Raw genomic sequence first — 57,188 nt, 5'->3', positions numbered from 1 at the left:
ATGTCCCCGGTCTGGCAGACACCGATGGTGATCCAGCGCTTGTCGGGCAGCCCCTCGCCGAGGTACTTCCACAGGTTCAGGGTGGCGTAGTAGATCGGCAGGTACGCGTCGTCGATCGGGGTGATCCAGGTGCCGTGCCGGTCGGCGAAGGAAGCGATGTTGCGGGCGAGTTCGGGGTCGCCGGGGAAGTCGTAGGGCATGCGGGACATGCCGCGCGGCAGTTCCTCCGAGGTGAACAGCCCGGCCCGGCGCGACTGGGCCGTCACGACGAACTCGACGGTGGTGGCCCAGTGCGAGTCGAGCACGACGACCGTGTCGTAGTCGTCGCGCGCGAAGACATCCCGGCGCAGCTCGCGGAGCCCGGTGACGAGGGTGATCTCCTTGCCCTCGTTCAGCTCCCGCCTGGTCTCCTCGGGGAGCACGATGGTGGGGACGTGGGCGAGCAGTCCCGCCCCGGTGATCTCACCCATGGTCCTGCCATCCCTTCGGGGCGGTGACGGTGTTCTTGAGGTCGCAGAAGAAGTCGAAGCTCCAGACGTCGCCCTCGCGCCCGACGCCCGACCGGCGGGAGCCGCCGAAGGGGGCCCGGAGGTCGCGGACGAAGAAGCAGTTGACCCAGACGGTGCCCGCCACCAGGCGCGCGGTGACGCGGTCGGCCCGTTCCCGGTCGCCGGTGGCCAGCGTGGCGGCCAGCCCGAAGCGGGTGTCGTTGGCGAGGGCGACGGCCTCGTCCTCGGTGCGGAACGTCTGCAGGGTCAGGACGGGGCCGAACACCTCCTCCTGGACGACCTCGGAGTCCTGCCGCACCCCGGTCAGGAGGGTGGGGGCGTAGTACTGCCCCGGTCCCCGGTGACCGCCGATGACGGCGCGCGCCCCGGCCGCGCGGGCGCGCTGCACGAAGCCGTCGATCTTCTCCAACTGGCGGGGATGGATGGTGGGGCCGATGTCGGTGCCCTCCTCGCGCGGGTCGCCCTGCCGCAGTCCGGACGCCTTGGCGACGAAGCGGTGGAGGAACTCCTCGGCGACGGCCTCCTCCACGAGGAGGCGGGTGGCCGCCAGGCAGACCTGGCCCGCGTTGTCGTACTGCTCGACGGCGAGGTCGACGGCCAGGTCCAGGTCGGCGTCGGCGAAGACCAGCAGCGGGGACTTGCCGCCGAGTTCGAGGCTGAGCGGGGTCAGGTTCGCGGCGGCCCGCGCCGCGATGTGCCGCGCGGTCGGCACCGAGCCGGTGAAGCTGATGCGGCGCACGTCGGGGTGACCGGTGAGGGCGTCGCCGATCTCGGCGCCGTACCCCTGCACCACGTTCAGGACGCCCGGCGGGAGTCCGGCCTCGGCGGCGATGTCGGCCAGCAGGGAGGCGGTCAGCGGGGTCCACTCGGCGGGCTTGAGGACGACCGTGTTCCCGGCGGCGAGCGCCGGGGCGACCTTCCAGGTGGCGAGCATCAGCGGCGCGTTCCACGGGGTGATCAGCACGCACGGGCCCGCCGGGTCCCAGGTGACGTGGTTGGTGTGGTCGCGGGTGGTGAAGTCCTCGTGCTCCAGGCCGAGCAGCCGGTCGGCGAAGAACCGGAAGTTGTGGGCGACGCGCGGCATGACGCCACGACGGTGCGAACGCAGCAGTGCGCCGTTGTCGGTCGTCTCGACGAGGGCGAGTTCCTCGGCGCGCCGCTCGACGCCGGCGGCCACGGCGTGCAGCAGCCGGGCCCGTTCCGCGCGGGGCGTGGCGGCCCAGCCGGGGAAGGCGGCCTTGGCGGCGGCCACGGCGGCGGCGGCCTCCGACGCCGTGGCCCGGGAGATCTCCCCCAGGGGCGCGCCGTCGATGGGTGAGACGTCGGTGAAGGTGTCGGTGGAGGCGACGCGTTCGCCGCCGATCCAGTGCCGGGTGTCGACGGCGACACCGGCGACGGTGGTGAGGTGTGCGCTCATGGCCTTGGGCTCCTGAGGGTCGTGCGGTGGGATGCGGTCACCGGGTGTCGGACGTGCGTGACTCCAGGAGCCGTCCGCCGTCCCACACCACGCCGACCTGCCGGTAGTAGGCGGCGATCGGCTCGCGGATCTCCAGCCGGGCCAGTTCCTCGGTGGGTGCCTCGAACAGCTCCAGTTCGGCCTGCCCCACCCAGGGTTGCCCGGCCTCGAACGAGGCGGCGCCGGACTCGACCAGTTCGTCCAGGGCCGGGCCCCCGCCCTTCTCGATCGAGGGCAGCCACCGGTGGTGCGCCATGGGGTGGCTGTTGACGAAGCCGTTGTGCTCGGACGGCTCGCGCAGGGTGACCACGGCCTGGGCGAGCCGCCGGTCGGCCGCCGCGAGGGTGGCGCCGAACCGGGCCCCGGCGGCGAGGCGCGGGGCGGGGCCGTAGGGGTGGGGGCGCGTCTGGTGGATGGAGCCGAGCTTCTTCGGGTAGCCCTGGTGCAGTCCGCGCGCGACGGCGAAGTCCTTGTCGACCCAGATGTACACGCAGCGGGTGTAGGTCCGCCCCCGGTAGGCGCAGCGGACGACGGCGAATGCCTCCTTGTACTGGGCGAGCACCGGATCGAGCAGCTCCCTGCCCGAGGTGGAGCAGGACTGCCAGTCCGCCCAGATCAGGGCGACGGCGCCGGGGTCCTCCTCGGCGAGTTCCAGTGGCGCGGGCAGGAGTTCGCGGACGCGGGCGGGGTCGGTGCGGTACTCGACGGTGAGCAGGTCGCCGGAGTAGTGCCACGGGGGCTCGGGGATGAGCGAGGAGTCACCCGTCGGGGTCTTGGGGTGGAGGAATCCACGGAGGCGGGTCACGGAGGCTCCTTGCGGGACGGGACGGGGAGGCGCGGCCGGGGCGGCCGACGGGGGCCGCGGCCCGGGGTGACCGAGGGCCGGGGGCGCTCGTCGGCGCGTGCGGGACGGCCGGGAACGGCGCGAAGGCGACAGTCGATCGTTTGGCTCCAAACAAGATAGGAAGGAGCACCTCCCGGGGTCAATAGCTATCCGGATGGATAAATTTCTGGCCCGTACCCCTTGTGGGACCACCGCGGCCGTCTCTACGTTGGGCACACCGAAGCCGCGCGCCGCCTCCTGCCCCCGAGCAGTCCGAGGCCGCCCCCTTCGTCCTTCACCCCGATCCCCCGGAGCCCACGGCCCCGGGGCACCCGTTTCCCCCGAGGAGCCACCGGTGAGCGCATCCGACCCCGCAGCCGTCCGTCGTCGCGTGGAACAACTGGCCGCCGAGGGCGTCGACGTCGTCCGGGTGACCTATCCCGACCTCATCGGCACCGAACGGGCCCGGGACCTCCTTCTGGAGCACCTCCCGGACGCCTGCGAGCACGGCCTGGCCTTCTGCCGCGCCGTCTACCACACGAGCCCCCAGGGCGACACCGTGCCGGTGCCCGGCGGGCTGGACGCCGGACTGCCCGACATCTGCGTCACGCCCGACCTCGACACGCTGCGCCCGCTCCCCTGGGAGCCCGGAGTCGCCACCTGCCTCGGCGACGTCACGGACCCGGCCACCGGCCGACCCGCCCCGGAGTCCCCGCGCGAGCTGCTGCGCGCCGTTCTCGACCGGTGCGCCGCGGTGGGCCTGCACCCCGTCGTGGGACCGGAGCTGGAGTACTTCCTGTGCGACTCCGGCCCCGACGGCACCGGCTGGCGCCGCTACAGCGACGCGGCGGGCGTCATCTACACCGCCGGCCTGCGCGCGGACCCGGACAACCACCTGCTGCGCACCCTGCGGTCGCTGCGCGACACCGGCATCGGCGTCAGCGGCGGGAACCACGAGTACGACGGGGCGCAGTTCGAGATCAACCTCACCCACTCCGACGCCGCCTCGGCGGCCGACCGCGCCTTCGCCTTCAAGGCCGCCGTCAAGGAGCTCGCCCGCGCGGAGGGGCGGCTGGCCACGTTCATGGCCAAGCCCTTCAACGACACCGGCGGCTCGGGCTTCCACCTCCACCTGTCGTGCACCGACGACCGGGGCGGGAACACCTTCGCCGACCGCGCCGGACCGTACGGGCTGTCGGCCACCGCGCGCCACGCGGTAGCGGGCGTCCTCGCCCACGCGCCCGCCCTCGCCGCGCTGGCCAACCCGACGGTCAACTCCTACAAGCGGTTCGGGCCCGACACGCTCGCGCCCTGGCTGATCGACTGGGGGCTGGACAACCGCAGCGCCATGGTGCGCATCCCGCCCGAGCGCGACGCGGCCACGCGGTTCGAGGTGCGCCTGGGCGACGCGAGCGCCAATCCCTACCTGCTGATCGCGGGCACCATCGCCGCGGCCCTGCTCGGCGTCGCGGCCGGGGAGGAACCGCCCGCCCCGCTGGAGGGCTACGGCTACGACGCCGCTCGGGCCCCGCTCCTGCCGGCGACCCTGTCGGACGCCCTCGACGCACTGGAGGCGGACACGGCACTCGGCGAGCTGCTCGGCAAGGACTTCACCACTTCCTACCTGACCTACAAGCGCGACGAGATCGCCCGCTTCCGCCGCCACGTCACCGACTGGGAGTTCACGGAGTACGCCTACCACCTGTGACACGCCTCGGCCCGTCCCCCGCGCTCAGCGCGACGGGGGACGGGCCGTTGTGGTGCCGCCGCGGGTCAGGCGCCGTCGTGGCGGAAGAAGGTCTTCCCGGCGATCCGCCAGGTGCCGTCCGCCCGGACCAGGGAGAAGTGGTTGGTGAAGTCGTGGCCCTGGTAGCCGAACTCGTCGAGCACGGCGACGGCCACGTCGCCGCTCACCTCGACCGAGCGGATGGTGTACCGGTAGGACGGAACCCAGCGGGCCGTGTCCGTGTCGGCCGCCACCACCTCGCAGAACGCCTCGATCGGGGCGGAGACGAACTCCGCGCCCAGGTAGCCCCACATGTGGGCGTCCGGGCGGAAGGCGGCCCGGACGGCCGCCGGATCCGCGGCGCTCACCGCGCTCACGTAGGCCTCGACGGCCGACCGGACGCCGTCGTGCGCCACCGGCTGCTGCTCACTCATCGGTTCTTCCTCTCAGGTGCGGGCGGGCCGGCCGTGGTGGATCCAGACGCCCTTGGTCTCGGTGAACACGTTCAGCGCGGAGGAGCCCATCTCCCGGCCCCAGCCGCTGGACCCGAACCCGCCCCAGGGAGCCGCGGGGTCGGGTATCGGCGGCATGTTGACGAAGACCGCCCCCGCCCGGACGTCCGCCGCCAGCCGGTGGGCGGTGGACAGGTCACGCGTCCAGACGGCGGCGGCCAGGCCGTAGTGGGTGTCGTTGGCCCGGGCGGCGAGTTCGTCCTCGTCCTCGTAGGTGAGCACCGGCAGCACGGGTCCGAAGACCTCCTGCCGGGCCACGGACATGGCGTCCCGGACGCCCGACAGGACGGTGGGCCGGTAGAAGTGTCCCGCCGTCAGGTCCCCGTCGGCGCGGTCTCCCCCGGTGACCAGTTCCGCCCCCTCGGCCACACCGGCCCGCACCATGGCGTCCACCCGCCGCAGATGCTCGTCGGTCACCAGCGGCCCGAGCTGGGTGTCGGGTGCCAGACCGGGACCCAGCCGCAGGGCGCCCACGGCGGCCGCGAGCTTCTCGGTGAACTCCTCCGCCCGGTGGCGGTCGACGTAGAACCGGGCGTAGGCGGCGCAGACCTGCCCGCTGTTGAGCAGGGCCCCCTGCACGTTCCCGGCGACGGCGGCGTCGATGTCGGCGTCGCGGGCGACGATGCTGGGCGCCTTGCCGCCCAACTCCAGCGTGACGCGCTTCAGATCGCCCGCCGAGGCCCGCACGATCGCCTGCCCGACCTCGGTGGACCCGGTGAAGGAGACCTTGTCGACGCGGCGGTGCTCCACGAGGGCGCGGCCGGTCGAGGGCCCGCCGGTCAGGAGGTTGACCACCCCCGGCGGGAAGCCGGCCTCCTCGCACAGGCGCACCAGCCGCACACTCGTCAGCGGGGTCTGCTCGGCGGGCTTGAGGATCACGGTGTTGCCGCAGGCCAGGGCCGGCGCCAGCTTCCACGCCGCGATCATCAGGGGGAAGTTCCACGGGGTGATGAGCGCGCAGACGCCCACCGGTTCGCGGCGCGTGTAGTGCAACGTGTCCGGGAAGGAGACCGGCGCGACCGTCCCCTCGAGCTTGGTGACCCAGCCGGCGTAGTAGCGGAAGTGCTCCGCGGCCCCGGCCACGCTGACGCCCCGGGACACCGACAGCGGTTGCCCCTGGTCCCGGGTCTCCCACTCCGCCAGCGCCTCGGCGTCCCGTTCGATCAGTTCGGCGACGCGCCACAGCAGCCGGGCGCGTTCCGCCGCCGGCAGACCGGCCCACGCCGGGTCGCCGAGGGCCCGCCGTGCCGCGTCGACGGCGGCGTCGACGTCCGCGGTGCCGGCCTGGGCGCAGGTGCCCAGGGCGGCGCCGGTCGCCGGATCGCGGGTGGTGAACTCCGCCCCGTCGGCGGCGGCCGTCCACTCACCTCCGATGTGAAGCTGACCTCGCACATCCATACCTGATCCTTCTGGTGAACCTCGTCATGGACCGAACGACCGCGCGGTGCGGATCAGTCGGTGATCTTCTGCATCAACCGGTCGACGTAGGCGCGGTACTCCGGGATGAGCGCCCCGTCCGGGAACATCAGGGAGGTGACGCTGGCCCCGATGGCCACCGCGATGACCTCCTGCGCGAGGTGGGTCACCGCGGGGGCGTCGGCGGACTCGTCCGCGCCGCGTGCGGCGGCGATGCGCTCGGCGAGCCGGCCGCGCCAGTCCTGGAGGTGGGCGCGGTAGAGCGCGGCAAGCTCCTCGTTGGCCATCGAGTGCTCCCACAGGGCCAGCAGCACGCGCGCGGAGTCGATCCGGTACGTGTCCAGCGGCAGGGTCGCCTCGACGTCGTGACGGAGCGCCTCCCGTGGGTCGGCCGGCGTCTCGTCGGCGGCGATCCGCTCGTTCATCTCCGCGAGCACGCTCTGGAACGTGGCGGCCACGATGCTGTCCTTGCTGGGGAAGTACCGTTTCAGGGCCCCGTTGGCGTAGCCCGCCTCGGCGACGATGCTCCGCATCGTCGCCGCCTCGAAGCCACCCTGGATGATCAGCTTCTTCGCGACGGCGACGATCTCACGGCGTCGCTGGTCGTGGTCGATAATCTTCGGCATGGTCGTCCTACGGTACTGGCGGACCGGATGGTGAACGCAGCCCGAGCCGGCTGCGTCTGCGCTCGGCCTGGCGGGCCGGATCGGCGACCGGGGACGCGAGCAGCAGCCTGCGGGTGTAGGGGTGTTCGGGGTCGCGCGTGACCCTCTCGTTCGGTCCCGTCTCGACGCATTCGCCCTGGTACATGACCGAGACCCGGTGACAGATGCGGCGCACGACGCCCAGGTCGTGCGAGACGAAGAGGTAGGAGACACCGGTCTCGCGCTGGATGTCGATGAACAGGTCGATCACGGCCGCCTGCGTGGTCAGGTCCAGCGCGCTGACGGGTTCGTCGCAGACGATGAGGCGGGGACGGCGCACGAGCGCGCGGGCGATCGCGATGCGCTGGCGCTGGCCCCCGGAGAACTCGCTGGGGTAGCGCGTCACCGTGTCGGCGGGGAGCCGCACGTGGTCGAGCATCTCGACCACCGTCGCCCGGGCGGCGGCCTTGCCGACGCCCGAGGCCGTCAGGGGCTCGGCGAGGATCTGTCCGACGGTCATCGTCGGGTCCAGCGAACCGTAGGGGTCCTGGAAGACCACCTGGAGGTCGGCGGCCAGGCTGCGACGGGCGGCACCCTTGAGGTGGGTGATGTCCTGGCCGTCGAAGCGGATCGTGCCCGAGGTGACGTCGGCGAGTCCGAGGATGGCCTTGCCGAGCGTCGACTTGCCCGAGCCGCTCTCTCCGACCAGGCCGACGCACTCCCCCGTCCCGATGGTCATCGAGACGCCCTTGAGCGCGCGGAAGGTGTGGCGTCCGCGGCGGTAGTCCACGACGAGGTCGGCCACGTCCAGCAGCGGGGCGTCGTTCGTTTTCGCGGTCATGTGCGCACCGTCCGTCCGGCCTTGTTCCACGCCGCGTCGAGGTCGTCGCGGCTCTCGGTGTCGTCCAGCGAGGCCCGGATGAGCTCCGCCGTGTACGGGTCGGCCGGCTTGGCGAAGATCTCCTCGACCGCCCCGGTCTCGACGACCCGGCCGTGCCTCATCACCGCGACGCGGTCGCAGATGTCGGCGACCACACCGAAGTTGTGCGTGACGATGACGAGGGCCATGCCGTACTCCTCCTGCAACTCGCGCAGGAGTTCCAGGACCTCCGCCTGGACCGTGACGTCCAGCGCCGTCGTCGGCTCGTCGGCGACCAGGAGCTGCGGCTTGCCCGCGACGGCGCCGGCGATGAGGACGCGCTGTGCCATGCCCCCGGAGACCTGGTGCGGGTAGGAGGCCAGCACGCGGTCGGGGTCGTCGATGCCGACCCGCCGGAGGATCGACCGGGCCCGCTCCCCCGCCTGCGTCCTCGTCAGCCGGTGCACGGACCGCAGCGGCTCCGTGAGCTGGTGGCCGATCGTGTAGCAGGGGTCGAGGTTGCTCATCGGCTCCTGGGGGACGTAGCCCACGCGGGTGCCGAGCAGCGCGTGGCGTTTTGCCCGGGGCAGGTCTCCCACCGGCTCGCCGCCGATCCAGATGCCGTCCGCGCTCGTGTGCCCCTCGGCCGGGAGCAGGTCCAGGGCGGAGAAGACCGTCTGCGACTTGCCCGATCCGGACTCGCCGACGATGCCGAGCACCTCTCCGGGGGAGACGTCCAGGCAGACGCCGCGGACGACCTGCTTGTCCCCGTGCGGCGTGCGGTAGGTGACGCGGAGGTTCTCGATCCGCAGCGCGCTGTCCTCGACGGGGTGCTCCAGGCGTCCGGTGGCCGGGACCACCTCGACGTCGGGTGCCACGGCCCGCTTGCGGCGCCGGGAGACGGGCTCGGTGCGCACGCTGATCAGGTCGGCGAGGGTCGACCCCATGAACGCGAGGGCCGCGATCGTCAGGCCCAGCGCGGCCGAGGGCCACAGCAGGATCAGCGGGTGCGTGCCCATGGTCCGGAAGCCGTCGTTCATCATCTGGCCCCAGTCGGGGGTCGACGCGGTGCCGATGCCCAGGAACTGCAGACCGGTCTGCATGCCCATGGCGACGCCCGCGGTGAGCGCGGACTGGATGACCACCGGCGCCTGCACGGCCCGGACCATGTGGGCGTGCAGGACGCGGGTGTGGGTGAGGCCGGCCACCCGCGCGGCGTCGACGTAGGGCTCCTTGCGCACGGCCAGCGCCCGGGAACGGGAGATGCGGTAGTACCCGGGCGCCATGAACGCGCCCACCGTCATCATCAGCACCGTGAAGTCGGCCCCGGTGCCGGCGGCGACGATCAGCAGCACGATCATGCCGGGCACGGACTGGACGCCGTCGCTGATCGACGAGCAGATCCGGTCGGTGAGACCGCCGAAGTACCCGGCGGCCACTCCGGCGGGGACGCCGAGCAGGACGCCGACGAGGCAGGCGACGGCCGCTCCGTAGACGGTCGTGCGGGCGCCGTAGAGGAGCCGGCTGAAGATGTCCCGGCCGGCCGAGTCTCCGCCCATCAGGTGCTCGGCGCTCGGCGGTGCCTGGGTGAGGGAGAAGTCGACGAGGTTGGGGTCGTAGGGGGCCAGCAGCGGGGCGAAGAGCCCCGCCAGGACGATGAGCAGGAACACGGCCAGGGCCGTGACGCCGAGCGGGCGGCGCAGGAAGCGCGACCAGAGCCGCTGCTGCGCCGGAGCGCCGCCGCCCGGGGCCGGGTAGGAGGGGTCGGTCATATGTCGCGCACCTTCGGGTTGATCCACCCGAGCACGAGGTCGAGCAGGAAGTTGACGAGGACCACGAAGACGACCGTGACGGCGGTCAGTCCGAGCAGGATGGGGATGTCGCCGATCTGGGACGCCGACTGGGTGAGCTGGCCGATGCCCGGCAGGTTGAAGATGATCTCGACGACGATGGCTCCGCCCAGCAGCCCCACGAACATGACGGCGAGCACGGTGAGCGCGGCCGGCGAGGCGTTGCGCAGCACGTGCAGCGTCACGCGGCGCGTGGACAGGCCACGGGCGCGCAGCGTGCGGACGTAGTCCTGTTTGGTCACCTCGACGAAGCCGTTGCGGAGCTGCTCGGCGATCATGACGATCGCGCTGAGCGCCAGGGCGACGGCGGGCAGGGTGATGGAGCTGAGCCATCCGGACGCGGACTGCGTCAGCGGCACGTAGCCCACTGCGGGGAACCACTGCAGCCTGACCGCGAACAGCATCACGAGCACGAGGCTGACCCAGAAGCCCGGGAGGGCGAACAGGACGACCGAGGCGAGCTTGAGGACGCGGGCGAGGGCGCCGCCCGGGCGCAGTCCGGTGGCGACACCGACGGCGAGGCCGAGGGCGGCCGCCAGGACCGTCGCGGCGATCACGACCGACAGGGTGACCGGGACGCGCAGGGCGATCTGGTCCGAGACGGGCTGGAAGTTGCGCCACGAGGTCCCGAAGTCGCCGCGCAGGGCGTGCGAGAACCAGTCCCAGAACTGCACGAAGAGCGGGCGGTCCAGGCCGAGCTTCTCGTGCAGGGCGGCCCGCTGGGCGGGGGTGGCGCTGTTGCCGAGCAGGCCGGCGGTGGGGTCGCCGATGGCCAGGTGCGCCAGGAAGAAGGTGGCGGACGTGACGATCAACAGGAGGGCGACTCCTGACATCAGCCGCCGGATCGTGAATCTGAACATGGTGGGAGACCCCTCTGGGGGCCGGGGCCGTCCGCTTGAGGGACGGCCCCGGCCGGGACGGGAACTAGCCGCGCTGGATGAATCGGAGGGTCGGGAACATCATCCCGGTGATGGGCGTCACCGTGATGTCCTCGACGCTGAAGTAGGTGTTGTCGGCCTGGTACCAGACGCTCTGCCAGGCCTGTTCGGTGATCTCTTCGTTGAGCTCGCGGATCAGGGGCAGCTGGTCCGCACCGGTCGTGTCGAGCGCCTCGTCGACGAGCTTCTGGACCTCGGGGAAGTCCTGGGTCGAGGGGTTCGGGTTGAACCACTGCTCCGAGACGATGCGGCCGTCCATCGACGCCGCGGGGTTGGAGTCCAGGGCCAGGACGGCCACGAACATCGGGTAGGTGGCGGCGTTCTTCTGGTAGTCGGCCGGGGACAGGTCCTTCCAGGCGACCTTGATGCCGAGCTCGCCCAGGGTCTGCTCGACGGAGGGCTGCCACGGCTGGAAGATCGACGACATCGGCATCGTCACGTCGAATCCGTCCGCGTAGCCGGCGTCGGCCATGAGCTTCTTGGCCTGGTCCATGTCGTGCGCGTAACGGTCGTCGAGTGAGGGGTCGTGCACGGGGCCGCCGGCGGGGAAGACCTGGTTGGTCGCCGCTCCGGCGCCCTGGCCGACGGACTCGAGCATGGCCGCGCCGTCGAAGGCGTGGTTGATGGCCCGGCGCACCCGGACGTCTCCGAGCGGCTTGAGCCGCTCGCCGGTGCGGTCGGTGAACTGGATGCCCACCCAGGTGGCGACGTCGGCCGCGACGTTCCACCCGCGCTCCTTGGCGCGGGGGATGTCGGTGGCGTTGGCGTAGGCGACGTCGAGCTGGCCGGAGAGCATGGCGTTGAAGCTCGCCGTCGGGTCCGCGATGGGGAGCACGTGCAGGGTGGCGAACGGGTAGGTCTGGTCGTCCCAGTGCTCGGGCCGCTTGGTGAAGACGTACTCCGAACCCGGCGTGGAGGTGTTCGACTCGAAGGTGTAGGGACCGGAGCCGACGGGCTGGGTGGCCAGTGTCTCGGCCTTGATCGCGGCGGGCGAGGCGATCCAGCTGCGGCCCAGACCCATGTAGTACAGCAGGGCCTCGTCCTTCTGCTTCAGGTGCAGCGCGATGGTGTCCTCGTCCACCTCCTCGAACCGCTCGACGTTGGCGTAGGTGGCGCCGGAGCGGACACCGGCCTTGAGGTGTTCGAGGTTCCGCACGGCCGCCGCCGCGTCGAAGACCTCACCGTCGCTGAACGTGACGTCTTCGCGCAGCTCCATGGTGAGCTTCAGCCGGTCCGCCGAGTACTTCCACGACATGGCGAGCCCGGGGACGGGGTCGGAGTCCTCGTTCAGGGAGACCAGCGGGTCGTAGACGGCCGAGAGGTAGGGACCGTCGAATCCGATGTCGGCCTGGGCGGGGTCCCAGGACGTGACGTCGAGCAGGGTACCGATCTTGATATCGTCGTCGGTACCGGTGCCGCCGTCGGAGGGGGCAGTCGTGTTGGTACACGCGGCCATCGCGAATGCGGCGACCGCGGCGAGTGTGACTCTCCAGATTCTCTTCATGGAATCTTCTCTCGAGTATGAGGGGCGCTGGTGCCGGATCGACGGGGAGAGGAAACCGCCTTTCCTCTCCCCGTCACAGCCTTCGGCCCGCGGGGTGAGAGTGGCGCGTACGCGGGGGTTCATCTGCACGCCACCTCCCGCGTCGTGGCCGTTAGTCTACGGTCGTCGGCGAAAAAGGCAATGGGCCCGCCGCGCCGAAATCAACCGGTGACCGAATGGCCTTCCGACCGCGACCGGGGCGCTGGTCAGACGGCCTCCGCCACGACGACACGGGGGCTTCCCGGCAGGGCGATCACCTCGCGCCGCCGCCAGCCCGCCGCCTCCAGCCACGCCGTGACCTCGGACTCCGGGTAGACGACCGTGCCGTCGATGACGAAGTACTCACCAGCGTGCAGGGCGTCGATGGGGCGCTGACGGTCGCCGTCGTCCAGCAGGAAGTCCAGCAGCAGCAGCGTCGCGCCGGGGCGGGCGGCGTCCCGGGCCCCGGTGAGGATGGCGCGGTTCTGCTCGGCGGTGAACCGGTGGATCACGTGGTTGACCATGACGAGGTCGTGCTCCCCACCGGGCCGGGCCGACTCGGTCGGCGCGGGCTCGACCGTCGCGCGGTCGGCGAGCCCGGCCGCGTCGAGCGCCTGGTTCAGGGAGTCCGTGGAAGCCGGATCGAAGACGAAGCGGGCCGTGAGGGCGGGGTTGGCGCGCAACGCGTGGAGGGCGAACTCGGGCGAGAGCCCTCCGAGGTCGAGCAGGTCCCGGTAGGGGCCGAAGTCGAAGGCGCGGGCCAGCATGGCGGCGTGCAGCGCGTTGTAGCGCATGACGCCGGCCATGAACGTCTTCCAGCGCTCCTCGTTCATCTCCAGCTCACCGGGCTTCGTCGCGTCGACGGTGGCGTCGAACTGCAGCCAGTGGCCGTAGCTGATCTCGTTGAGGAAGCCGAGGAAGGGGTGCAGGTCGAGCTCGCCGTCGCCACCGAGGTAGGCGGCGGCGTCCGGGGCGAGCCGGTACCGCCCGTCGCGGCGCTCCAGCAGCCCCAGTCCGTTCATGGCGTCGGCGAGGACGCGCACCATCTGCTCGCTGACCCCGGTCGCCCCGGCCAGGGCGGTGACGTCGCGCTCGCCGTCGGCGAGGGCGCGGAAGATCCCCGTGCGGGCGGCGGCGAAGAGCTGCTTGGCCCCCATGTAGCCGATCGCGATGTCGACGATGCGGTCGGGCGTGCGGGGCGTGGCCGGCGTGGCGGATGTGGTCATGTCGTCCTCCTGAAGGGTTGTCGTACCTACGGTGTGCGGCGCTGCGGCCGCTCGCGGGGTGCCGGTGGGGCTCACCAGGTGCCGTCCGCGGCGACGTCGCGGTCGAGCCACAGGTGGGCCGTGGCCTCCCGCAGCGTCTCCGCCCCCACCCGTTCGAGCAGCGCGATCGCGCCGACGTTGTCCTCGAGCTGGGCCTGCCGGGAGACCCCGACCAGGACGTTCGCGGTGGCGGGGTTGGCGAGGCAGAAGGCGATGCCCAGCTGGGCGGGCGTCGCCTCGAAGCTCTCGGCCAGCGCTCGCACCTCGCCGTAGGACGCGGCGACGCGCTCCCGGATGCCGCCGACGTCCGCGCCGATCTTGCGGCCCGGACGGAGGTTCCCCACCAGGACCCCGCCCTCGAAGACGTCGGAGGCCTGGAGGGCGAGCTCGCCGGAGTCGAACAGCGGCGCGTAGTAGCGCCCCTCCGCCATGGACCTGCGGGCCAGTCCGTACTTGAGCTGGGCGAACGACGGGGGCACCAGTCCGCGCCCGCGGGCGACGTCGATCGCGGCCCGCAGGTCGGTGAAGCGCCAGTTGTTGACGCCCCAGGTGGTGAACCGCCCGGCGTCGATCTGCTCGGCGACGTCGGTGACGACCCGCTCGACGTCGATGTCGTCGAGGTAGTCGCCGACGACGACCATGTCGGCGCTCTCGACGCCGACGCGCTCCAGCGACGTCTCCATCTGCTCGGTGAAACCCGTGGCGGGGTAGTCCCAGAGCCAGAGTTTGCCGCAGAACCGCCAGTCGGCGCGCGCGAGCCCGGCCTCCCGCACCGCGCGCCCGAAGATCAGGTCCGTGCGGGCGTTCTCGGCGTGCGGGCCCATGTTGTAGTGCGCGACGTCGAAGAAGGCGCAGTCGAGCTCGGCGGCCCGTGCGACCAGCTTGACCGCGTCGTCGAAGTCCATGCGGTCCCAGGTGTTCCAGGACCCGAGCGACACCACCGGGACCTCGGGGCCGTCCGGCCCCAGTCGGCGGCGGGGAATGGGCTGTGCAGTGCTCAAAGCTCCTCCCGGAAGCCTCGGCTTTTTTGTCTACGCTTGTATACTATACCGCTGACCGTGACATGGGTCACGGCTTGAGGGAGGCGACCATGCAAGAAGCACGCACCGTGCTCGTCACCGGCGGAGCGGGCGGGATCGGCCGCGCCGTGGCCGCGGCCTTCGCGGCCGCGGGCGACACCGTGGTGATCGCGGACCGGGACGCACAGCGCGTCCGGGAGACGGCCGAGGCCCTGGGCGTCGCGGGACAGGTTCTCGACATCACCGACGAGCCCTCCATCGCCCAGGGGCTCGACGCGGTGGAGAAGGAGCTCGGGCCGATCGGGGTGCTGGTCAACAACGCGGGCCTGCTCACGGTCCACGGCGCCCTCCTGGACCTGTCCGGTGCCGATCTGGAGACCGTCCTGCACACCAACGTCGTGGGCACGTTCCTGATGACCCAGCACGTCGCGCGCCGGATGGTCGGCCACGGCGCGGCGGGGGTGATCGTCAACGTCTCCTCGATCGGCGGACGGCAGCCGACGCCGGGCATGGGCGGCTACGAGAGCAGCAAGGCGGCCGTGGACGCACTCACCCGGTGGGCCGCGATCGAGCTGGCCGAGCACGGCATCCGCGTCAACGCCGTGGCGCCCGGCCCCGTGCTCACCGAGATGCTGGCCGTCGGCCTGCCCGAGGGCTCGCCGCAGCGCCGGGCCTGGGAGGACCGCATCCCGCTGCGCCGGCTGGCCTCGGTCGACGACGTCGCGGCGGCGGCCGTCTTCCTCGCCGGCCCGGGGGCCGGGCACATCACCGGAACGAGCCTGCCGGTGGACGGCGGCCAGCTGCTCACCTGAGGGCGCCGCGGCCGGGGCCCGCCGCCACCCGGGCGCGGGCCCCGGCCGGGGACCTCACACGGCCTTCGACGCCTCGACCCGCGCCCGGTGCTCGTAGACGACCCTGCCGTCCACCACGGTCAGCTCGACGCCGACGTCGGGCAGTTCGGCGGGGGTGACACCGAACGGGTCGGCCTCCAGGACACACAGGTCGGCGGCCATGCCCGGGGCGAGCATCCCCTTCCACGACGCGGCGTGGTCCTGCCGGGCGGGCTCCACGGTGTAGCAGCGCAGCAGCCGGTCCATCCGCCGCCGGGGGTCGGACGCGGGCCCCATCCAGGTGTCGGCGGCGGCGATCTGACGCCGCCAGTCCGGGGAGAGCACGGGCGCGTCGGAGGTCAGGCACAGGGGGACCTCCGCGTCGAGCGCGGCCCCCAGCGGCCACGCGGCCGCCGCCGAGCCGGGGCCGAGGGCGTCGTCCACCAGGTCCCGGGTCAGCAGCGCGATCTCCGGCTGCATGTCCAGTCCCACCCCGAGCGCGGCCATGCGGCGCAGCTGGGAGGCGGTGACCAGGTCGCCGTGGATGATGTAGTGGCCGAGGTCCACGTCGCGCTCGGCCCGGGCCGCCTCGAAGGCGTCGAGGGCGACCTGGACGGACCGGTCTCCGGTGGCGTGCACCCCGACCTGCCGGTCCGCGCGGTGTGCGGCGAGGATCATGCGCGTCAGGTTCGCCTCGCGGTCGGCGTCGTCATCACCGGCCACCAGGAGGGCGGAGCGGCCGCCGTCGGCGTAGCAGTGGTGCGTGTACGCGGAACGCATCGGCGGGATGCCGTCGGCGAATATCTTGACGCCGGCGAAGCGCAGCCACCGGGGGTCGCTCGTCGCGCCGTCGGTGGCGGCCATGCCGGTCAGGAAGCCGCCCAGCTCGCTCGGGCCGTCGAGTTCGCCGTAGAGCCACAGGACCGTGACCCGGGAGCGCAGCAGCCCCTCGGCCGCCAGGGCGCGGTACTGCGCCGCGACCGACGTGCCGAACGCCCCGGTCTCCCCGCGGTCCTCGCCGGGGCCGAGGCCGGGCTCGGTGTAGCTGGTGATGCCGAGGGAGGTGAGCAGCTCGCCGGCGCGCAGGATCGCCTGCCGCCGCTGCGCGTCGTCGGTCAGAGGGCGCAGCGGCGCGGGGCCGGCGCCACCGAGTTCACCGAAGAGCGTGTGCGGCCAGAGGGCGCCGAGCCACGTGGCGTGCAGATGGGCGTCGTTGATGCCGGGCAGAACCGCGCGCCCGGCGAGTTCGACCACCTCGGTCGAGGCGTCGGCGAGCGCGAGCACCTCCCGGTCGTCACCGACGCGCACGACGATCCCGTCACGCAGCGCGATGGCGGTGGCGCCCGGATCTCCGCCGTCCGGGGTCATGGTGTGGACGACGCCGCCCCGCAGGATCAGGTCGGCCGGTGCAGTTGGGGTGACGCCGTCGGCTGTGCGCACGGGGGCTCCTCGCGGCTCTCAGGGTCTCGACATTTGAGTCAACGTCCGTAGACTAACCCATCGTCGAGCCTCAGAAACCGCTCGATACCGAAGGAGTTCCGATGGATATCCCCTCCTCGACACGCGCGGCCGTCCTCACCGCACACGGCTCCGCGCTCGAGTTGATCGACCTGCCCCTGCCGGTGAGACCGGAACCGGGAGCCGCCCTCGTGCGCATCCTGTGCACCACGCTCTGCGGCACGGACATCGAGATCTGGTCGGGGAAGATGAGCTTCCCCGGCATGCTGCCGATGGTGCTCGGCCACGAGATGGTCGGCGAGATCGTCGCTGTCGGTGACGACGCCAGGGACGCGCTCGGTCGCGACCTGACCGTCGGCGACCGGATCGGCTGGTCGGAGTCGACCTGCGGCGCGTGCCACGGCTGCGCCGTCCTGCGGGAGCCGGTCGCCTGCTCCCACCGGGGCTACGGCTTCCTGCAGCGGTCCGACGCCCCGCCGTACGCGACGGCGGGGCTGAGCGAGTACGCCTACGTGGTGCCGCACGCGGCCAAGCTCCTCCTCCCGGAGTCGGTTCCCGACACCTGGGCCGCGATGGCCGGGTGCGCGGCGAAGACCGTGCTGCGGGCCTTCTCCCGGGTCGGCGGCGTACGTCCCGGTTCCCGCGTCGTCGTCCAGGGTTCGGGCGCGCTCGGACTCTTCGCCACGGCGGTGGCCCACCTCAGCGGCGCGGGGAAGGTGATCACGGTCGGTGCGCCGTCCACCCGCCTCGCCCTGGCGCGCGAGTTCGGCGCCGACGCGACGGTGGACATCGCCGAGGGCTCCGAGGCGACGGTGGCCCAGGTACGGGAACTCACCGGCGGCCACGGCGCGGACCTGGTGCTCGACTTCGCGGGCGCCCCCTCCGTAGGCCGGGAGGCGGTGGAGATGGCGGCCCAGCGCGGTCGCGTCGTCATCGTCGGCAGCACCGGGCCCGGCTCCGAGGCGCTCGCCCTCGGCACGGTGATGGGGAAGGAACTCAGCATCGTCGGCTCGCTCAACGGCGACATCGCCGACTACCACGACGCCATCGAATTCTTCACCTCCTTCCCCGAACGCATGCCGTGGGACCGGCTCTTCGGCCCGCGCGTCGGCCTGGCGGAGGCCTCGGCCCGCATCACCGCGATGAGCCGGCACGAGGAGATCAAGGCCGTCATCGACCCCCGGCTCACCTGAACGCCCCCCGAAAGGAACGTCCCGTGACCACCGCAGTACTCCCCCGGCGCCGTATCGGCACGAGCGAACTCGAAGCCTCCGCGCTGTCCCTGGGCTCCTGGCACACCTTCGACCGGATGGACTTCGCCGACGCCGTCACCCTGGTCCGCCACGCCCTGGACCAGGGTGTCAACCTCTTCGACGTGGGCGTCTACGGCATGCCCGGAAAGCCCCCCGTCTTCACCGACGTGCTGTGGGGCGCGATCATGCGGGCCGCCGCCGTCCCCCGGGACACCTACCTCGCCTCGGTGAAGCTGTGGATCGAGGCCTTCGACGGCGAGGGCTTCGCACCCCAGCTGAAGAACGCGTTCCTGCGGACCGGGCTGGACCACGCCGACCTGGTGATCCTCGGAGACCTGCGGCGCGAGGACGTCGCGCTGGAGGACCTGGTCGGCGACCTGAGCACCCTCATCGAGGCCGGACTGATCCGCGCCTGGGGCGTGAACAACTGGTCGGCGGGGAACATCCACGCCCTGCGCCGCATCGCCGCCGAACGCGGCGTGCCCGGCCCGCAGATCGCGCAGCTGAAGTACAGCGTGGCGCGCCGGGCCATCCCCGACGGGGAGCCGTTCGCCAAACTGTTCGCCGCGGGGCTGAGCATGCAGTCCTCCGACGTCCTGGAGGGCGGCATCCTGGCCGGGCGGACCTCCCCGGAGCGGGAGATCGGGCGCGACCCGGGGTCCGTGCGGGACGCCATCATCGCCACCGTGCCCGGCATCACCGAACTCGCCGGCGAGCTGGGCACGACGCCCGCGCAGCTCGCCGTCGCCTTCACGCTCACCCACCCCGCCAACGCCACCACGCTCGTCGGCGCGACCCGACTGGAGCAGGTGCGGCAGAACATCGCCGCCCTGGACCTGGTCGAGCGTGTCGGTGCCGAGCAGCTCCGTTCCCTCGTCGAGCCGTTCTGGGTCGACCGGGGCATCGTCGACCCGGAAGGCCCCTGACCGTGACCGCACAGCACCACACAGCCGACCCGGGCGGACGGGCGTCCTCCGGTCGCGGACCGCTGCCCGTCCCCTACGACCCGGAGCTCGAACCCGGCCTCGCGGCCTGCCGCGGCCTCATCGAGCGCATCCCGCTGCGCGCGGACACGATCCTCGCCAACCGCGCCCACTTCGCCACGCTCGTGCCCCCCGTCGAGGCGGCCATCGGGACGAGACCGGTGGTCTTCGAGCACCTCACCGTGCCCGGTCCGGACGGGGCGCCGGACCTGGAGCTGACGATCCTGCGACCGCGCGCGGGCGCCCGTGACGCACCCGGCGTCTACGGCATCCACGGTGGCGGGATGGTCCTCGGCAACCGGTTCTTCGGGCTCGCCGGACTCGTCGAGGACGTGGTGACGTTCGGCGCCGTCGCCGTGACCGTCGAGTACCGCCTCGCCCCCGAGCACCCCGCTCCGGCCGCCGCCGAGGACTGCTACGCGGGGCTGGTCTGGTTCGCCCGGAACGCCGCGTCGCTCGGTGTCGACCCCGCGCGCATCCTCGTCAGCGGCGCCAGTGCGGGCGGCGGCCTGAGTGCCGCCGTCGCGCTGATGGCCCGCGACCGCGGCGGCCCGCCGCTCGCCGGGCAGATCCTGGACTGCCCGATGATCGACGACCGCAACACCACCGTGTCGAGCCACCAGTACGACGGCATCGGCATCTGGGACCGCACGACCAACGACACCGGCTGGGACGCGCTGCTCGGCCCGGTCCGGGGCACCGACGCCGTCTCCCCCTACGCGGCGCCCTCCCGCGCCCGTGACCTCTCCGGACTCCCGCCCGCCTACATCTCCGTCGGCGCGGCCGAGGTGTTCCGCGACGAGGCCGTGGACTACGCCACCCGGATCTGGGCGACGGGCGGGCAGGCCGAACTGCAGGTGTGGGCCGGCGGGTACCACGGCTTCTCGGGGTTCTCGCCGGACACCGAGGTCTCCCGGGCCGCCGTGGCCGCACGGGAGTCGTGGATGCGGCGCGTCCTCGGCGCCACCGGCCGGTCCGGATGACGCCGTCCACGGCGCGGGGCGCGCGGGTCATGAGCGCGCGCCGCGCCGCGTTCGTCCTGGGGTCGATGGAGGTGTTCGGGCCGCTCTCGATGGACCTGTCCATGCCGCTGCTGCCCCAGCTCGCCCGCGACCTGGACACCAGCGACAGCCTGGCCCAGGCGTCGATGTCGGTGTGCATGCTCGGGCTCGCCTTCGGCCAGCTCGTGGCGGGTCCGCTCAGCGACCGGCTGGGCCGGCGGCGCCCGCTGATGTGGGGGGTCGCCCTCTTCACGGTGTTCTCGCTGCTGTGCGCGTTCGCCCCCTCCATCGAGGTCCTGCTCGTGACGCGGTTCCTGCAGGGCGTCACCGGGTCCGCGGGCGTCGTCATCGCCCTCGCCGCCGCCCGCGACATCACCTCGGGGATCGAGCTCGCGCGGCTGCTGAGCCTGCTCGCCCTGGTCGGGGCGCTGGCCCCGGTGCTGGCACCGGTCGCGGGCGGACAGCTCGCCGCGGTGCTGGACTGGCGCGGACTGTTCGTCGTCCTCGCCGCCGTGGGCGTCCTCCTGCTGGTCGTCGTCTGCACCCTGCTCCCGGAGACCCTCGCGCCCGAGCGGCGGCACGCGGGCGGATTCGCCGAGACCGGGAAACGTTTCGGCACCGTCCTGCGCGACCGGCTGTTCGTCTGCTATCTGCTGGTGGGGGCGTGCACCGGCACCGCGTTCTTCACCTACCTGGCGTCCATCAGCTTCGTGCTCCAGGACGGCTACCACCTCAGCCCGCAGGCGTTCAGCGTCGTCTTCGCGGTGAACGCGGTCGTCGCGATGCTCGGTGCGCTGGTCAACCGGGGTGTCGTGCGGCGGGCGGGGCCGGCGCGGATGTACGTCGTGGGCACGACCGCGACCGCCGTGGCCGCCGTGGGCCTGCTGCTCACGGTGCTGGGCGGGTTCGGCCTGGCCGTGCTGCTCGTCGTGCTGGCGCTCGTGCTGTTCTGCTACGGCGTGATCACTCCGAACGCCTCCTCGCTCGCCCTCGGCGGGCACGGGGAACGCGCCGGGACGGCGGCGGCCCTGCTGGGCATGTCGACCTTCGCCGTCGGGCCCCTCGTCGCCCCTCTCGTGGCGCTCGGCGGAGCGAGCGGCCTGACCCTGTCCCTGACCATGGCCGTCGCCGCATCGGTCGGGTGCCTGCTGGTGTGGGGTGCCGTACGACCCCGGCTGCGCCGTGCGGCCACGGCACCACCCGCCGAGGCGCGCTCGGGCGCTCCGCACTGACCCGCGGGCCCTCGGCGGGCCCGTCCCCCTCCCCGCGCTGCCGCCGGCGAACAACGCCGGCGGCAGCGCCGTGCCGTGCCGGCGTCCACGGACGGGGACGTGAGCGTGATCGCCCGGACTTCGCGCGCGGGCACCGCCACGGACACGACGAAGCGCCGGACCGCGTCGCGGTCCGGCGCTTCGTCCGGGAGGGGGCTCGGCGTGAGCCCCCGCGGCGGTGCCTCAGCCGTCCTTCCGGTCCGGCTCCACGATGCCCAGACCGTCCGCGCCGACCCGGACGGCCGACTCGTCCAGCACGGCGTCGACGACCGGCCGGGGGCGGCCGTCGAGGTCGAGGACCGGGGAGGCCTCCTTGTACCAGGACTCGATCACCGCGTTGCCCCAGAAGTCGCGGCGGCGATCGTCGCGCACGTTCCAGCGGTACGTCTCGTGGTCGGGGTCGCCGGTGTAGTAGTCGGAGGTGTAGATCTCCACCCGGTGGCCGTCGGGGTCGCGCAGGTAGAGGTAGAAGGCGTTGGAGACGCCGTGCCGACCGGGGCCGCGCTCGATGTGGTGCTCCTGGCGCTGGGAGCCGAAGAGGTCGGCGGTACGCAGCACCTGGTGCGACTCGTGCGTGGCCACGCCGACGTGGTGCAGCCGGGGCCCGGCGCCGCCGGTGAAGGCGACGTCGTGCACGGTCTGCTTGCGGTACATCCAGGCCGCGTAGAGCTCGTGCTCGTCGCCCTCGATCGTCTCCGAGCAGCCGAATCCGAGCGCCTCGTAGTGCGCGTAGGCGGCGGGGATGTCGGGGGTGCAGATGTTGAAGTGGTCCAGCCGGGCGATCTCGGCCCCACGGCGCAGGTCGTAGCGCTGGATGTGGCGCTCGGCGCGTTCGATGTCGTGGAAGAACTCCACGGGGAAGCCGAGCGGGTCGATGACCCGGACGGCGTCCCCGACGCCGGGCGTCCCGGTCCCCTTCGGGACGCGGCGGACGGGCAGGCCGAGGGCGGAGAAGTACGCCTCGGCACGGTCGACGTCCTCGCCGGTGCGGACCCGGTAGGAGAGGTGGTCCAGGGCCGCCGTCTCCCCCTGGCGCAGCACGAGGGAGTGGTGCGTGAGCTCGTCGGTGCCCCGCAGGCAGATCACGGACGCGTCCTCGTACTGGACGTGGAATCCGAGCATGTCGCACCAGAACCACCGGGCCCGGGCCAGGTCGGTGACGACCAGCTGGGCGTAGGCGGAGCGGACGACGTCGGGTGCGGTCGTCATGGGTGGTGACTCCTTAACGGTCAGGACGCACCGAATCGGGGCGTGTGGGCCTCGCCGAGCATCACGTGGACAATCTTCGATTCGGTGTAGAAATCGATACTATGTGCACCGCCCTCGCGGCCGAGGCCGGAGGACTTCACGCCCCCGAAGGGCGTGCGCAGGTCGCGGACGTTGTGCGAGTTGATCCAGACCATGCCGGACTCCACCGCGTGCGCGACGCGGTGCCCCCGCTTGAGGTCGGACGTCCACACGTAGGCCGCCAGGCCGAACTCGGTCGCGTTCGCGAGCTCGACGGCCTCGGCCTCGTCGTCGAAGGGGGCGACGGCCACGACCGGCCCGAAGATCTCCTCCTGGAAGATCCGGGCGTCCCGGGCGACGTCGGCGAAGACGGTCGGCTGCAGGTAGTTCCCCTCCGGCAGGTGTGCGGGACGGGAACCGCCCGCCACGAGCTTGGCCTCCCCCCGGCCGATCTCCACGTAGTCGAGCACCCGCGCGTAGTGTTCGGCGTGCACCAGAGCCCCGACCTCGGTGGCCGGGTCGGCGGGCGGGCCGACCGTGACGCGCTCGGCGCGCTCGGCCAGCCGCCGGGTGAACTCCTCGTACACCGGGCGCTCGACCAGGACGCGGGAGCCCGCCGTGCAGCGCTCCCCGTTGAGCGAGAAGACGCCGAAGACGACCGAGTCCAGTGCCGCGTCGAGGTCGGCGTCGGCGAAGAGCACGACCGGCGACTTGCCGCCCAGCTCCATCGACGTCGTCTTCAGGTGCTCGGCGGAGCTGCGCACGATGTGCCGCCCGGTGTCCGTGGAGCCGGTGAAGGAGATCAGCGGCACCAGCGGGTGGTCGACGAGGGCCTGCCCCGCCCGTTCGCCGACCCCGTGGACGATGTTGGCCACTCCGTCCGGCACGCCCGCCTCGGTGAGGATCTCGGGCCACAGGCTCGCCGACAGCGGGGTCCACTCGGCCGGCTTGAGGACGAGCGTGCAGCCGGAGGCGAGCGCCGGAGCCAGCTTCCAGCTCTCCAGCATGAACGGCGTGTTCCAGGGGGTGATGAGGCCCGCGACCCCGACGGGGCTGCGGACGACGTAGTTGATCTGCTGGTCGCCCGCCCGGAAGGCCTCCTCGCCGAGCGCCACGATGACGTCGGCGAAGTAGCGGAAGTTCTCGGCCGCCCGTCGGGCCTGGCCCCTGGCCTGGGTGATGGGCAGCCCGGAGTCGAAGGTCTCCAGCGCGGCCAGGCGCTCCTCGCGGGCCTCGACGGCGTCGGCGACGCGGTACAGGACGCGGGCACGTTCCCGGTTGCCGAGGGTGGACCAGCCGGGGAAGGCCGCCCGCGCCGCGGCGACGGCGCGGTCGACGTCCTCGGGGCCACCGGCGGCCGCCACGGCGTAGGGGGTGTTGGAGACGGGGTCGTGGACGGGGAAGGTCGCCCCGTCGGCGCTGTCGAGGAGCCCGCCCCCGATCCAGTGCCGGATCGTCTCGGGCAGGTCGGCGGGGCGACCCGTGGTCGGCTTCGTGGACATGGCGTCTCTTCCGTTCGGGGGGTCAGAGCTGCTGGGTGAGGTCGCCGCCCTCGGCGAGCAGCTCGCGGATGCGGGCCAGGCCGGCCTCGGTGGGCGGCGTCAGGGGCGGGCGCACGTGGCCCGAGGCGATGCGGCCCTGCTGCTCCAGGACCCACTTGGCCGGTGCCGGGTTGGTCTCGACGAACAGCAGGTCGACGAGGGGGTGCAGCCGGTAGTGCAGGTCACGGGCGGCGTCGAAGTCGCCGGCCTCCCACAGTTCGTACATGCGGGCCACCGCGCTCGGCGCCAGGTTCGCCACCGCCGAGACGAACCCGGCACCGCCGAGGGCGAGCAGCGGCAGGCACAGCAGCTCGATCCCGGACCACACCAGCAGCTCGCGGCCGCAGGCGTGCAGGATCCGCGAGAAGTGCTCGAAGTCCTTGGTCGTCTCCTTGACACCGACGAAGTTGTCGAAGTCGGTGAACAGGCGTCGGACCGTCTCCGGGGCGATGTCGACGGCGGTGCGGGACGGCACGTTGTAGGCGACGACCGGCAGGTCGGGGAACTCGCGGGCGACCGTCGCGTACCACCGGTACAGCGCCTCCTGGGTGGGGCGGGCGTAGTACGGGGTGATGACCAGGGCGGCGTCGGCCCCCGCGTCCCGCGCGGCGGCGGTGATCTCCAGGGTCTCGTCCAGCTTGTGCGAGCCGGTGCCGGGCAGGAACGGGACCCGGTCGCCGATCTCCTCGGCGGCGGTCCGCAGGGCGGCGATGCGCTCGGCGGCGGACTGCGCCGAGGGCTCGCCGGTGGAACCGCCCAGGGAGATGCCGTGCGAGCCGGACTCCAGCTGCCAGCGGATCAGTCCCCGCAGGCCGGCGTGGTCGACCGCGCCCTCCTCGGTGAAGGGGGTGATGACGGGGGCGATGGACCCGCGGATGGAGGCGGGATCGGTGCGGAACTTCATGGCTGGCTCCGGGGGTGAAGGGGTGGGGTCGGGGTCATGACGGGGTGCTCAGCCACTCCTGGTAGGCGGCCCGCCAGGCGGGGCCGAGCGGGTAGAGGCCCTCGATCGGTTCGCCCGCCGACACCCGGTCGGCGATGAACCGCTCCTGCCGTTCCTGTTCGAGGCAGTCGGCGACGAGCTCGGCGGCCAGGTCCGGCGGCACGACGACGACGCCGTCCGCGTCGCCGACGAGGATGTCGCCGGGCTGGACGAGGGCGCCGCCGCAGGCGATGGGCACGCCGGTGTCCCAGGGCACGTGCCGGCGTCCGAGGACGGCCGGGTGTTCGGCGGCGTAGTAGGTCGGCAGGCCCAGGGCGGCGACCGCCGCGCTGTCCCGCAGGGCGCCGTCGGTGACGACGCCGGCCGCGCCCCGCACCTTCGCCCGCAGGGCCAGGATGTCGCCGATGGTGCCGGCCGTGGGGTCGCGTCGGGCGTCCATGACGAGGACCTGGCCCGGCCGCAGTTCCTCGACGGCCCGCTTCTGCGCGTTCATGCCGCCCCCGAACTTCTCGAAGAGGTCCTCCCGCAGCGGCAGGTAGCGCAGGGTGTGGGCGGTGCCGACGAGCTTGGCGCCGGGGTCGGTGGGACGCACGCCGTCGATCGTCATGTGCTGGAGGCCGCGCTTGCGCAGCTGGGAGCTGAGGGTGGCGGTGGCCAGGGCGCGCAGGTCCCGGGCGAGGCCCTCGTCCAGGGCGGGGCCGTCGTCCGCGGGCGGGGTGCCCCAGGCGTCTGCGCGCAGGGCGGCGTCGACGCGGGGCATGGCGCCCCAGGGGGCGAGGTCGTGCTCCGCCTCCGTGACGGGGTTGCGCAGCCGGCCACTGGAGTCGACCCGGTCCAGGGTGCTGACCTCCACCTCCACGACGTCGCCGGGCGAGACCACCGAGGCGCCCGCGGGCGTGCCGGTGAGGATGACGTCGCCCGGTTCGAGCGTGACCAGCCGGGAGAGGTCGGCGATCAGGTCCCCGAGGGGGAAGAGCAGGTCCGAGGTGTCGGCGTCCTGGACCGCTTCACCGTTGACCCAGGTGCGCAGTCGCAGCGCGGCCGGGTCGAGGCGGGTGGCGTCGAGGAGCCGGGGGCCGATCGGGGTGAAGCCGTCGGCGCCCTTGGAGCGCAGGTTGGAACCGCGGTCGGCGTACCGCAGGTCGTAGACGCCCGCGTCGTTGGCGGCCGTCACCCAGGCCACGTGCTCCCAGCCCCGCTCCGGCGCGACCCGGTGCGCACGGCGGCCGATGACCAGGGCGATCTCGCCCTCGAAGGCCATGAGCTCGCAGCCGCGCGGGCGGGCGAGGGCGTCGCCGGTGCCGGCGAGGGAGGAGGGGGGCTTGAGGAAGTAGGACGGCCGCTCCGGGACGCGACCGCGCTCCTTGGCCCGGCACGGGTAGTTGAGGTGGACGGCGATGATCTTCGACGGCTGGGTTCCCAGCGGATGCGGCATGGGGTTCTCCCTGGGCGTGAGCGGCCTCGGGCGCGGAACGGCGGGGCGGGCGACGCGTGCCCGGAGCACGTCTCGGAGCCCGGGGGCGGCGGGGACCGGCCCTGACCGGAACGGGGCCGGAAGGACACCGGCCGAATAATCGTATACGATATCACGCATGATTTGCGGGCGGGGTGCCCACATGGCCTGAATCACACCCCGTCCCCGCCCACGACCATCGCTCCGAAGGGTGCGTGATCCGATGCACAGCCGTACCGGTCTGCATGTCCGTACGTTCATTCCCGGCGAGGACGCCGAACTGCCCGCCGTGCTCCTGGTGCACGGCTTCGGTTCCGACGGCCGCCGCGACTGGGTCGACACCGGCATCGCCGAGGCCCTGGCCGGGACCGGGCGCGTGGTGCTCGTGCCCGACCTGCCGGGCCACGGGGAGAGCCCGGCCCCCTCGACACCCGGCGAGGCCGGGGCCCCGACTCTGGCCGCGGCCCTGGCCACCGTGGTGGACGAGGCGGGCGCGAAGGGCTTCGACGCCGTGGGGTACTCGCTGGGGGCCCGGCTCGTCTGGGCGCTGCCGGAGGCCGCCCCCGGTCGGGTGGGACGCACCGTCCTCGGCGGGCTGAGCCCGGCGGAACCGTTCGAGGCGGTGGACGTGCCGGCCCTGCACCGGGCGGTGACCGAGGGCGCGGAGCCCGCCGACCCGTTCACGGCGGCGATCGCGGGCATGGTCCGGGCCCACGGGGACCGGGCCGCGGGGCTCGCCCGCTGCGTGGAGGGCCTGCGGGCCACCCCCTTCGCCCCGCGCTCCTGGACGGGGGCGACACCGCCGGTGCTCGTCGTCGGGGAGGATGACGTCATGACGCGCGGGATCGAACGGGTCGCCGGCCTCGTCGACGGTGCGGAGCTGCGGACCGTTCCGGGCGATCACCACGGGGCCCTGACCGGTGCGGCGTTCCGCCGTACCGTCCTGGACGTCCTTGCAGGATGAGCGCACGAGTACACCGCCGGGGTCGCGCAGCGGCCGTCCGGCCCGGGTTTGGGGAACGCCGATGAACGCCACGGAGAAACCGGTCCGCACCACGGGGTCGAAGGCGGAGGTCAGCTACGAGCTGCTGCGCTCGCGCATCCTCGACGGGACGTACGGGCCGGGCTACCGGCTCGTCCTCAGCCAGCTCGCGCGGGAGACCGGGGTCAGCACGATCCCCCTGCGCGAGGCGCTGCGCAGGCTGCAGTCCGACGGTCTGGTGGAGGTGGTCCGCAACATCGGCGCCCGGGTCGCCGTCTTCGACGCCGCGCAGGTGGAGCACTCGCTCCAGGTGCTGGCCCGGCTGGAGGGGTACGCGACGGCGATCTCCGCACCCCGCATGACGGCGCCGCACATCGAGCGGTCGCGGGAGATCAACGCCCGGATGACCCGGGCGCTGGAGGACTTCGACCCGACCTCCTTCACCGCGCTCAACCGGGAGTTCCACTTCTCGCTCTACGCGCACTGCCCGGACGAGCACCTGGTCGTCCTGCTGGAGGCGGAGTGGGCGCGCCTGGACCACATGCGCCGCTCCACCTTCAGCCACGTGCCCGGCCGGGCCCGCCGATCGGTCGCCGAGCACGAGCGGATGCTGGAGCTGATCGAGGCGGGTGCGCCGGCCGAGGAGGTCGAACGGGTCGCCTGCGCGCACAAGGTCGCGACCGCCGAGGCACTGCGTCGGGCGACGGCGGAGACCTGACGGCTCCGGGCCCCCACCGGCGCTCCGCACGGCGGTCGGCGCGTTCGGTGGTGGCTCACTCACGGAAGTAATCGTATACGATGAGATATCTTATCTGCTATCGTGGCAGCCATGTCCACCACCGACCCCGCGGCGCCCGGCGCCGAGGCCCCGACGGCCGCGCGGACGTCCACCGGCACGGTCGTCACCGTCACCGGCGAGATCCGGGCGGACGCACTCGGCGCGGTCCTCCCGCACGAACACCTGCTGAGTGACGTCGCACCACGCGGCGACACGGCGGCGGCCTGGGCGGCGGTGGGGCATCCGCGCCCGACGGCCGCGAGCCGGGTCCGCCTCTACCGGGCACCGCTGACGATGGACCTGCTCGGCGAGATCGGCACGGGCGCGCCCAACCGGGACAACTGGCTGCTCGACGACGAGGACCTCGCCACCGCCGAGGCCACCGCGTTCCGGGACGCGGGCGGGGCGACGCTGGTGGACGCCACGCCGCCCGGCCTCGGGCGCAGTCCGGCCGGGCTGCGCCGCATCGCCCGGGCCACCGGCCTGCACGTCGTCATGGGGACCGCTCCCCGTGCCGCCGGGCCGGGCCCGGACCCGGCCCCCGAACGCCTCACCGAGGAGATCGTCCGCGACCTCACCGAGGGGGTGGACGGCGTGCGCGCGGGCATCATCGGCGAAGTCGGGGCTCTCGATCCGACGATGCCCGCCGCGCACGCCGTCCTGGTCGCGGCGGCCCGCGCGGCGGCGGCCACGGGGGCCGCGATCTCCCTGCGCCGCTGTGAGGACGCGGCGACGCAGCACCGGGTGCTCGACGTGCTCGCCGAGGAGGGCGCCGACCTCTCGCGCGTCGCCGTCGGCCACTGCGACGGGCTCGCACCCCGCCCCGACGACCTGGAACCGCTCCTGGAGCGGGGCGTGTTCGTGCGGTTCGACCAGCTCGGCCGACTGCCCACGGTCCTCAGCACGTGGGACGACCAGGACGTCGCCGCCGCCGTGCTGGAGCTCGCCCGCCGGGGCCACGGGGAGCGCGTCCTGCTGTCGCAGGGCGTCAGATCCAAGGCGCAGCTCCTGGCCTACGGCGGGGGCGGCTACGGCTTCGTCCTGCGCCAGTTCGTCCCCTTCCTGAGGATGCTCGGGGCCGACGACGCCCTCGTGACGGCCGTCACCGCGCACAACCCCGGCCGTCTGCTGACTCTCGCCGACCGGAGGGCCCCCTCGTGAGCCGCTACCCCTTCGAGATCCCGAACCTCGCCGGACAGGCCCTCACGGTCGCCGGCCCCGTCGACCCGGCGGCACTCGGCGCCACCCTGATGCACGAGCACCTCTTCGTGGACCTGCGGCGGCCCCCGGGCTTCCTCCGTCCCCACGAGGACTCCCCCGAGGCCGCGCGACCGCTCACCGCCAGCACCCTGGCGCGCACCCGCCACGGGCATCCGAACGCCGACAACGACGTGCTGGGCGACTTCGACGAGATGCTCGCGGAGGTGCTCGCCTTCGCGCACAGCGGCGGCGGCACCGTGGTCGAGGTCTCCCCCGTGGGGCTGGGCCGCGACCCCGAGGCTCTGCTGCGGCTCTCACGGGCGAGCGGTCTCCACATCGTGATGGGCGGCGGCTGGTACACGCCGCCCTTCCACCCGGCGGACATGGACGCACGCGACGTCGACGACCTCGCCGACGCCATCGTGCGCGACGTCGTCCTCGGTGCCGACGGCACCGGCATCCGCTCGGGCGTCATCGGCGAGGTCGGCGCGGAGACGGCGCCGCTGACCGCGAACGAGCTCAAGAGCGTGCGGGCGAGCGGACGCGCGAGCGCGGTGACCGGCGCGCCGGTCACCTTCCACGTCGGCGGCGTGGGCGAGGACAAGCTCCGTGTGCTCGACATCCTCGCCGAGGAGGGCGTGCCACCGTCCAACGTCGTCCTCGGCCACGCCATGGAGGTCCTCACCGACCCGTCGTTCGGCCGCCGCGTCCTCGCACGCGGCGTCTTCGTCGAGCTCGACTTCCTGGCCTCCCCCGGCAGCCCCTGGGGGCACCTCGTCCTCACCAGCGACCACAAGGTCGCCCGGGGCGTGGCGGATCTGGTCGAGCAGGGGTACGCGGAGCAGATCGTGCTCGGCCACGACGTGTGCCAGAAGATCCAGCTCAAGAAGTACGGCGGCCAGGGATACGACTACATCCCCCGGCACTTCCTGCCCGCGCTGCGGCGCCTCGGAGTCGGCGAGGAGGCCATCGGCACGATCATGGTCGACAACCCCGCCCGCGCACTCGCCTTCGCCGCGCCGCGCTGACCCCGGCCCACCCCTCCCCGCGTCCGCCCGACCCAGGAGAAACCCCGTGCGCGTCACCCCCGCCCCCTTCGACCCCCGACTCGCCGCGATCCTCGACGCGATGACGCGGGGCGAGGAGGCCGACCCGCCACCCGCGACGGTCGAGGCCGTCCGGGCCGCCGCGGCCGGCTTCCCCCAGCCGCCCGTCGACGAGGTCATCGGTGCGCGGGACGTCGAGGCGGAGGAGCGTACGGTCCCCGGCCCGGACGGCGCCCCCGACCTCGCCGTCACCGTGCTGCGGCCACGGCACCGCGGGACGCCGGTGCCCGGGCTGTACAGCATCCACGGCGGGGGCATGATCAGCGGGAACCGGCACCAGGACACGCCGCGTCTGGTGGACCTGGTCGCGCGGCTGGGCGTGGTGGCCGTCAGCGTGGAGTACCGCCTGGCCCCCGAGCATCCCGACCCGGCACCGGTGGAGGACTGCTACGCCGGCCTCGCGTGGATGGCCCGGCACGCGCCGGACCTCGGTGTGGACCCCGGTCGCGTCGTCGTCATGGGGGGCAGCGCCGGAGGCGGCCTCGCGGCCGGAGTCGCCCTCATGGCGCGGGATCGCGGCGGACCGCACCTGGCCGGGCAGCTGCTGCTGTGCCCGATGCTCGACGACTCCAACACCACGGTGTCGAGCCACCAGTACGACGGCAGCGGCACCTGGCGGCGGGAGATGAACCTGCTCGGCTGGCGCGCGCTGTTGGGCGAGCGGGCCGGTGATCCGACGGCCGAGGTGTCGTCCTACGCCGCCCCGGCCCGGGCGGACGACCTCTCCGGCCTCCCCCCGGCGTTCGTCGAGGCCGGCAGCGCGGAGCTCTTCCGCGACGAGGACGTGGCCTACGCCTCGCGTCTGTGGGCCACGGGCGGACAGGCCGAACTGCACATCTGGCAGGGCGCCTTCCACGGCTTCGACGTCTTCGCCCCGGAACACGACCTCACCCGGGCGGCCCTGGCCACCCGCCTCTCCTGGCTCCGCCGCGTGCTCGGCCTCTGACCGGCCCCGGCCCTCCCGGCGGCGGACCGCGGACCTCCCCCACCCCGTCGCGCCGCCGCGTCCACCCCGCTCGCCCGTTCCACTTCAACCACCCAGGAGGGTCATCGATGTCGAAGACAGCGGACCTGATTCTGACCGGCGGCGACGTGCTGACCGTCGACGACGCGTTCTCCGTGGCCCAGGCGCTGGCCGTCCGGGACGGCCGGATCCTCGCCGTGGGAAGCGACGAGGAGATCGCCGCACTCGCCGGACCGGAAACCCGGGTCGTCGAGCTGGCCGGACGGACCGTGCTGCCGGGAATCAACGACTCCCACCTGCACGGCGCGGCCTGGGCCCTGACGCGGCCGCCGTTCGCGCTGGACATCGGCCACCCGACCGTGGAGTCGATCGCCGACATCGCCGACGCGGTACGGCGGGCCACCGACGGGACTCCACCCGGGCAGTGGATCACCGGGCTCGGCTGGGACGTCGGCTACCTGCGGGAGTGCCGCGCCGAACCCGGCCGCCGGCCGCACCGACACGACCTGGACGACGTCTCCCCCGACCACCCGGTGTGCCTGACCGACTTCTCCGGCCACATGGTGTGGGCCAACTCCGCGGCGCTCCGCCGCGCCGGCATCACACGCGCGACGCCGGCCCCGGAGGGCGGCGTCATCGAGGTGGACGACGCCGGGGAGCCCACCGGCATCCTCAAGGAGACGGCGCAGGCACTCGTCCAGAAGCTGGTGCCGCCCGCGAGCGTGGAGCAGCGCAAGGAGGCGATCCGGACAGCCGTCGCGGCGCTGCACGCCGAGGGCATCACCAGCTACACCGAGCCGGGACTCGGCCCCGGCGGCGCCGAGATCCTCGGCGGGGGCCTCGACACCGCGACGCTGCACGCCTACGTCGAACTGGCCCGCGCGGGCGAACTCGCCGCGCGGGTGCGGGTCCTGCTGCTGCCCGCGCCCATGGGCGGCTCGGCGGCCGAGGTGACGGCCGGGCTGGACGGACTCGCCGTCCCCGACGACGTCGACCCCCGGCGGCTGGCCGCGATCGGCGTCAAGGTGTTCGCCGACGGCGTGCCCCCGAACGAGACCGCCTGGATGCACGACCCCTACACGGACGGGGCCAACGGCTCGCTGTGCGTGCACGGGGCCGACGCCGGGCTGCAGCAGGCCGAGCTGACGGAGATGATCAGGGTCGCCCACGCGGCGGGGTACCAGCTGGGCGTCCACGTCACCGGGGACCGGGCGATCGACGCCGTCGTCGACGCGTTCGTCGCCGCCGACGAGGCCCACCCCCGGGCGGACGCCCGCCACTACGTCATCCACGGCGACTTCGCCTCCCCCCTGAGCCTGGCCCGGCTGGCCGCCCACGGGTACGGCATCAACATGAACCCGGCCATCAAGTGGACCATCGCGGACCTCATGGACGACATCGTCGGCAGCGAGCGGTCGGACTACCAGTGGCCGGTACGGTCCGCGGCGGAGGCGGGGATCGCCGTCTGCGTCGGCTCCGACGCCCCCATCACGGCGCCCGACTGGCGTCGGGGGGTGGCCGCCATGATGCTGCGCGAGTCCAAGGCCACCGGCCGGGTGAGCGGAGCGGACCAGCGCGTCTCCCTGGAGACGGCGCTCCGGGCCTACACCTGCCACCCCGCCCGGCAGGACTTCGCCGAGGAGTGGAAGGGCACCATCGAGCCGGGCAAGGTCGCCGACCTGTGCGTCCTCGGTGGCGACCTGCGCGCCACCGACCCGCACGACATCCCGGAACTGCCCGTCGACCTGACCATCCTCGACGGCCGCGTCGTCCACGCGCGGCGGGGCGGTGCGGGCTGATCCGCTCCTCGGCCGGACGCCCGCCCCGGTGGGGCGGGAAGAACTCCGCCCCGCGGTGAACGCGCCGCGTCCCCGGCGCGTACCCCCCGGCACAGGTCCGTCCGTCAGAGGAAAGGTTCACGATGAGGACACCAGAGACCAGTCGGCGCGCCGTGCTCGCGGCGGCCGGAGCCGCCGGGTTCACCACCGTGCTCGTCGCCTGCGGCGGGACCGACTCCGCGGAGCCGGACCCCGAGGGGACGCCGGGCGGCTCCCCCGAGGAGGGGGCGACGGGTTCCGCGCCGGAGGGGGGCGGGGGCGGCGAGGAACTGGCGAAGACGTCCGACATCCCCGAAGGCGGTGGGCGGGTCTTCGCCGATCAGAAGGTCGTCGTCGCCCAGCCGGTGGCCGGCGAGTTCACGGCGTACTCCGCGGTGTGCACCCACCAGAGCTGCCTCGTCAAGGAGGTGGCGGACGGGACGATCAACTGCGTCTGCCACGGGAGCCGCTTCTCCGTCGAGGACGGCGCGGTGGTCGACGGACCGGCCCAGCGCGCGCTGCCGCCGGCGGAGATCACCGTTTCGGGGGACGCCATCCTGCTCGGCTGACGCGGGCGGGACGCTTCCGCAGGGGGCCGCGGCCCCCTGCGGCCCCCTGCGGTCAGCCGTAGCGGCGGGCCTCGGACGGGCGGAGCGCGGCGGCCACGTCCTCGGCGAGGCCCGGCAGTTCCCCGACGCGCAGCGTGGAGACGGTCAGCCGGACGCCGGGGGGCGCGGCCAGCCGGAACCGGGCACCGGGCGCGACCGCCCACCCCGACCCCAGGAGCCCGGCCACCGCGGAGGTCTCGTCGGGCACCGGCACCCACACGTTCATCCCCGACCGGCCGTGGGCCGTGACGCCGTGGCGTGCGAGCTCGGCCAGCAGACCGTCACGCCGCCGGGTGTAGGAGCGGGCGACGGCGGCGGTGTCCACGACGCGCTCGCGCCACAGGTGGGCGACCGCCTCCTGGAGCAGCACACTCACCCACCCGGGGCCGAGCGCCTGCCGGCCGCGCAACCGGTCGAGCGTCAACTCGTCCCCGGTGAGCACGGCGAGCCGAAGGTCGGGGCCGTGGGCCTTGGCGGCGGAGCGCAGCACGGCCCACCGCGTCGTCGCGCCGGCGAGCGTGTGCGGTGGCAGGTCGACGAACCCGTGGCCGTGGTCGTCCTCGATCAGCAGCGTGCCGGGCCGGGTGCCGAGCACCGCACGCAGCGCGTCCGCGCGTTCGGCTCCGATGGCCGCGCCGGTGGGGTTCTGCGCGCGGGAGGTGACGAGCAGGGCGCGAGCGCCCCGCTCCAGCGCCCGCTCCACCTCACCGGGCAGGGGACCGTCGTCGTCCACCCGCACGGGGAGCACACGCAGACCCAGAGCGGGCACGAGGTCCAGCGCGCTGCCCCAGCCCGGATCCTCGACGGCGACGGCGTCACCCGGCCGCAGATGTGCGGCCAGCACCCGTTCGATGGCGTCGAGTGAGCCGGAGGTGACGGCCACGGGACCCTCGGGGACCGCGTCGGCGTCGAAGGCCGACCGGGCGAGGGCGGCCAGTTCCGGGCTGACCGCCGGAGCGCCGTAGAGCGTGGGGCGTCGGGTGTGGCGAACCGCCGCCTCCGCCAGCGCCGCCTCCAGGGACGGCAGCAGCGCGGTGTCGGGGTTCCCGGCCGCCAGGTCGCGCGTCCCCTGCGGCGCCGCCGGTCGCAGCGCCTCCCGCGGCGTGCTGGCGGGGCGGGCGCGGACGCGGGTGCCCCGCCGCCCGGCCGTCTCCACGACCCCGCGCTCCCGCAGGGTGCGGTAGGCGGCGGCGACGGTGTTGGGGTTGACGCCCAGGCGCGCGGCGAGGTCGCGCAGGGCGGGCAGCGCGCGGCCCGGGGGCAGGGCTCCGCTGTTCACGCCCTGTTCGACGCTCTCGGCGATCTCGATCGCACGCCGTCCGGTGATTGGGTAGTCTCCTAGCACAATACACATTATGCACTAGTGCATTGATGGGGAGGACCTCACCATGAACAACGCGACCGGTTCCTACGCGCCGACGCCGTACACCGTCCCCACCCGCGGCAGGGAACGCGCTTCCTACGACCGCGCGCTGGTGCACTCGATCCTCGACGCGGGATACCTGTGCCACCTCGGCTTCGTGCGCGAGGGACGGCCGGTGGTGCTCCCGACGCTGTACGCGCGGATCGGGGAACGGCTCTACGTGCACGGCTCCACCGGCTCCCGCCCGCTGCGGGAGGCCGGCGCGGCCCCCGGCCTCCCGGTGTGCGTGACGGTCACCCACCTCGACGCGCTGGTGCTGGCCCGCTCGGCCTTCCACCACTCGGTCAACTACCGCTCGGTGGTCGTCCACGGCACCGCGACGCCGGTGACCGCCCCCGAGGAGAAGGCCACCGTGCTGGACGCCCTCGTCGACCACGTGGTCCCCGGCCGCTCGGCCGACTCCCGGCGCGCCGACGCCCGGGAGCTGGCCGCGACCGCCGTCCTGGCCCTGGAGCTGGAGGAGGTCTCCGCCAAGGTCAGGACGGGCGGCCCGAACGACGATCCGGAGGACCTGTCACTCCCGCACTGGAGCGGCCTGGTGCCCGTCCGCGTCGTCCACGGCGACCCCGTGCCGGCCGACGACCTGAGCCCCGGCACGTCCGCCCCGGACTACCTCACGGCCGGCTCCCGGCCCTGAGGCCCCGCGGGACTCGGCGAGCACCAGGGCCGTCACCGCGGCCAGCAGCACCGCGGTCCCGGTGACCGTGGCCGCGCCCAGGTGCTCACCGAGCAGCGTGACGGCGATGAGCGCGGCCGTGACCGGCTCGATCAGGGCGATGACCGAGGCGGTCGCCGCTCGGACCACGGCCAGCCCCGCGAAGTACAGCGCGTAGGCGAGCGCCGTCGGCACGGCCGCCACGTAGGCCATCAGCAGCACCGAGCGGGTCAGGTCCGCTCCCTGCGGCCACAGCCCCTCTGCGGTGGCGAGGGGGAGCAGCAGCGCCGCACCGACGGCGAACGCCGAGAGCGTGGTCCCGAGCGGGTCGGCGGCCTGCCCGTCCCGGCCGCGCCACCGGATGTAGAGCGTCATCGCGGAGTAGCCCAGCGCGGACAGCAGGGCGTAGGCGACGCCTCGGGGCACCACGGTCCCCGAGCCCTCCCCGCCGAGTACGAGGATGCCGAGACCGGCCAGTGCGCCCGCCACCGCGAGCGCGCCGCCACGGCCGAGCCGTTCGCCCATGAGCAGCCGTCCGCCCAGGGCGATGAGCACCGGCCCGGCGCCGAGGGTCACCACGGTGCCCACCGCGAGCCCGGTGGCCTCGACGGCCGCGAAGTAGGCGGTCTGGAAGACGGTCAGGCCGAGCCCGGTGGCCACGACGCGGGTGAACCGCCGCCGTGCGGACTCGGCGACGGGCGCCGTGGCGGGGCGGGCGGGCCGCCGCGCGGCGCGTACGGCGGCGAGCAGCACCAGGCCCCCGGCGGTGCGCCAGAAGGTGAGGGCCACCGGGCCCAGCCCGCTGCTGTCGAAGAGGAGGGCCGCCGCCGCTCCGGCCGTGCCCCAGGCGACGGCGGAGACGATGACGAAGAGGAGGCCGCGCCCGACGGGCAGGGCGGCGGAGGAGGTTCGAGGATTCATGTGCCGAGTGCTCCACGACGAGTCGAAGATGAAGTTCGTCCCGTGTGCGGGCAGCCGGGGCCGACGCGGGGCCCCACGGGCGCCGCGTGCGTCGTCGGACCGCCCGCCTCAGGCGGCGGGCGGGGAGAGCACGCTCATCGGCATGGGGGCACCTTAGGGAAGCCGGACGTCCTCGGGCAATCGCGTTTCCCCGTCCCCGCCCCGGGCGACGGGTTCCGCGGGCGCGGCGACGGGCGTCGAACGCTGCGCCGTCAGCGCTCCGGCGAGCACGAGCGCGCCACCGAGGAGCTGCACGGCGGCCAGCCGCTCCCCGAGCAGGACCCAGGCCAGGCCGGTCGCCACGACGGCCTCCAGGCAGGCGACCACGCCGGCCACCTGGGGGGAGAGCCTGCGCACCGCGACGATGCCGGTGAGGTAGGCGGCCACGGTGGCGACCAGCACGACCCACGCCAGCAGCACCACGGCCGGCAGCTCCGCCCCGCCCATCAGCGCCGTCCGCGCGAGCACGTGCCCGTCCATCGTCCACGGGCGGGCGACGACCGTGAGGACGACGGCGCCGACGAGGAGCCCGTAGGCGATGACGCCCACGGGGTCGGGCACCCCGCGGCCGTCGACCGGGGTGCCGCCGTGGTCGGACAGGATGAAGTAGCCCACCTGGCAGCAGGCGGCGCCCAGCGCGAGCAGCAACCCCAGGGCGTCGAGCCGCAGACCGGCCCAGATCTGCACCACGCACGCCAGCCCGGCCACGGCCAGGACCACGCCCAGACCCGCCGCTCGGCTCACCGGTCGGCGTTGGACGAAGCGCACCCAGGCCAGCACGAGAGCGGGCCCCAGATACTCGATCAGCAGCGCCACGCCGACGGGGATGCGGGCGATGGCGGCGAAGTAGCAGGCCTGGACCCCCGCGACGGCCAGCAGGCCGAACCCGACGAGGAGCGCCGGGCGTTCCCGCACCAGGGCGCGGTGCCGCCACGCCAGGGGCAGCAGCACCAGCGCGGCGCCGGTCACCCGGAGCCAGGTGACGTGCAGGGGGTCGAGCCCGGCCTCGATCAGGGGTTTCGCCGCCACCCCGGAGCCGCCGAAGGCGAACGCGGACGTCAGGGCGAGGCCGATGCCGCCACCGGCTCGGCGGGGAACGGCGGTTTGGGGGGCTTCCGGCATGCCGCCATCATGCCCACGGCCAACATGAGTGTCGAGCGCGATGGCTCCTGTCTCGCAGGGTGGCCACCCCACCCCGGGCCACCCCGTCCGCCCGTGCCCGCGAGCGTCCTGTCCCGCTCCCACCCGACGTGACCAGCGGTCCACGGCCGCCGAGGTGGCCATGGACGGGCCCGCGCGGAGCGCCGTAGCGTCCGCCGCATGGAGATCCGCATCGTCGACGCCTTCACCGAGCGCCCGTTCGCCGGCAACCCCGCGGCCGTCGCGGTCCTCGACGCCGCGTCCTTCCCCGAGGACGGAGCCCTCCAGCGCGTCGCCACCGAGATGAACCTGTCCGAGACGGCCTTCGCCCACCCGCTGCCCGGGGGCGGTGAGGCGGACTGGGCGCTGCGCTGGTTCACCCCCGCCGCCGAGGTCCGCATGTGCGGCCACGCCACGCTGGCCACGGCGCACGTCCTGCACACCGCACACCCGGCCACCGGGGACATGCGGTTCGCCACCCTGAGCGGGGTGCTCGGCGCGAGCGTCGCCGAGGACGGGTGCGTGACCCTGGACTTCCCCACCGCCCCGCTCACGGCGGCCGAGCTGCCCCGGGGGGCCGCCGCGGCGCTGGGCGTCGAACCGCTCAGCGTGCACGGGACCGGTCCCGACGTGGGCGACTTCCTGGTGGAGGTCGCCGACGAGTCCACCGTGCGCACCCTCGACCCGGACCTCGCGGTCCTCGGCCGGTTCGGTGGGCGCGGGTTCATCGTCACCGCGCCGGCCGGCGACCCGCACGCGGAGCACGACTTCGTCTCGCGCTGCTTCTTCCCCGCGGTGGGCGTCGCGGAGGACCCGGTCACCGGCAGCGCGCACACCGCGCTGGCCCCCTTCTGGAGCGCCCGGCTGGGCCGTGAGCGGCTCACCGGACGGCAAGGCGGTCGGCGTACCGGCCTGGTGCGCACCACGCTGCGCGGGGACCGGACCCTGCTGGCCGGACACGCCGTCACCGTGCTGGAGGGCCGGCTGCGCGTCGGCGTGTGACGGTCGGCGCGGCCGGGCCCCGGGGCACCGGCTCGGACGCGGCTCAGCCGGTGGGCAGCCAGCCGACCCGGTCCGCCAGGAGGGCGTAGCCCACGAACGCGACGATGTCGATGAAGGCGTGCGCCGCGACGAGCGGACCCACCCGGCCCCAACGGCGGTAGAGCCAGACGAAGATCACGCCCATCACCAGGTTGCCGACGAAGCCGCCGATGCCCTGGTAGAGGTGGTAGGTGGCGCGCAGCAGGGAGCTGGCCGCGAGGGCGCCCAGCGGGCTCCAGCCGAGCTGGTCGAGTCGTCGGAGCAGGTACCCGACGACGATGACCTCCTCGACGACGGAGTTCTGCACGGCGGAGAGGACCAGCACGGGCAGCTTCCACCACACGTCGGGCAGCGATTCGGGCACGACCGTGAGGTTGGCTCCGGCGGCGCGGGCGCCGAGGTACAGCAGTAGGCCGCTGCCGCCGATCCCGGCCGCGACGAGAGCGCCCCAGCCGAGGTCGAAGCCGGGCCGACGCAGGTCGAAGCCGAGCAGACGCAAGCCGCCGTCGCCGGACCCGACGGGCTCGCGCGTCAGCAGGTGGGCCACGAGGAGGACGGGCACCAGCGCGGTGGTGATCCCGAACAGCTGCCAGGCCAGGTCCAGCCAGGGCCGGTCGGGGGCCCGGGAGCTGTTCAGGTTCGCCGCCTGGTCGGCCAGTCCGCCCGGCCGGGTCAGGGAGCCGGTGAAGCTGATGAGCGCCGCCAGGGCACTGGCCCCCAGGGAGAGGGCCAGGACGAGCAGCGTCTCGCGGCCGAGCAGGGCCCGGGCGCGCTCGTCGGGCAGGACGGGCGTCACGCTGGACGCCGTCGTTCCGGCCGCCCACGACCTCACGTGATGGCTCCCCTCGGGCATGCGTCGACTGGGGACCAGCTTGCCCTACCCGCCCCGCGGACGGGCGCGCGGGTGCCGCGCGCCGTCAGCCGTGCGTCGGCCAGGTGTGCACGGGCTCCCCCGCGCCGGCGAGTTCGACGTACCGCCGCGCCACGGCCGCAAGGGCCTTCTCCCGGTCGAGTCCGCCGTCCCTGGCCCGGTGGTAGGCGGCGACCTGCCAGGCCGCGCCGTTGGTGCGTCGGCGGCAGCGCTGCTCGATGACGCCCAGGTAGAAGTCGCGGTCGGCCGGCTCGATCCCCCAGGCGTCCAGGCCGGTCGCGGCCAGCGGCAGCAGTTCGTCGAGCACGAGCCGGTGCGCGGGCACGGCGGCCGGTGAGCCGCTTCGGCCGGGGCGCGGCCAGGTCAGCCGGGCGTCCATGCCGTGCCGGGCCGCGGCACGGAAGTTCTCCTCGGCCGCCGCGAACGGCAGCCGCTTCCACACCGGACGCTGTTCGTCGGCGAGGGCGCGCACCAGGCCGTAGTACAGGGCCGTGTTGGCGAGCACGTCGGTGACACTCGGCCCGGCCGGCAGCACGCGGTTCTCCACCCGCAGGTGCGGGACGCCGTCGGAGACGTCGTAGACGGGGCGGTTCCAGCGGTAGACGGTGCCGTTGTGCAGCGCCAGTTCGGCGAGGGCGGGGATGCCGCCCTGCTCGATGACGTCCAGGGGGTCCTCGGCGTCGCGCAGGGGCAGGAGGGCCGGGAAGTACCGGAGGTTCTCCGCGAAGAGGTCGCGGGGCGAGTCGATCCAGCGCTCGCCGAACCAGGCCCGGGGACGGACGCCCTGGGCGGCGTACTCGGCCGGACGCGCGTCGGTGGCCTGGAGGAAGAGCGGGACGCGGGACTCACGCCACAGCTCCCGGCCGAAGAGGAAGGGGGAGTTCGCTCCCACGGCGAGCTGCACCCCCAGCACGGCCTGCGCGGCGTTCCAGACGTCGGCGAAGCGGCTCGGCGTGACCTGGAGGTGGAGCTGGACGGAGGTGCAGGCCGCGGCGGGAGCGATGGAGGCGGAGGTGTAGGAAAGCCGTTCCGGGCCGTCGATGTCGAGGCGGATCTCCTCGCCGCGCGCCGCCATGATCTGATCGTTGAGAAGCGTGTAGCGGTCGGCGCTGGAGAAGTTGGCGGAGATGAGATCGGCGGGGGTGAGGGTGGGCAGAATACCGATCATCAGAACCCGCCCGTCGGCCTCACGGGCTTTGCGGTCGGCGTACGCCAGCCCGGTGCGCAGTTCTTCGGCCAACTGGTCCAGTACGCGACCGCCGAGGCGGTGCGGAAGGATATTGACTTCGAGGTTGAACTGGCCCAGCTCGGTCTGGAAATCGCGGCTCGCGATGCGTCCGAGAACCTCCTCGTTTATCATCCGTGGCATTCCCTCGGCGTCGGCGAGGTTGAGCTCGATCTCCAGCCCCATCAGGTTGCGGGGACGCTCGAACCGCTGCTGCTCCAGCAGCAGGTCCAGCGCGCGGAGGCAGCGGTGGAGCTTCTCCCGGTAGCGCCGGCGGTCCGCGAGATCGAACCCGTCGGCAGCGACCTTCTCCCCCACGATGTGTCCCTCCTCGATCGGCAGTGCCTCGATGATGCCCTGCGGCACGATCGACAACTCCTGCGGGGGTGCCCGTGGGCTCACCCGGCCGGTGATTTCTCTCGGCACATTCCGCAGGCATACGGTAGCCTGGTGCTGTTTCCCACTCTGCGTGACGGCAAACACAGACGTTTTCCGGCCGTCCCCTCGGCACACGGCTGCCGAGGCCAGGGAACACGGCGCAACATCCCGGCGCGAACCGGCAGGTGGAGCGCATACGCTTTCCGGCGGGATTTCTCCTTGTGCGGCACACCCGAAACGAGTAGCGGAAACGCCTCGGGAACAAATGTCGTATAAACTCCGGCTTGAGGCCGTGACGTGACGCCTCTCGGTTCCGGTCACCCTTCTCCCGCCCGTTCCGGGCGTGCCTCGGGTCTGCCGTCAGCGTCGTCCGTGCTTCGCCGCGCATCCTCCTGTCTCCCCAAGTGAGAGGCGACCCGCCATGCCCCTGCATGCTCACCAGGCTCCCGCAGCCGCCCTGCGCAGCGTCCTCGCCGCGCTGGGTTCGTCCACCGCGCCCCTGCGCGGCACCCCCGCGGCCGAGGCGCACGGCGGGCTGCGGCCCGAACAGCCGCTGCCCGTGTACGTCCTGACCGGCATCACCGGTCCCGGCGGGCCGCCCAGCCCCCGGCTGACCGGCTGGCGCTTCCTCCTGCGCGGCTCCGACACGGCCGTCGGCACGGCTGAGGCGATGCTCACGGCGGACGGCTGGGCCTTCTCCCACTTCGGCGAGGGACCCTACGTCCGCTCGACGGAGGTCGCCCTGCGGCACGCGGACGCGCTCCCGGCCCCGTACCGGCCGCGGCTGCTGTCCGTACCGGAGCTGTACATGCTCACGCTGTGGCTGCACGGCGATCCGGCCGTGGACGCGACGGACGGCACGCTCTCCCCGGAGGACCTGCTGGTCCCGCTGGCGCCGGCGCCGCCGGGCATCGCACCGCACCTCCCGCACCGGGTGGACGCGCTGCTCCCCCTGCTGACGCACCGCCTGGTGCCCGCACCGCTGCTGCACACTCCGGCCTAGTGGCCGTTCCGGCATCGGCCGGGCCTCCTCGCGCGACACCTGTGCCCCGCGACCCCGTCGCGGGGCACAGGTGTGCGTACGGCCGCCGGCGGGGACTAGTCACAACCGGCCATGCCACCGCACTCGAGGATGACTCGAAGCGGTGACAACCGCCCGGACGGGGGACGCGTCCTCACCTCGTGAGGGCGGCTCCCGGGAAATCCCTGCGGAACGGCCGTCGTAGGACGACACTGGGGACCACCAGCACCCACGGGGGAGCGGCCTGATGAACACGAACAGCAGCCGCAGCACGCAGATCACACCGCAGCGAGAGAGCCGAGAGTCCACCGCCATGTGTCAGCACCAGCCACCTTGCCCGTCCGCCGACTCCGCCGACCGTGAGGCCGCCCACCCGGTGGCCCACCACCCCGAACAGGGCTGGAGCCTCCTGTGCAACGGCGTCCTGCTGTTCGACGACACCGGCGAGTTGCTGCCGGACGGCAAGATCGTCGCGCCCCACCGGCCGTCGGGCACGCGCCACGTCACGACCGCGGCCTGAGTCCCGCCGGGGCCGAGGAACGCGGCGAGGGCCGCCGACCCGGACGGTTTCCGGGTCGGCGGCCCTCACGGTGCCGCCGCGCGCGGCGGGGGCCTCAGCCCTCGAACTCCTCCGGCGGGGGGCAGGAGCAGACGAGGTTGCGGTCGCCGAAGGCGCCGTCGATGCGGCGCACCGGGGCCCAGTACTTGGCGTCGGCCGTGACGCCCGCCGGGTAGGCGGCCTCCGCACGGCTGTAGACGCGGTCCCACGCGCCGGCGAGCTGGGCGGCGGTGTGCGGGGCTCCGCGCAGCGGGCTGTCCTCGGCGCTCCACTCCCCCGAGGTGACGCGGTCCGCCTCGGCACGGATCGCGATCATGGCGTCGCAGAAGCGATCGATCTCCGCCAGGTCCTCGCTCTCCGTGGGCTCGATCATCAGCGTCCCGGCCACGGGGAACGACATCGTCGGGGCGTGGAAACCGTAGTCGATCAGCCGCTTGGCCACGTCGTCGATGGTCACACCCGTGGCCTTGGTCAGCGGGCGCACGTCGACGATGCACTCGTGGGCCACCAGCCCGCCCGGCCCGGTGTAGAGCACCGGGTAGTGCGGTTCGAGGCGCTTGGCGATGTAGTTGGCGCTCAGCACCGCGACCTGGGTGGCGCGGCGCAGCCCCTCGGCACCCATCAGCCGCACGTACGCCCAGGAGATCGGCAGGATCCCGGCCGAGCCCCACGGGGCGGCGGAGACCGGGCCGATGCCCGTGGCCGGTCCGGCGGCCGGCTGCAACGGGTGGTTGGGCAGGTACGGGGCCAGGTGGGCGCGGACGCCGACCGGGCCGACGCCGGGGCCACCGCCCCCGTGCGGGATGCAGAAGGTCTTGTGCAGGTTCAGGTGGGAGACGTCGGCGCCGAACTTCCCCGGACGGGCGAGGCCCACCAGCGCGTTGAGGTTCGCGCCGTCCACGTACACCTGGCCGCCGGCCTCGTGCACGGCGGCACAGACGTCCGAGATGTCGTCCTCGAAGACGCCGTGCGTGGAGGGGTAGGTGACCATCAGGACCGCCAGCTCGTCCCGGTGGCGCGCGATCTTGGCGTGCAGGTCCTCGGTGTCGACGTCGCCGTTCTCCCCGGTCTTGACGACGACGACCTTCATCCCCGCCATCACGGCACTGGCCGCGTTGGTGCCGTGCGCGGAGGACGGGATGAGGCACACGGTGCGCTGCGTGTCGCCGTTCGCCCGGTGGTAGGCCCGCACCGCGAGCAGACCGGCCAGCTCACCCTGCGAACCGGCGTTGGGCTGGATGGAGACCTTGTCGTACCCGGTGACCTCGGCCAGCCGCTCCTCCAGCTCGCGGATGAGCGTGAGGTAGCCCTCGGCCTGCTCGGCCGGTGCGAAGGGGTGCAGCCCACCGAACTCCGACCAGGTGACGGGTTCCATCTCGGTCGTCGCGTTCAGCTTCATCGTGCACGACCCCAGCGGGATCATCCCGCGGTCCAGCGCGTAGTCCTTGTCGGAGAGGCGGCGCAGGTAGCGCAGCATCGCCGTCTCGGAGCGGTGCCGGTGGAAGACGGGGTGGCCGAGGAACTCGTCCGCACGCAGCAGCCCGGCGGGCAGGGCGTCCTCGGTCGTCCGGTCCAGGGCGGCCAGGTCGGCGCGGACCCCGAAGGCGCTCCAGACGGCCTCCACCTGCTGGCGGCCGGTGGTCTCGTCGCACGCGATGCCCACGTGGTCGGCGTCCGTCAGGCGCAGGTTGACGCCCGCCTCGCGCGCGGCGGTGACGACCTCGGCCGCCCGCCCGGGGACCTCGGCGGTGATCGTGTCGAAGAAGGTGTCCGTCGTGACGCGGACGCCGCCCTCCCGCAGACCGGCCGCGAGCAGCGTGGCGTGGCGGTGGGTGCGGCGGGCGATGCCGGAGAGCCCGTCGGGACCGTGGTAGACGGCGTACAGACCGGCCATCACCGCGAGGAGCACCTGCGCGGTGCAGATGTTGCTGGTGGCCTTCTCGCGCCGGATGTGCTGCTCGCGCGTCTGCAGCGCCAGCCGGTAGGCCTGGTGCCCGTCGGCGTCGACGGAGACACCGACCAGGCGGCCGGGCAGGCTGCGGGCGAACTTCTCGCGCACGGACATGAAGCCGGCGTGCGGGCCGCCGAAGCCCATCGGGACGCCGAAGCGCTGGCTGGAGCCGACGGCGATGTCGGCGCCGAGCTCACCGGGGGAGGTCAGGAGGGTGAGGGAGAGCAGGTCCGCGGCGACGGTCACGACCGCGCCGAGCTCCTGGGCCCGGGCGATCAGGCCACGCGGGTCGCGCACGGCGCCGGAGGCGCCCGGGTACTGGAGCAGCACACCGAAGACGCCGCGCTCGGCGATGTCGGCCGGGATGCCGTCCGAGAGGTCGGCGACGACGATCTCGACGCCGGTCGGCTCGGCCCGGGTCTCCATCACGGCGATCGTCTGCGGCAGGCAGTCGGCGTCGACCAGGTAGACCCCCTGCTTGACCTTGCCCACCCGGCGCGACAGGGCCATGGCCTCGGCCGCGGCCGTGGCCTCGTCCAGCAGTGACGCGCCGGCCGTCGGCAGGCCGGTGAGGTCGGCGACGACCGTCTGGAAGTTGAGCAGCGCCTCCAGGCGGCCCTGCGAGATCTCCGGCTGGTACGGCGTGTACGCGGTGTACCAGGCGGGGTTCTCCATCACGTTGCGCAGGATGACCGGCGGTGTGAAGGTGCCGTAGTACCCGAGCCCGATCATGGAGTCGAGCACCTGGTTGCGGTCGGCGAGCGACCGCAGCTCGGCGAGCACCTCCGCCTCGGAGCGGGCGCCCGGAAGGTTCAGCGGCCCGGTGCTCTTGATGACGTCGGGCACGGCGGCGGCGGTCAGCTCGTCCAACGAGCCGTAGCCGACGTGCGCCAGCATCTTGGCCTGCTCGGCGGCGTCCGGCCCGATGTGCCGGCGTTCGAACGGGGTACCGCTGTCCAGCGCGGAGCGTGGGATGCGATCGGTGGTCATCTGCGGGGGCCTCCTGGTCGGTACGACCTGCGAGGGGCACCACGGCGTGGGTGCCCGGACGGCCTCCCCCTCTGTCATCTCAACCTGAGAGCTTCACCGGGCCGACCCGGTGAGGGGCCGTCCGGCTTTCACCGTCGGTGAGGGGGGACCTCGGAGGCGCCGTGGCGCCCGCGATCCGCCCTGCTTTCCAGAGTGACCTCGTCCGCACGGTACGTGTGCCTGAGAGATTCCGGGGAGGGTTTGCTCCTTCGGCGCCCCCGGAACTCGTTCCGGAGGGCTCTCCCGCGCGGGGTCGACAGCCGTCTTCGAGCCTACCAGCGGCCGGTCGAGCGACGGCGGGCCCGTGCTCGACTGGCCGTACCGGACAAAGTGCCCTTTCGTGGTGAAGGAACCCCGGAGAGCGAACGCCCACCCGCTGGAGGAACCGTGCAGACCGACATCGACCCGCGCAGCCTGATAGGCCGCAAGGCGTTCGACCGCGAAGGAAGCAAGATCGGCGTCGTCGACGAGGTGTACCTCGACGACGCCACCGGTGAGCCGGAATGGGCCGCGGTGCGCACGGGGCTGTTCGGCCGGGACGCCTTCGTCCCCCTACGGCCGAGCGAGGTCGTCGAGGAGGAACTGCGGGTGCCGTTCACCCGCACGGTCATCAAGGACGCCCCGGACTTCGGCGTGGGCCGCCACCTCTCCCCCGAGCAGGAACTGCAGCTCTACCACCACTACGGACTGGACATCCCCGCGGCCGGGGAGTCGGGGACGGCCGCGGGCGGGGAGGGCTTCGGGCGGCTCGCCGGGGACGACGAGGCGGAGGTCTGAGCGCCCGCACCGCCCGACGCCCGGCCGGACGTGTCACGGCCCGGCACCAGCGGAAGCGGCTCGCCGGGCTCGAGGGCCGGGTCGTCGGCGCGGAAGGTCCGCACCCGCCCCGGCGGGGAACCGGGCCGCTCGAATCGGACGGTGACCCGCCCGACGCCACTGCCCTGCACCCACCCGGGGCCGTGGACGGCGTGCCGGACGTCCAGCCCCGGCAGCCAGCGGTGCGGACCGCGCGGTGCCGCTTCGGACGCCGGCTCCTCCCCCGGCCCCCGGGGGCGGAGCCGCGGCACCCCTTCGGCCGGTTCGTCGCCGGGCGTGCGGGGCCCGGGCGCCTCCTGTGGCAGCGCCTGCGCGAACAGATCCTCCTGGGTGAAGTCGGCCAGCCCGCTCACCCCGACCCCCAGGAGTCGCACCCCGGCCGTCGTGTCCACGGTGTCGAGCAGGCGTGCGGCGGCTTCCCGGATCACCACCGGGTCGTCCGTGGGCCCGCGCAGCGTGTCGGACCGCGTCAGGGTGGAGAAGTCGTAGCTGCGGACCTTGATGACCACCGTCCTGCCGGAACGACCGGCGGACCGCAGCCGGGCGGCACACCGCTCGGCCAGCCGGTCGAGCTCCCGCTGGACGCGGCCGCGGTCGGTGACGTCGATGTCGAAGGTGTCCTCGACCGAGACCGACTTCGAGGGCCGCTCGGCCACCACCGGGCGGTCGTCGATGCCGCGAGCCATGGCGTACAGCCCGCTTCCGTGCGCGCGCCCGAGCAGCCGCAGCAGCTCCGCCTCGCCGGCCTCCACCGCCTCTCCCACGGTGTGGATCCCGGCACGTCGCAGCGTGTCGGCGGTCGCGGGACCGACGCCCGGGAGAGTCCGCACGCTCAGAGGGGCGAGGAGACCCTGCTCGGTGCCGGGCCGGATCGTCACCAGTCCGTCGGGCTTGGCCTGCTCGGAGGCGATCTTCGCCAGCATCTTGGAGCCGGCGAGACCGACGGAGCCGCTGAGCCCCGTCGCCGCCCGGATGTCCCCGCGCAGCCTGCGCCCCGTCGCCTGAGCCGCGCGGACGTCGGGCGGGGTGCCGCCCGCCTCCAGGTCCACGAACGCCTCGTCCAGGCTCAGCGGCTCCACCAGCGGTGACAGCTCGGCGAGCAACGCCATCACGGCGTCGCTGACCTGCCGGTAGAGCGCGAAGCGCGGGGTCAGATAGGCGGCGTTCGGACAGCGGCGCCGTGCCTGCGCCGTCGGCATCGCCGAGTGCACCCCGAAGCGCCTGGCCTCGTAGGAGGCGGTCGCCACGACGCCGCGCGGACCCAGGCCGCCGACGACCACCGGCTTGCCGCGCAGACTCGGCTTCGCCGCCTGCTCGACCGCGGCGTAGAAGGCGTCCATGTCGAGATGGAGGATCGTCGGTGCACCTCTCACACCACCGATGCTGCCGCACCGCACTGACAGCCGCTCTCCCACCGGCCGACGGCGGGCCGGGCCCTCAGCCCGCGCGGTTGCGCCGGCGCGCCAGTTCGTCGCCCGGGTGCTCCCGCACCAGGGTCTCCCCGGTGTCGAGCCGTTCCGCGTGCAGCTGGGAGAGTGCGCCCTCCACGTCCCGCCAGACCACGCCGACCGCGATCCCGAAGACGCCCTGCCCCCCTTGGAGCAGGTCCACGACCTCGTCGGGCGACGTGCACTCGTAGACCGTGGCGCCGTCGCTCATCAGCGTCATCTGCGTGAGGTCGCACAGTTCCCGGCTGCGCAGGTGCTGGACGGCCGTGCGGATGTTCTGGAGTGAGACGCCGGTGTCGAGCAGCCGCTTCACGATCTTGAGGACGACGACGTCACGGAAGCTGTAGAGGCGCTGCGTGCCCGACCCGCAGGCGGCCCGGACGCTGGGCTCCACGAGGCCGGTACGCGCCCAGTAGTCCAACTGGCGGTAGGTGATCCCGGCCGCCGCACACGCGGTGGGACCCCGGTAGCCGAGCCGTTCCCCCGCCGTGCCGTCCGGCGGCTCCGGGGAACCGGCGGGCACTGCTCCGACGGGCTGCGCGGGAGCCCCGTGAAACGGGAACGGGCCGTTCGTGGCCTTGCCCTCGCCGGTGCTGGTCACGCCGACCCTCCATCCCTTCACGCCCCGCGGTGACGCCGCCGGGACCTGCCTCCTTGACGGTAGGCAGTCACCCCGGGTGCGTCAACGATCGCCACACTCGGCACGCCGGGTGATAGTGACCTCACGAGTGGTTTGGCCACGGGAGGGACCGGGTATCGCCGTCAGTTCGGCTCCGCACCGGGCGGCCACGGGACGTCGGCCGACCCGCGGATCACTGGTTGCTCGTGCCGAAGTCCTCGGGCGAGATCTGGTCGAGGAACTCGCGGAACTTCTCCACCTCGTCCTCCTGCTCGTCCGGGATCGCGATGCCGGCGTCGTTCAGCACGCCGTCACTGCCGTAGATGGGCGTGCCCGTGCGCAGGGCCAGCGCTATGGCGTCGGAGGGGCGGGCACTGACCTCGACACCACTCGCGAACACCAGTTCAGCGTAGAAGACGCCCTCACGCAGGTCCGTGATCCGCACCGCCGTCAGCTCCTGGCCCACGGCCTCCAGCACGTCCTTGAACAGGTCGTGTGTGAGCGGGCGGGCCGGGGTCATGCCCTGCTGGGCGAAGGCGATGGCGGTCGCCTCACCCGGGCCGATCCAGATGGGAAGGTAGCGATCGCCTCCTACTTCACGCAGAAGCACGATCGGCTGGTTGGAGGGCATTTCGACCCGGACACCCACGACGTCGAGCTCGTTCACATAGCAACCCTAGGCGCTGCCCCGCCGGTTTGGGTAGTCGGGCACTCCCGGGCCCCCGATCCCGCCGCCCCGGAGGGGTCAGTCCCGCTGTTCACGCAGCGCCGCCTGGACGAACGTGGCGTGCAGCCGCACCGCCAGCGTCGCCAGCTCGCGGGCCGTGGCCTCGGCGCGGTGCCGCGTCTGCGGATTGCGGTGCCGACGCAGCGGAGCGACCACCTGCTCCACGAGGCCGGCGTCACGGTCCGCCGACGCCTTCACCGCCCGCAGGTGGCGCGGCTCGAGCCCGAAGCGTCCGAGGTCCAGCACCAGGCGGGCGACCTCCACGGCCTCGGCCGGATAGCCGCCGTTCTCCACCGGGCCGAGCAGACCGTAGGACTCCCACTCCGCGAGCTGCTCCTCGGTGATCTCCGAGGCGGCCAGCAGCTCGGTCCGCCCGACGCGTGCCGCCCCCGCCGTGTCGAGCGGAGCGGCGGCACCGTCGAGCAGGTCGGGCGGCTGTGCGGGGCCCGGGAGGGCGACCTGCTCGCCGCGGTCCCGCGCGTCGAGCTGCTCGCGGATGACCTTCAGCGGCAGGTAGTGGTCACGCTGCATCCGCAGGACGAACGCCAGCCGCTCCACGTCCTGCGCGCTGAACTTGCGGTAGCCCGACGGTGTGCGCCGCGGCTCGACGAGCCCCTCCGACTCCAGAAACCGGATCTTGGAGACGGTGACCTCGGGAAACTCCTCCCGGAGCAGACCCAGGACCGAGCCGATGCTCATGGGAACGCGATCGGCGGGCCCGCGGTCCGCGGTGGCGGCGCCCGGTGGGGCGCCGCCCGACGGTGTGTGCGGCATGAACCTTCCCTGGACGGGTCGTGCGTCAGACGCCTCGCTGGTGAGCGAAGAAGACCAGCCGGAACTTGCCGATCTGCACTTCGTCACCGTTGTTCAACGCAACGGAGTCGATGGGTTCCCGGTTGACGTACGTGCCGTTGAGGCTGCCGACGTCGGACGCGGTGAATCCGCCGTCGGTCCCGCGTCGGAACTCCACGTGGCGGCGCGAGACCGTCACGTCGTCCAGGAAGATGTCGCTCTGCGGGCTGCGCCCGGCGGTCGTCACCTCGCTGTCGAGCAGGAAGCGCGCCCCGGAGTTGGGTCCGCGGCGGACCACCAGCAGGGCGGAACCGACCGGCAGGGCGTCGATCGCCGCCACCGCCTCGGGCGAGAGCATCGGCGTCTGACCGGTGGCCTCGGCGTCGTACGCCTCCAGACCGGTGATCGAGATCGTCGACGTCGTCTCGGAAGGACGCTCGCCGGCCGGCGCACCGCCCTTCAGCGGGGCGCCGCAGTTGGAGCAGAAGCGGCTGGACTCGGCGGCCCGGTTCCCGCACCTGGAACAGATCGGCACGCCGGACCCTCCACCACGTGAGGTTGCTGGTGCCTGGGAACCTATGGGCGCGGCCGCGCCCCGGTCAACGGAAACCCCGCCCGGCGCGGCCGAAGTACCGCCATGCGGGGCATCGGGGTCGGGACGGAAGAGCGGACGCTCGGCCTCGCCGGCGGACCCCTGGTCCCCGGCGGCAGCGTGTCGGGGCGCGCGGTGTGCACCACCGGCGTCCTTGTGCTTGCCGAACAGCTTGGAAAGAAAACTCACGGGCGATTCCCCTCGCACGAAACAGACCCGCCCGCGGGGCAGGACAGACCCTTGATGCTCACACAGGCCACAGCGGACACCCGGGCAACGTCCGCGGCCAGTAGACAGTTTCCCCTACGCGACGTCGTACGGGCCCGCCGACCCCCGGAAAGGATCATCGGCACCTCACTGCGACGGCGACTGAGCGTAGTCAGGTCGCTGCGCCGACCGCAAGGCGTCCACCACGACGGTGTCGGACGGGGTGATGGTGACCGTCGCACCGTCGCCCTGGAGGCTCTGCACGACGCCTCCCGGGATGTTCAGCGCCGGTTCGAGATCCTGCGGACGGCCGATGACCTCGAAGACGTAGGGCGGTGAGACCGACTGGCCGTCGATGTTCACACCGCCCTCCGCGTTGGTGAAGTACGTGTCCGCCACCACACGGACGTCGTTGATCTGCATGGCCTCCGCACCGGCGGCACGCAGCTCCTGGATGGCGTCCAGCAACCGGTCCGCCTCGACGACGTCGGCCGGGCCACTGATCCGGACCTCGATGCCCGGGCCCTGTGCGGCCACCGTACCCGCCAGGATACCGAGTTGACGTTCACGCTCCTCGCGCTGCTGCCTGGCCTCCTCGGCCTGGTCGGAACTGTTCTCCAACTCCGAGCGCTGCGTCTCCAGACGCTGCTTCTCGTCCTCAAGGCGCGTGGTGCGGTCGTCGAGTTCGTCGAGGATACGCACCAGGTCCTCCTGGCGCGCTCCCCGCAGGGCGCTGTCCTCGCTGGTCGAACGCACCTGGATGGCCAGGCCCAGACCCAGCACGAACAGCAGGGCGGCCGCGATGAGTTGGTTCCGGTTGAGCCGGGGCGGCCAGAGGCCGGCGGCGAGCCGCTGCCGTCCGGTCATCCGGTCGTTCCCGGGCGTGTCGGGAGTCGGGCCGGTCGGGACCTGCGGCTCCGGCGCGTCGGTTCCCCGGGTCTCGGCCTCGGACTCGGCCTCGGAAGGACCGGGGGCGGAGACGCCTTCGGCCGCCCCCGGCGGCTTCGGGCGGGCGTCGGCGGCCGGCGGGCCGACCTCGCGCCGGTCCGTCGCGCCGGGTTCTGCGCGGTCCGGTTCGCGCTCCTCGTCCGGTGTCCTGTCGTCGTTCATCGGCCTCACGCCCCGAACACGTGCCGCCGGATCGCGGCGGCGTTGGAGAAGATGCGGATGCCCAGGACGACGACCACACCCGTGGACAGCTGCGCGCCCACCCCCAGCTTGTCACCGAGGAAGACGATGAGGGCGGCCACCACGACGTTCGACAGGAACGAGACGACGAAGACCTTGTCCACGAAGATGCCGTCCAGCATCGCGCGCAGCCCGCCGAAGACCGCGTCGAGCGCCGCCACGACGGCGATGGGCAGATAGGGCTCCACGACCGTCGGTACCACCGGGCGGAGGACCAGCCCCGCCACGACTCCCACGATGAGGCCCAGTACGGCGATCACGAATTGCTGCCCTTTCGACTGGTGACCGGCTCGGCGGTTCTGAGGGTGAGGCTCGGTGCCGCGGGGAGGCGCAGGGCGTCCCGCACCCCCAGACGCGTCCGGATGTCGTAGTTGTCCTCCAGGATCTGGAGGTACTGGCCGTCCACGCTCGACCGGAAGCGGTCGGCCAGCTCCTGGCCCTCCCCCACCGCGAGGATGGTGTACGGCGGCACCAGGGGCTTGTTGTCGACCAGTATGGCGTCGCCCGCGGCCCGGATGGCGGACAGGGCGCTCAGCCGCTGGTCGTTGATCGACACGGCCTCCGCGCCCGAGGCCCACAGACCGTTGACCACGAGCTGGAGATCCCGGTCCCGCACGCGACCGGTGTCGGAGAAGCCCGTGGACTCCCGGGGCCCGTCCGAGCCGCCGCCGGTGTCCTCGGCGTCGTCGACGACGAGCTCCACCCCGGGCCCTTCGACGGCGGTGGCGCCCGCGAGCAGCCCCACCAGGTCCTCAGCCCCGGCGCCGTCCCCGCGCAGCGCCTCGTCCTGCATCCGCGCGACGGCCTCCCGCAGACCCCGGACCTCCTCCTGCAGGTCGTCGGCCTCCTCGGTGCCGTCCTCGACGCGGTCGATGAGCTCCTCGCGCTCCTTGGCGACCGTCGGAGCGTCGAACCGGGCCTGCGCGGCCCCCAGGGTCACGACGAGGCCGGCCAGGACCAGCCCTCCGGCCAGCCAGAGCTTCCCGCGCAGTGAGCGCGGCAGGCGCGCCCGACCCGTCTCGCCCCGGCGGGCCGCAGCTTCGGCGTAACCGTCGTCGAGGCTGTGCTCCATGACATTCGTCAGCAGCGACATGGACGCGTCGGGGCGCGCGGGCCGCGACGCGGTACTCCGTTCGGGCTGCTGCTGCGACATGTGGCACATCGTCGCACGTCGACGCCCCTACCACCGAATGGGCCCTCGGCCGAGCCCGAGGGCCCATCCGGTGTGCGCGGATCAGCGTCCGGCACCGTCCACCACGGCGGCCCACTCGTCGAGCAGCGCCTGGGCCGACGCGTCGTCCGGGCCCTCCGCCCACAGATGGGTGACGGCCTCCGCCGGATCGGGCAGGACCATCACCCAACGGCCGTCGGACTCCACGACGCGGACGCCGTCCGTGGTGTCGACGGACCGGTCTCCGGCCGCCTCCACGACGTGCCGCATGACCAGCCCCTTGACGGCCCACGGCGTGGCCAGGTCCCGCCGCACGACGTGGGCCCGGGGAATGCGCGCGTCGATCTGGCTGAGCGTGAGCTGGGTGCGCGCGACGAGGCCGATGAGCCGTACGAAGGCCGCGGCACCGTCGAACACGGAGCTGAACTCCGGCACGATGAACCCGCCGCCGCCGTCGCCGCCGAAGATCGTCGCGTCGTCCCGGCAGACCCGGGTGAGGTCGTCCGGGGACGTCGTCGTCCACTCCACCTGTGTGCCGTGGTAGGCGGCGACCTGTTCGGCGATGCGGGTGGTGGTCACGGGCAGGGCGACCCTGCCGCTGCGCCGCTCGGCCGCGATGAGGTCGAGCAGGACGAGCAGCGCCCGGTGGTCCTCGATGATGCGGCCGCGTTCGTCCACGAGCGAGATCCGCTCGCCCACCGGGTCGAAGCGCACCCCGAAGGCGGCCCGTGCGGAGGCCACGATCTCGCCCAGCCGGACCAGGCCGGAGCGGCGTCCGTCCGCCGTCTCCGTGGGACGCGACTCGTCCATCCCCGGGTTGATCGTCAGGGCGTCCACCCCGAGCCGTCCCAGGAGGCTGGGCAGGACGAGGCCCGCGCTGCCGCCCGACGCGTCGACCACGATCTTGAGGCCGGCCTCCGCGACCCCGGAGGTGTCCACCGTCCGCAGCAGCGCACCCGCGTAGGAGTCGAAGACGCTGGCGGGGAAGGAGAGGTCACCGATCTCACCGGGGAAGGCCCGACGGTACTCCTGCCGTGCGTAGACCCGGTCCAGCTTGCGCTGGCTCCCCTGGGAGAGGTCGGCGCCCCGCTCGTCGAAGAACATGATGTCCACCGAGTCGGGCACACCCGTCGTCGTGCGCACCATGATCCCGCCCGCGCTGCCCCGGGCGGTCTGCTGACGGGCCACGGGCAGGGGCACGTTCTCCAGGTCGCGGACGTCGATCGCGCTGGCCTGGAGCGCGGAGATGATGGCCCGCTTCAGCGCCCGCGCACCACGGGAGTGGTCGCGCGCGGTGGTGACGGTCGAACCCTTCTTCAGCGTGGTCGCGTAGGCCCCCGCGAGCCGTACCGCGAGTTCGGGTGTGATCTCGACGTTGAGGATGCCGGAGACGCCCCGGGCTCCGAAGAGATGGGCCTGCCCTCGGGACTCCCAGATGACGGACGTGTTGACGAACGCGCCGGCCTCGACCGTCTTGAACGGATAGACCCGCACGTTGCCCTGGACGATGGACTCCTCGCCGACGAGGCACTCGTCCCCGATGACCGCGCCGTCCTCGATACGGGCCGCCCGCATGACATCGGTGTTCTTGCCGATCACACAGCCACGCAGGTTCGTCTGCTCGCCGATGTACACGTTGTCGTGCACCACAGCCCGGTGCAGGAAGGAACCGCTCTTGACGACGACGTTCGACCCGATCACGGAATGCTCGCGCACTTCCGCGCCGCTCTCCACCTTGGCGTAGTCCCCGATGTAGAGCGGGCCGCGCAGCACGGCGTCGGGGTGGACCTCCGCGCCCTCGGCCACCCACACGCCCGGGGAGATCTCGAAGCCGTCCAGATCGACGTCGACCTTGCCCTCCAGCACGTCGGCCTGGGCCTTCACGTAGCTCTCGTGGGTACCGACGTCTTCCCAGTAGCCCTCGGCGACATAGCCGTAGATGGGCTTGCCCTCCTTCATGAGCTGAGGGAAGACGTCACCCGACCAGTCCACGGGTACGTCCGGGTCGACGTAGTCGAAGATCTCCGGCTCCATCACGTAGATGCCGGTGTTCACGGTGTCGGAGAAGACCTGGCCCCACGTCGGCTTCTCCAGGAAACGCTCGACCTTGCCCTCCTCGTCCACGATCGTGATCCCGAATTCCAGCGGGTTGGGCACCCGCGTCAGGCACACGGTCACGAGCGCGCCGCGTTCCCGGTGGAAGTCGATCAGATCCGTCAGGTCGAAGTCGGTGAGGGCGTCTCCGGAAATCACCAGGAAGGAGTCGTCCTTGAGGGCTTCTTCGGCGTTCTTCACACTGCCCGCGGTGCCGAGGGGCTTCTCCTCGTTCGCGTACGTGAGCTCCATCCCCAGCTCTTCCCCGTCCCCGAAGTAGTTCTTGACGAGGGAGGCGAGGAACTGGACGGTCACCACGGTTTCGGTCAGACCATGACGCTTGAGCAGTCTCAGGACGTGCTCCATGATCGGCCGGTTGGCCACCGGCAGGAGCGGCTTGGGCATGCTCGCGGTCATGGGACGAAGGCGGGTGCCTTCGCCGCCGGCCATCACGACGGCCTTCATGTCGGTTGCGTCCTCCTTCAAGAGACGACGGTCCCACCGGCCGAGCCCGGACGGGGTCCCCGACTTCCGCGGGGAAGCCTGCCTCCGTGACGGTGTGGAAGGCGCGGCTCAGCCGGTCGCAACGTCCGCTGTGAGAATGCGGCGGACCTGGACCACGTAGAGGGTTCCTGCCCACCAGTAGAGAGCTGTACCCCATCCGGCGAACGCCCATCCGAAAATTGCCGCGAGTGACGAAACCCACCCACTTCCGTCACTGAGAAGCAGCAGCGGGAAGGCGTACATGAGGTTGAAGGTCGCGGCCTTGCCGAGGAAGTTCACCTGCGGCGGAGCGAACCCCCGCCGATCGAGAAGCCACACGTTCACGAGCAGGACCAGGTCGCGCAGGAGGAGCAACCCCGTGAGCCACAGGGGGAGGACCCCCCGCCAGGTCAGGCCGACGAGGGTGGAGAGGATGTAGAGCCGGTCGGCGGCGGGGTCGAGGATGCGGCCCAGGTTGCTGATCTGGTTCCAGCGCCGGGCCAGCTTGCCGTCGAGGTAGTCCGTGACACCGCTCAGCGCCAGTACCCCGAGGGCCCAGCCGTCGCAGTTCGGCCCTCCGAACTCCGGCCAGAGCACCAGCCACAGGAACAGCGGCACACCGGCCAGGCGGGCCATGCTCAGCATGTTGGGGATGGTGAGGACCCGGTCCGTCTGGACGCGTGTCTCCTGGACCTCCACCCGGCCTCCCCTGGGAAAGATTCCTACCCTGCTTCCGACCTTACCGGCACCGACGGGCACACCGGACGTCGGGTGGTCCCCGGCGAGCCCGTACCACGCGGAAAAGCCCCGTTGGACCAGGTCCAACGGGGCTTCCCCACACAAA

At 73.0% G+C, this 57,188-nt stretch carries 50 protein-coding genes, 1 pseudogene and 1 riboswitch (1 of these 52 running past the window's edge); of the genes and pseudogenes, 18 read left to right on the top strand and 33 right to left on the bottom strand.

Annotation, left to right across the window (positions count from 1 at the left end; genetic code table 11):
• The 3 genes in view from IF129_RS20140 to IF129_RS20130 are tightly spaced (at most 37 nt apart) and all read right to left on the bottom strand, a layout consistent with a single transcriptional unit that may run on beyond the window.
• Positions 1-470: the 5' portion of a 3,4-dihydroxyphenylacetate 2,3-dioxygenase gene (locus IF129_RS20140; RefSeq protein ID WP_191211153.1), read on the bottom strand. 445 nt of this gene lie to the left of the window's left edge; the window shows 470 of its 915 coding nt (coding positions 1-470); the start codon lies at positions 468-470; its stop codon lies off the left edge, out of view.
• Positions 463-1,926, bottom strand: a complete 1,464-nt coding sequence (locus tag IF129_RS20135; RefSeq protein ID WP_191211152.1) for an aldehyde dehydrogenase — start codon at positions 1,924-1,926, stop codon at positions 463-465. The genes IF129_RS20140 and IF129_RS20135 overlap by 8 nt, the downstream gene beginning before the upstream one ends.
• Before the next feature lie 37 nt (positions 1,927-1,963).
• A complete protein-coding gene (locus IF129_RS20130) occupies positions 1,964-2,770 on the bottom strand; it encodes an acetoacetate decarboxylase family protein (protein ID WP_191211151.1) in 807 nt (268 codons plus the stop codon).
• 373 nt (positions 2,771-3,143) lie between these two features.
• Between IF129_RS20130 and IF129_RS20125 the strand changes: the two genes are divergently transcribed.
• The gene (locus IF129_RS20125; protein ID WP_191211150.1) at positions 3,144-4,496 is read left to right on the top strand and encodes a glutamine synthetase family protein; all 1,353 of its coding nucleotides are present in this window, start codon (positions 3,144-3,146) and stop codon (positions 4,494-4,496) included.
• Between the two features lie 65 nt (positions 4,497-4,561).
• Here IF129_RS20125 and IF129_RS20120 read toward each other — a convergent pair whose 3' ends face one another.
• The 9 genes from IF129_RS20120 to IF129_RS20080 form a co-directional block, all read right to left on the bottom strand.
• Positions 4,562-4,948 carry a nuclear transport factor 2 family protein gene (locus IF129_RS20120; RefSeq protein ID WP_191211149.1) on the bottom strand — a complete coding sequence of 129 codons (387 nt, stop codon included), beginning with the start codon at positions 4,946-4,948 and terminating at the stop codon, positions 4,562-4,564.
• A 12-nt stretch (positions 4,949-4,960) separates the two neighbouring features.
• Positions 4,961-6,424: an aldehyde dehydrogenase family protein gene (locus IF129_RS20115; protein ID WP_191211148.1), complete on the bottom strand. Its 1,464-nt coding sequence runs from the start codon at positions 6,422-6,424 to the stop codon at positions 4,961-4,963.
• A 53-nt stretch (positions 6,425-6,477) separates the two neighbouring features.
• Positions 6,478-7,068: a TetR/AcrR family transcriptional regulator gene (locus tag IF129_RS20110; protein ID WP_191211147.1), complete on the bottom strand. Its 591-nt coding sequence runs from the start codon at positions 7,066-7,068 to the stop codon at positions 6,478-6,480.
• A 7-nt stretch (positions 7,069-7,075) separates the two neighbouring features.
• A complete protein-coding gene (locus IF129_RS20105) occupies positions 7,076-7,927 on the bottom strand; it encodes an ATP-binding cassette domain-containing protein (RefSeq protein ID WP_191211146.1) in 852 nt (283 codons plus the stop codon).
• Positions 7,924-9,717 (bottom strand): dipeptide/oligopeptide/nickel ABC transporter permease/ATP-binding protein, encoded by a 1,794-nt coding sequence (locus tag IF129_RS20100; protein WP_191211145.1) that lies wholly within the window; start codon positions 9,715-9,717, stop codon positions 7,924-7,926. The genes IF129_RS20105 and IF129_RS20100 overlap by 4 nt, the downstream gene beginning before the upstream one ends.
• Positions 9,714-10,655, bottom strand: coding sequence for an ABC transporter permease (locus tag IF129_RS20095; protein ID WP_191211144.1), 942 nt, complete (start codon positions 10,653-10,655; stop codon positions 9,714-9,716). The genes IF129_RS20100 and IF129_RS20095 overlap by 4 nt, the downstream gene beginning before the upstream one ends.
• A 64-nt stretch (positions 10,656-10,719) precedes the next feature.
• Entirely contained in the window at positions 10,720-12,237 is a 1,518-nt protein-coding gene (locus IF129_RS20090) for an ABC transporter substrate-binding protein (RefSeq protein WP_191211143.1), read from the bottom strand.
• Positions 12,238-12,482: 245 nt separating this feature from the next.
• Positions 12,483-13,481, bottom strand: a complete 999-nt coding sequence (locus IF129_RS20085) for a methyltransferase (protein WP_191211142.1) — start codon at positions 13,479-13,481, stop codon at positions 12,483-12,485.
• A 71-nt stretch (positions 13,482-13,552) separates the two neighbouring features.
• Entirely contained in the window at positions 13,553-14,521 is a 969-nt protein-coding gene (locus IF129_RS20080) for an aldo/keto reductase (protein ID WP_224755293.1), read from the bottom strand.
• A gap of 89 nt (positions 14,522-14,610) precedes the next feature.
• On the opposite strand from IF129_RS20080, the gene IF129_RS20075 reads away from it, so the two are divergent.
• Entirely contained in the window at positions 14,611-15,351 is a 741-nt protein-coding gene (locus IF129_RS20075; protein WP_191211141.1) for an SDR family NAD(P)-dependent oxidoreductase, read from the top strand.
• Between the two features lie 54 nt (positions 15,352-15,405).
• On the opposite strand, the gene IF129_RS20070 is transcribed toward IF129_RS20075, so the two are convergent.
• Positions 15,406-16,809 (bottom strand): amidohydrolase, encoded by a 1,404-nt coding sequence (locus IF129_RS20070; RefSeq protein WP_318153854.1) that lies wholly within the window; start codon positions 16,807-16,809, stop codon positions 15,406-15,408.
• 101 nt (positions 16,810-16,910) lie between these two features.
• On the opposite strand from IF129_RS20070, the gene IF129_RS20065 reads away from it, so the two are divergent.
• The 4 genes from IF129_RS20065 to IF129_RS20050 are packed head-to-tail and all read left to right on the top strand — an operon-like array spanning position 16,911 to position 21,296.
• On the top strand, positions 16,911-18,020 hold the full coding sequence (locus IF129_RS20065; RefSeq protein WP_191211140.1) for a zinc-binding dehydrogenase: 1,110 nt from the start codon (positions 16,911-16,913) through the stop codon (positions 18,018-18,020).
• A gap of 23 nt (positions 18,021-18,043) precedes the next feature.
• The gene (locus IF129_RS20060; protein ID WP_191211139.1) at positions 18,044-19,006 is read left to right on the top strand and encodes an aldo/keto reductase; all 963 of its coding nucleotides are present in this window, start codon (positions 18,044-18,046) and stop codon (positions 19,004-19,006) included.
• Positions 19,007-19,008: 2 nt separating this feature from the next.
• Positions 19,009-20,046: an alpha/beta hydrolase gene (locus tag IF129_RS20055; RefSeq protein ID WP_318153853.1), complete on the top strand. Its 1,038-nt coding sequence runs from the start codon at positions 19,009-19,011 to the stop codon at positions 20,044-20,046.
• Between the two features lie 29 nt (positions 20,047-20,075).
• The gene (locus tag IF129_RS20050) at positions 20,076-21,296 is read left to right on the top strand and encodes a multidrug effflux MFS transporter (RefSeq protein ID WP_191211138.1); all 1,221 of its coding nucleotides are present in this window, start codon (positions 20,076-20,078) and stop codon (positions 21,294-21,296) included.
• Between the two features lie 222 nt (positions 21,297-21,518).
• Here the strand turns inward: IF129_RS20050 and hpaD are convergent, their stop codons facing one another.
• Genes hpaD through IF129_RS20030 form a run of 4 tightly spaced genes read right to left on the bottom strand, consistent with a single transcriptional unit; the run spans position 21,519 to position 26,481 of the window.
• The gene (gene hpaD, locus IF129_RS20045) at positions 21,519-22,544 is read right to left on the bottom strand and encodes a 3,4-dihydroxyphenylacetate 2,3-dioxygenase (protein ID WP_191211137.1); all 1,026 of its coding nucleotides are present in this window, start codon (positions 22,542-22,544) and stop codon (positions 21,519-21,521) included.
• A 20-nt stretch (positions 22,545-22,564) separates the two neighbouring features.
• The gene (gene hpaE / locus IF129_RS20040) at positions 22,565-24,064 is read right to left on the bottom strand and encodes a 5-carboxymethyl-2-hydroxymuconate semialdehyde dehydrogenase (protein WP_191211136.1); all 1,500 of its coding nucleotides are present in this window, start codon (positions 24,062-24,064) and stop codon (positions 22,565-22,567) included.
• Positions 24,065-24,086: 22 nt separating this feature from the next.
• On the bottom strand, positions 24,087-25,007 hold the full coding sequence (gene dapA, locus IF129_RS20035; RefSeq protein ID WP_191211135.1) for a 4-hydroxy-tetrahydrodipicolinate synthase: 921 nt from the start codon (positions 25,005-25,007) through the stop codon (positions 24,087-24,089).
• A 34-nt stretch (positions 25,008-25,041) separates the two neighbouring features.
• Positions 25,042-26,481: a fumarylacetoacetate hydrolase family protein gene (locus IF129_RS20030; protein ID WP_191211134.1), complete on the bottom strand. Its 1,440-nt coding sequence runs from the start codon at positions 26,479-26,481 to the stop codon at positions 25,042-25,044.
• A gap of 241 nt (positions 26,482-26,722) precedes the next feature.
• Here IF129_RS20030 and IF129_RS20025 point away from each other — a divergent pair, with 241 nt between their 5' ends.
• The 7 genes from IF129_RS20025 (at position 26,723) to IF129_RS19995 (ending at position 33,915) form a co-directional block, all read left to right on the top strand.
• Complete coding sequence (locus IF129_RS20025) at positions 26,723-27,463, top strand: alpha/beta fold hydrolase (protein ID WP_191211133.1); 741 nt, start codon at positions 26,723-26,725, stop codon at positions 27,461-27,463.
• Positions 27,464-27,524: 61 nt separating this feature from the next.
• Positions 27,525-28,199 carry a GntR family transcriptional regulator gene (locus IF129_RS20020; RefSeq protein ID WP_191211132.1) on the top strand — a complete coding sequence of 225 codons (675 nt, stop codon included), beginning with the start codon at positions 27,525-27,527 and terminating at the stop codon, positions 28,197-28,199.
• A gap of 111 nt (positions 28,200-28,310) precedes the next feature.
• Positions 28,311-29,420, top strand: a complete 1,110-nt coding sequence (locus IF129_RS20015) for a phosphotriesterase family protein (RefSeq protein WP_191211131.1) — start codon at positions 28,311-28,313, stop codon at positions 29,418-29,420.
• Positions 29,417-30,487 (top strand): phosphotriesterase family protein, encoded by a 1,071-nt coding sequence (locus tag IF129_RS20010; protein ID WP_191211130.1) that lies wholly within the window; start codon positions 29,417-29,419, stop codon positions 30,485-30,487. Before IF129_RS20015 ends, IF129_RS20010 begins: the two co-directional genes overlap by 4 nt.
• A 46-nt stretch (positions 30,488-30,533) precedes the next feature.
• Complete coding sequence (locus IF129_RS20005; RefSeq protein ID WP_318153852.1) at positions 30,534-31,511, top strand: alpha/beta hydrolase; 978 nt, start codon at positions 30,534-30,536, stop codon at positions 31,509-31,511.
• 107 nt (positions 31,512-31,618) lie between these two features.
• Positions 31,619-33,328, top strand: coding sequence for an amidohydrolase (locus tag IF129_RS20000; RefSeq protein WP_191211129.1), 1,710 nt, complete (start codon positions 31,619-31,621; stop codon positions 33,326-33,328).
• A 122-nt stretch (positions 33,329-33,450) separates the two neighbouring features.
• Positions 33,451-33,915: a Rieske (2Fe-2S) protein gene (locus IF129_RS19995; protein ID WP_191211128.1), complete on the top strand. Its 465-nt coding sequence runs from the start codon at positions 33,451-33,453 to the stop codon at positions 33,913-33,915.
• A 52-nt stretch (positions 33,916-33,967) separates the two neighbouring features.
• Here IF129_RS19995 and IF129_RS19990 read toward each other — a convergent pair whose 3' ends face one another.
• Positions 33,968-35,308 carry an aminotransferase class I/II-fold pyridoxal phosphate-dependent enzyme gene (locus IF129_RS19990; protein ID WP_191211127.1) on the bottom strand — a complete coding sequence of 447 codons (1,341 nt, stop codon included), beginning with the start codon at positions 35,306-35,308 and terminating at the stop codon, positions 33,968-33,970.
• 34 nt (positions 35,309-35,342) lie between these two features.
• Here IF129_RS19990 and IF129_RS19985 point away from each other — a divergent pair, with 34 nt between their 5' ends.
• On the top strand, positions 35,343-36,014 hold the full coding sequence (locus IF129_RS19985; RefSeq protein ID WP_191211126.1) for a pyridoxamine 5'-phosphate oxidase family protein: 672 nt from the start codon (positions 35,343-35,345) through the stop codon (positions 36,012-36,014).
• On the opposite strand, the pseudogene IF129_RS19980 reads toward IF129_RS19985, so the two are convergent.
• Positions 36,012-36,953 (bottom strand): annotated as a pseudogene (locus IF129_RS19980) (DMT family transporter); the annotation flags it as partial. The gene IF129_RS19985 and the pseudogene IF129_RS19980 sit on opposite strands and share 3 nt — an antisense overlap.
• A gap of 153 nt (positions 36,954-37,106) precedes the next feature.
• Entirely contained in the window at positions 37,107-38,114 is a 1,008-nt protein-coding gene (locus IF129_RS19975; protein WP_191211125.1) for an EamA family transporter, read from the bottom strand.
• A 198-nt stretch (positions 38,115-38,312) separates the two neighbouring features.
• Between IF129_RS19975 and IF129_RS19970 the strand changes: the two genes are divergently transcribed.
• Positions 38,313-39,134: a PhzF family phenazine biosynthesis protein gene (locus tag IF129_RS19970; RefSeq protein WP_191211124.1), complete on the top strand. Its 822-nt coding sequence runs from the start codon at positions 38,313-38,315 to the stop codon at positions 39,132-39,134.
• A gap of 43 nt (positions 39,135-39,177) precedes the next feature.
• Here IF129_RS19970 and IF129_RS19965 read toward each other — a convergent pair whose 3' ends face one another.
• Positions 39,178-39,969: a CPBP family intramembrane glutamic endopeptidase gene (locus tag IF129_RS19965; RefSeq protein ID WP_318153864.1), complete on the bottom strand. Its 792-nt coding sequence runs from the start codon at positions 39,967-39,969 to the stop codon at positions 39,178-39,180.
• A 121-nt stretch (positions 39,970-40,090) separates the two neighbouring features.
• A complete protein-coding gene (locus IF129_RS19960; RefSeq protein WP_191211241.1) occupies positions 40,091-41,587 on the bottom strand; it encodes a glutamate--cysteine ligase in 1,497 nt (498 codons plus the stop codon).
• Positions 41,588-42,068: 481 nt separating this feature from the next.
• Between IF129_RS19960 and IF129_RS19955 the strand changes: the two genes are divergently transcribed.
• Entirely contained in the window at positions 42,069-42,650 is a 582-nt protein-coding gene (locus IF129_RS19955; RefSeq protein ID WP_191211122.1) for a hypothetical protein, read from the top strand.
• 331 nt (positions 42,651-42,981) lie between these two features.
• Entirely contained in the window at positions 42,982-43,188 is a 207-nt protein-coding gene (locus IF129_RS19950) for a DUF5999 family protein (RefSeq protein WP_191211240.1), read from the top strand.
• A 94-nt stretch (positions 43,189-43,282) separates the two neighbouring features.
• Here IF129_RS19950 and gcvP read toward each other — a convergent pair whose 3' ends face one another.
• The gene (gcvP, locus tag IF129_RS19945) at positions 43,283-46,168 is read right to left on the bottom strand and encodes an aminomethyl-transferring glycine dehydrogenase (RefSeq protein WP_191211121.1); all 2,886 of its coding nucleotides are present in this window, start codon (positions 46,166-46,168) and stop codon (positions 43,283-43,285) included.
• A 197-nt stretch (positions 46,169-46,365) separates the two neighbouring features.
• Positions 46,366-46,463: riboswitch (glycine riboswitch) on the bottom strand.
• 131 nt (positions 46,464-46,594) lie between these two features.
• On the opposite strand from gcvP, the gene IF129_RS19940 reads away from it, so the two are divergent.
• Entirely contained in the window at positions 46,595-46,984 is a 390-nt protein-coding gene (locus tag IF129_RS19940) for a PRC-barrel domain-containing protein (RefSeq protein WP_191211120.1), read from the top strand.
• Here the strand turns inward: IF129_RS19940 and IF129_RS19935 are convergent.
• The 10 genes from IF129_RS19935 to IF129_RS19890 form a co-directional block, all read right to left on the bottom strand.
• On the bottom strand, positions 46,888-48,396 hold the full coding sequence (locus IF129_RS19935; RefSeq protein ID WP_191211119.1) for a DNA polymerase IV: 1,509 nt from the start codon (positions 48,394-48,396) through the stop codon (positions 46,888-46,890). The two genes, IF129_RS19940 and IF129_RS19935, sit on opposite strands and share 97 nt — an antisense overlap.
• Before the next feature lie 64 nt (positions 48,397-48,460).
• A complete protein-coding gene (locus IF129_RS19930; protein ID WP_191211118.1) occupies positions 48,461-49,072 on the bottom strand; it encodes a MerR family transcriptional regulator in 612 nt (203 codons plus the stop codon).
• A 211-nt stretch (positions 49,073-49,283) separates the two neighbouring features.
• Positions 49,284-49,757, bottom strand: coding sequence for a bifunctional nuclease family protein (locus IF129_RS19925; protein ID WP_191211117.1), 474 nt, complete (start codon positions 49,755-49,757; stop codon positions 49,284-49,286).
• Between the two features lie 78 nt (positions 49,758-49,835).
• The gene (ftsR, locus tag IF129_RS19920; RefSeq protein ID WP_191211116.1) at positions 49,836-50,591 is read right to left on the bottom strand and encodes a transcriptional regulator FtsR; all 756 of its coding nucleotides are present in this window, start codon (positions 50,589-50,591) and stop codon (positions 49,836-49,838) included.
• Between the two features lie 25 nt (positions 50,592-50,616).
• A complete protein-coding gene (locus IF129_RS19915; RefSeq protein WP_191211239.1) occupies positions 50,617-51,432 on the bottom strand; it encodes an FHA domain-containing protein in 816 nt (271 codons plus the stop codon).
• Positions 51,433-51,555: 123 nt separating this feature from the next.
• Positions 51,556-52,518: a DUF881 domain-containing protein gene (locus tag IF129_RS19910; RefSeq protein ID WP_191211115.1), complete on the bottom strand. Its 963-nt coding sequence runs from the start codon at positions 52,516-52,518 to the stop codon at positions 51,556-51,558.
• A gap of 5 nt (positions 52,519-52,523) precedes the next feature.
• Positions 52,524-52,856, bottom strand: a complete 333-nt coding sequence (locus IF129_RS19905; RefSeq protein ID WP_191211114.1) for a small basic family protein — start codon at positions 52,854-52,856, stop codon at positions 52,524-52,526.
• Entirely contained in the window at positions 52,853-53,758 is a 906-nt protein-coding gene (locus IF129_RS19900; protein WP_191211113.1) for a DUF881 domain-containing protein, read from the bottom strand. The genes IF129_RS19905 and IF129_RS19900 overlap by 4 nt, the downstream gene beginning before the upstream one ends.
• 72 nt (positions 53,759-53,830) lie before the next feature.
• Positions 53,831-56,326: a mannose-1-phosphate guanyltransferase gene (locus IF129_RS19895; RefSeq protein ID WP_191211238.1), complete on the bottom strand. Its 2,496-nt coding sequence runs from the start codon at positions 56,324-56,326 to the stop codon at positions 53,831-53,833.
• A gap of 108 nt (positions 56,327-56,434) precedes the next feature.
• Complete coding sequence (locus IF129_RS19890; RefSeq protein ID WP_191211112.1) at positions 56,435-57,043, bottom strand: CDP-alcohol phosphatidyltransferase family protein; 609 nt, start codon at positions 57,041-57,043, stop codon at positions 56,435-56,437.
• Positions 57,044-57,188 lie beyond the last annotated feature (145 nt).

Origin of the sequence: Streptomyces chumphonensis (assembly GCF_014779715.1) — a bacterium.
GTDB lineage: Bacteria > Actinomycetota > Actinomycetes > Streptomycetales > Streptomycetaceae > Streptomyces > Streptomyces chumphonensis.
This window is presented reverse-complemented; position numbering and strand designations above follow the sequence as displayed.

What these genes read in the sequence shown, in the direction of transcription:
- IF129_RS20135 (WP_191211152.1), bottom strand. Translation starts at nt 1,926, where the DNA reads ATGAGCGCACACCTCACCACCGTCGCCGGTGTCGCCGTCGACACCCGG.
- IF129_RS20120 (WP_191211149.1), bottom strand. Translation starts at nt 4,948, where the DNA reads ATGAGTGAGCAGCAGCCGGTGGCGCACGACGGCGTCCGGTCGGCCGTC.
- IF129_RS20115 (WP_191211148.1), bottom strand. Translation starts at nt 6,424, where the DNA reads ATGGATGTGCGAGGTCAGCTTCACATCGGAGGTGAGTGGACGGCCGCC.
- IF129_RS20110 (WP_191211147.1), bottom strand. Translation starts at nt 7,068, where the DNA reads ATGCCGAAGATTATCGACCACGACCAGCGACGCCGTGAGATCGTCGCC.
- IF129_RS20105 (WP_191211146.1), bottom strand. Translation starts at nt 7,927, where the DNA reads ATGACCGCGAAAACGAACGACGCCCCGCTGCTGGACGTGGCCGACCTC.
- IF129_RS20100 (WP_191211145.1), bottom strand. Translation starts at nt 9,717, where the DNA reads ATGACCGACCCCTCCTACCCGGCCCCGGGCGGCGGCGCTCCGGCGCAG.
- IF129_RS20095 (WP_191211144.1), bottom strand. Translation starts at nt 10,655, where the DNA reads ATGTTCAGATTCACGATCCGGCGGCTGATGTCAGGAGTCGCCCTCCTG.
- IF129_RS20090 (WP_191211143.1), bottom strand. Translation starts at nt 12,237, where the DNA reads ATGAAGAGAATCTGGAGAGTCACACTCGCCGCGGTCGCCGCATTCGCG.
- IF129_RS20085 (WP_191211142.1), bottom strand. Translation starts at nt 13,481, where the DNA reads ATGACCACATCCGCCACGCCGGCCACGCCCCGCACGCCCGACCGCATC.
- IF129_RS20075 (WP_191211141.1), top strand. Translation starts at nt 14,611, where the DNA reads ATGCAAGAAGCACGCACCGTGCTCGTCACCGGCGGAGCGGGCGGGATC.
- IF129_RS20065 (WP_191211140.1), top strand. Translation starts at nt 16,911, where the DNA reads ATGGATATCCCCTCCTCGACACGCGCGGCCGTCCTCACCGCACACGGC.
- IF129_RS20050 (WP_191211138.1), top strand. Translation starts at nt 20,076, where the DNA reads ATGAGCGCGCGCCGCGCCGCGTTCGTCCTGGGGTCGATGGAGGTGTTC.
- hpaD (WP_191211137.1), bottom strand. Translation starts at nt 22,544, where the DNA reads ATGACGACCGCACCCGACGTCGTCCGCTCCGCCTACGCCCAGCTGGTC.
- hpaE (WP_191211136.1), bottom strand. Translation starts at nt 24,064, where the DNA reads ATGTCCACGAAGCCGACCACGGGTCGCCCCGCCGACCTGCCCGAGACG.
- dapA (WP_191211135.1), bottom strand. Translation starts at nt 25,007, where the DNA reads ATGAAGTTCCGCACCGATCCCGCCTCCATCCGCGGGTCCATCGCCCCC.
- IF129_RS20030 (WP_191211134.1), bottom strand. Translation starts at nt 26,481, where the DNA reads ATGCCGCATCCGCTGGGAACCCAGCCGTCGAAGATCATCGCCGTCCAC.
- IF129_RS20025 (WP_191211133.1), top strand. Translation starts at nt 26,723, where the DNA reads ATGCACAGCCGTACCGGTCTGCATGTCCGTACGTTCATTCCCGGCGAG.
- IF129_RS20020 (WP_191211132.1), top strand. Translation starts at nt 27,525, where the DNA reads ATGAACGCCACGGAGAAACCGGTCCGCACCACGGGGTCGAAGGCGGAG.
- IF129_RS20015 (WP_191211131.1), top strand. Translation starts at nt 28,311, where the DNA reads ATGTCCACCACCGACCCCGCGGCGCCCGGCGCCGAGGCCCCGACGGCC.
- IF129_RS20000 (WP_191211129.1), top strand. Translation starts at nt 31,619, where the DNA reads ATGTCGAAGACAGCGGACCTGATTCTGACCGGCGGCGACGTGCTGACC.
- IF129_RS19995 (WP_191211128.1), top strand. Translation starts at nt 33,451, where the DNA reads ATGAGGACACCAGAGACCAGTCGGCGCGCCGTGCTCGCGGCGGCCGGA.
- IF129_RS19990 (WP_191211127.1), bottom strand. Translation starts at nt 35,308, where the DNA reads ATGTGTATTGTGCTAGGAGACTACCCAATCACCGGACGGCGTGCGATC.
- IF129_RS19985 (WP_191211126.1), top strand. Translation starts at nt 35,343, where the DNA reads ATGAACAACGCGACCGGTTCCTACGCGCCGACGCCGTACACCGTCCCC.
- IF129_RS19975 (WP_191211125.1), bottom strand. Translation starts at nt 38,114, where the DNA reads ATGCCGGAAGCCCCCCAAACCGCCGTTCCCCGCCGAGCCGGTGGCGGC.
- IF129_RS19970 (WP_191211124.1), top strand. Translation starts at nt 38,313, where the DNA reads ATGGAGATCCGCATCGTCGACGCCTTCACCGAGCGCCCGTTCGCCGGC.
- IF129_RS19955 (WP_191211122.1), top strand. Translation starts at nt 42,069, where the DNA reads ATGCCCCTGCATGCTCACCAGGCTCCCGCAGCCGCCCTGCGCAGCGTC.
- IF129_RS19950 (WP_191211240.1), top strand. Translation starts at nt 42,982, where the DNA reads ATGTGTCAGCACCAGCCACCTTGCCCGTCCGCCGACTCCGCCGACCGT.
- gcvP (WP_191211121.1), bottom strand. Translation starts at nt 46,168, where the DNA reads ATGACCACCGATCGCATCCCACGCTCCGCGCTGGACAGCGGTACCCCG.
- ftsR (WP_191211116.1), bottom strand. Translation starts at nt 50,591, where the DNA reads ATGCCGCACACACCGTCGGGCGGCGCCCCACCGGGCGCCGCCACCGCG.
- IF129_RS19910 (WP_191211115.1), bottom strand. Translation starts at nt 52,518, where the DNA reads ATGAACGACGACAGGACACCGGACGAGGAGCGCGAACCGGACCGCGCA.
- IF129_RS19900 (WP_191211113.1), bottom strand. Translation starts at nt 53,758, where the DNA reads ATGTGCCACATGTCGCAGCAGCAGCCCGAACGGAGTACCGCGTCGCGG.
- IF129_RS19895 (WP_191211238.1), bottom strand. Translation starts at nt 56,326, where the DNA reads ATGAAGGCCGTCGTGATGGCCGGCGGCGAAGGCACCCGCCTTCGTCCC.